The organism is Nostoc sp., assembly GCF_036917095.1.
Taxonomy (GTDB): domain Bacteria; phylum Cyanobacteriota; class Cyanobacteriia; order Cyanobacteriales; family Nostocaceae; genus Nostoc.
This window is the reverse complement of record NZ_JBALFH010000007.1, coordinates 1-41610: the sequence shown is the minus strand read 5'-3', so window position 1 is coordinate 41610 and position 41610 is coordinate 1. Positions and strand designations below refer to the sequence as shown.

General features: G+C 39.9%; 29 protein-coding genes and 2 pseudogenes. 8 read left to right on the top strand and 23 right to left on the bottom strand.

Annotated features, from left to right (window positions below):
• Positions 1-113 precede the first annotated feature (113 nt).
• The 4 genes and pseudogenes from V7L01_RS01980 (at position 114) to V7L01_RS01965 (ending at position 4258) form a co-directional block, all read left to right on the top strand.
• Entirely contained in the window at positions 114-797 is a 684-nt protein-coding gene (locus V7L01_RS01980) for a KilA-N domain-containing protein (RefSeq protein WP_335031429.1), read from the top strand.
• A 34-nt stretch (positions 798-831) separates the two neighbouring features.
• Complete coding sequence (locus tag V7L01_RS01975) at positions 832-1428, top strand: alpha-ketoglutarate-dependent dioxygenase AlkB family protein (protein ID WP_335031427.1); 597 nt, start codon at positions 832-834, stop codon at positions 1426-1428.
• A gap of 208 nt (positions 1429-1636) precedes the next feature.
• Positions 1637-2656: a DUF3854 domain-containing protein gene (locus tag V7L01_RS01970; RefSeq protein WP_335031425.1), complete on the top strand. Its 1020-nt coding sequence runs from the start codon at positions 1637-1639 to the stop codon at positions 2654-2656.
• A gap of 137 nt (positions 2657-2793) precedes the next feature.
• Positions 2794-4258: pseudogene (locus V7L01_RS01965) on the top strand (ISLre2 family transposase).
• Positions 4259-4718: 460 nt separating this feature from the next.
• Here V7L01_RS01965 and V7L01_RS01960 read toward each other — a convergent pair.
• Entirely contained in the window at positions 4719-9134 is a 4416-nt protein-coding gene (locus V7L01_RS01960; protein WP_335031423.1) for an nSTAND1 domain-containing NTPase, read from the bottom strand.
• Here V7L01_RS01960 and V7L01_RS01955 point away from each other — a divergent pair.
• Positions 9128-9286, top strand: coding sequence for a hypothetical protein (locus tag V7L01_RS01955; RefSeq protein WP_335031421.1), 159 nt, complete (start codon positions 9128-9130; stop codon positions 9284-9286). The two genes, V7L01_RS01960 and V7L01_RS01955, sit on opposite strands and share 7 nt — an antisense overlap.
• On the opposite strand, the gene V7L01_RS01950 is transcribed toward V7L01_RS01955, so the two are convergent.
• Entirely contained in the window at positions 9273-9488 is a 216-nt protein-coding gene (locus V7L01_RS01950; protein ID WP_335031420.1) for a hypothetical protein, read from the bottom strand. The genes V7L01_RS01955 and V7L01_RS01950 overlap by 14 nt on opposite strands.
• A 301-nt stretch (positions 9489-9789) precedes the next feature.
• Here V7L01_RS01950 and V7L01_RS01945 point away from each other — a divergent pair, with 301 nt between their 5' ends.
• A complete protein-coding gene (locus tag V7L01_RS01945; RefSeq protein ID WP_334719189.1) occupies positions 9790-10470 on the top strand; it encodes a hypothetical protein in 681 nt (226 codons plus the stop codon).
• Between the two features lie 109 nt (positions 10471-10579).
• On the opposite strand, the gene V7L01_RS01940 is transcribed toward V7L01_RS01945, so the two are convergent.
• The 14 genes from V7L01_RS01940 to V7L01_RS01875 form a co-directional block, all read right to left on the bottom strand.
• Positions 10580-13441 (bottom strand): nSTAND1 domain-containing NTPase, encoded by a 2862-nt coding sequence (locus V7L01_RS01940; protein WP_335031418.1) that lies wholly within the window; start codon positions 13439-13441, stop codon positions 10580-10582.
• 62 nt (positions 13442-13503) lie between these two features.
• On the bottom strand, positions 13504-15162 hold the full coding sequence (locus V7L01_RS01935) for an alpha/beta hydrolase (RefSeq protein WP_335031416.1): 1659 nt from the start codon (positions 15160-15162) through the stop codon (positions 13504-13506).
• Between the two features lie 176 nt (positions 15163-15338).
• Positions 15339-19160 carry a caspase family protein gene (locus V7L01_RS01930; RefSeq protein ID WP_335031415.1) on the bottom strand — a complete coding sequence of 1274 codons (3822 nt, stop codon included), beginning with the start codon at positions 19158-19160 and terminating at the stop codon, positions 15339-15341.
• 29 nt (positions 19161-19189) lie between these two features.
• Positions 19190-19570 carry a hypothetical protein gene (locus V7L01_RS01925; protein ID WP_335031413.1) on the bottom strand — a complete coding sequence of 127 codons (381 nt, stop codon included), beginning with the start codon at positions 19568-19570 and terminating at the stop codon, positions 19190-19192.
• A gap of 7 nt (positions 19571-19577) precedes the next feature.
• Positions 19578-19814: an IS5/IS1182 family transposase gene (locus tag V7L01_RS01920; protein ID WP_335031411.1), complete on the bottom strand. Its 237-nt coding sequence runs from the start codon at positions 19812-19814 to the stop codon at positions 19578-19580.
• An 85-nt stretch (positions 19815-19899) separates the two neighbouring features.
• Positions 19900-20103: a hypothetical protein gene (locus tag V7L01_RS01915; RefSeq protein ID WP_335031409.1), complete on the bottom strand. Its 204-nt coding sequence runs from the start codon at positions 20101-20103 to the stop codon at positions 19900-19902.
• Positions 20104-20723: 620 nt separating this feature from the next.
• Positions 20724-21554, bottom strand: coding sequence for a glycoside hydrolase family 19 protein (locus tag V7L01_RS01910; RefSeq protein ID WP_335031407.1), 831 nt, complete (start codon positions 21552-21554; stop codon positions 20724-20726).
• Between the two features lie 22 nt (positions 21555-21576).
• A complete protein-coding gene (locus tag V7L01_RS01905; protein WP_334719196.1) occupies positions 21577-21807 on the bottom strand; it encodes a 3D domain-containing protein in 231 nt (76 codons plus the stop codon).
• A gap of 21 nt (positions 21808-21828) precedes the next feature.
• On the bottom strand, positions 21829-23301 hold the full coding sequence (locus V7L01_RS01900; RefSeq protein WP_335031405.1) for a malectin domain-containing carbohydrate-binding protein: 1473 nt from the start codon (positions 23299-23301) through the stop codon (positions 21829-21831).
• 435 nt (positions 23302-23736) lie between these two features.
• Positions 23737-25119 carry an AAA-like domain-containing protein gene (locus tag V7L01_RS01895; protein ID WP_335031403.1) on the bottom strand — a complete coding sequence of 461 codons (1383 nt, stop codon included), beginning with the start codon at positions 25117-25119 and terminating at the stop codon, positions 23737-23739.
• A 161-nt stretch (positions 25120-25280) separates the two neighbouring features.
• Positions 25281-31052 (bottom strand): AAA family ATPase, encoded by a 5772-nt coding sequence (locus tag V7L01_RS01890; protein ID WP_335031401.1) that lies wholly within the window; start codon positions 31050-31052, stop codon positions 25281-25283.
• 83 nt (positions 31053-31135) lie between these two features.
• Positions 31136-32527, bottom strand: coding sequence for a radical SAM/SPASM domain-containing protein (locus tag V7L01_RS01885; protein ID WP_335031399.1), 1392 nt, complete (start codon positions 32525-32527; stop codon positions 31136-31138).
• Positions 32528-32671: 144 nt separating this feature from the next.
• Entirely contained in the window at positions 32672-33385 is a 714-nt protein-coding gene (locus V7L01_RS01880) for a hypothetical protein (RefSeq protein ID WP_335031398.1), read from the bottom strand.
• A gap of 36 nt (positions 33386-33421) precedes the next feature.
• A complete protein-coding gene (locus V7L01_RS01875; protein ID WP_335031396.1) occupies positions 33422-34513 on the bottom strand; it encodes an amidohydrolase family protein in 1092 nt (363 codons plus the stop codon).
• 159 nt (positions 34514-34672) lie between these two features.
• On the opposite strand from V7L01_RS01875, the pseudogene V7L01_RS35295 reads away from it, so the two are divergent.
• A pseudogene (locus V7L01_RS35295) lies at positions 34673-34870 on the top strand (helix-turn-helix domain-containing protein); the annotation flags it as partial.
• 53 nt (positions 34871-34923) lie between these two features.
• Here V7L01_RS35295 and V7L01_RS01870 read toward each other — a convergent pair.
• The 3 genes from V7L01_RS01870 to V7L01_RS01860 all read right to left on the bottom strand — a co-directional run bounded on the left by V7L01_RS01870 (position 34924) and on the right by V7L01_RS01860 (position 38443).
• Entirely contained in the window at positions 34924-35277 is a 354-nt protein-coding gene (locus V7L01_RS01870; protein ID WP_335031394.1) for a hypothetical protein, read from the bottom strand.
• Between the two features lie 227 nt (positions 35278-35504).
• Positions 35505-35828 (bottom strand): hypothetical protein, encoded by a 324-nt coding sequence (locus V7L01_RS01865; RefSeq protein WP_335031392.1) that lies wholly within the window; start codon positions 35826-35828, stop codon positions 35505-35507.
• A gap of 308 nt (positions 35829-36136) precedes the next feature.
• Positions 36137-38443, bottom strand: coding sequence for a TOMM precursor leader peptide-binding protein (locus tag V7L01_RS01860; protein WP_335031390.1), 2307 nt, complete (start codon positions 38441-38443; stop codon positions 36137-36139).
• Between the two features lie 353 nt (positions 38444-38796).
• On the opposite strand from V7L01_RS01860, the gene V7L01_RS01855 reads away from it, so the two are divergent.
• Positions 38797-39081, top strand: coding sequence for a hypothetical protein (locus V7L01_RS01855; protein ID WP_335031388.1), 285 nt, complete (start codon positions 38797-38799; stop codon positions 39079-39081).
• 5 nt (positions 39082-39086) lie between these two features.
• Here the strand turns inward: V7L01_RS01855 and V7L01_RS01850 are convergent, their stop codons facing one another.
• The 4 genes from V7L01_RS01850 to V7L01_RS01835 all read right to left on the bottom strand — a co-directional run bounded on the left by V7L01_RS01850 (position 39087) and on the right by V7L01_RS01835 (position 41361).
• Positions 39087-39308 (bottom strand): hypothetical protein, encoded by a 222-nt coding sequence (locus tag V7L01_RS01850; RefSeq protein ID WP_335031386.1) that lies wholly within the window; start codon positions 39306-39308, stop codon positions 39087-39089.
• Positions 39305-39889: a DinB family protein gene (locus V7L01_RS01845; protein ID WP_335031384.1), complete on the bottom strand. Its 585-nt coding sequence runs from the start codon at positions 39887-39889 to the stop codon at positions 39305-39307. The genes V7L01_RS01850 and V7L01_RS01845 overlap by 4 nt, the downstream gene beginning before the upstream one ends.
• 58 nt (positions 39890-39947) lie before the next feature.
• Positions 39948-40898 (bottom strand): hypothetical protein, encoded by a 951-nt coding sequence (locus V7L01_RS01840; RefSeq protein ID WP_335031382.1) that lies wholly within the window; start codon positions 40896-40898, stop codon positions 39948-39950.
• Positions 40899-41139: 241 nt separating this feature from the next.
• Positions 41140-41361: a helix-turn-helix domain-containing protein gene (locus V7L01_RS01835; RefSeq protein WP_258169732.1), complete on the bottom strand. Its 222-nt coding sequence runs from the start codon at positions 41359-41361 to the stop codon at positions 41140-41142.
• Positions 41362-41610: the final 249 nt, after the last annotated feature.

Below are 41610 nucleotides of genomic sequence, written 5' to 3'. Positions count from 1 at the left end.
GTTACTACAATACAAGCTTTGGTCGATCAACATACGGAACTTCTTACTATACTTGAGTCTCAAGCCCTGAAATACCAATTAGATAGCTAGGGCATGACACAGAAATTAACCAAATGCCCGAAGATGGCCAGCTAGGTAAATACAGCATTCCCAAGGGGTATGTGAATGCAACACAAATGTGCCATGCAAATAATAAGTCTTGGGGGCATTACAAAGAACGGAAGTCCACAAAAGCTTACTGGACAGCACTTTCAAACGACATCGGAATCCCGATATCGTCTCTTGTCATCGAAGTTGAGGGCTATGGCAGTTCTCAAGGGACTTGGATTCATCCAGAAATCGCAATTGATTTAGCTCAGTGGGTTTCTGTCGAATTCCGCATCTGGGCTAACAGAACCTTAATGAAAGTGATGATGAATCAAGGGCCTATCCAGCAGCAATCAATGACTCAAGTACAGTTACTCGCTGCTTTAGCACAACAATTGGCAGAGCAAGAACAGCATTTACTCCAACAACAACAGCAACAAACTCAAATCCTGGCGAGACTCAAAGCAGTTGAAGTTGAGCAAGATAGGGTAAACACCCCATGCGGTCATAAATATAGTGTTGTTGGTTTCGCTAATCTTCAAGGTTTAGAAATATCGGTAAAAGAAGCGGGTACTAAAGGTAGAAAAGCAAGTGCATTGTGTCGGAAACAAGGAATAGAAATCGAACGCATTCATGATCCACGTTTTGGAAAAGTTGGGTTGTATCCAGAAAGCGTGTTGATTGAGGTTTTCTCTACTGGTCAAAACTAACAGCAATTACGTTCTTTAATTGGAGAAAACTACCATGCAACAACTCAATTTATTTGCTGAATCAACCCCAGTCTTACCAGTCACTTATTACCCCGATTTCTTAAGTCAAGAACTTGCAAACGAACTCTACCAACACTGCTTAAAACTGGAGTGGCAACAGAATCAAATCACGATCGCGGGTAAAACAATGCCCGTCCCTCGCCTCGAATGTATTTATGGTGATGCCGGATGTGATTATCTTTACTCCAACAGCGTGTTTTTAAAACCCTTGACTTGGACAGACAATCTGGCCAAGTTACGCGACTCCATTACCAAATTGACTAGCTACAAATTCCGCATAGTCATCGGCAATCAATACCGCAGTGGACAGGATTCGATTGGTTGGCACACTGACAAGGAAGCATCGATGGGATTCAACCCTGCGATCGCTTCCATAAGCCTGGGGTCATGTCGCAAATTCCAAATCAAACCGAGAGATGGCAAACCAACAGATTTCTGGCTGGAACACGGGAGCTTGCAAGTGAAGCACCCTGGCTGCCAGTCTACTCATCTGCATCAAGTTCCGAAAACCAACAAAGTGGTTAGCACACGTATTAATCTCACGTTTCGACCGCATACCGGAGGCGGGTGATGAGAAGGGTAAGGGGGAAAGGGCAAAGGGGAAAGGAATTGTTCTTACTCCTTTAATCCTTCTCCTTTAATCCTTCCCCTTTAACCTTTTCCCAGAGCAATGCTGGCTTAATGACGACTTCATAGCCAGCAAAAGTATCACAAAAAATTGAACCGGCGGCATGGGTGCAATGCCGCTTCATTTCCATGCGTCAAAAAACAGAGGGAATATGCGTATAATCGAATCTGATTCTCACTTCAAACATTTACAAGAATGGCTCAACAGTTGCGTTGACGAAGAAATCTTTCACTTGAATGCGCGATCGCTCTACGGGACGTTACCCTACGAATATCTGCTCTACAGTCCCAAAATCTCCCGTCGCAATGATGGACGATTGCGCGATCGCGATTTGAAGAAGTACCAGCACATTGAACTAGGCGGCTGGTGGTGCAATGGCATTGACCCCCTCAACAACTACACACAGATGATGTGGGGCTGTTTCAAACCCGACCACCCCCGAAGAGATCGCCAGAAAATTCACAAATTGATCAAATATGAACACCCATACAGAGAAGAGACACGCGCTTTCTTCCTTTTAGTACCGAATCGCATCTGGGTGAAAGTGTCCAATCGTAGTGGTATCCCCATTACTGAAGAAGACCTACAGCATCCTGGCGGCTTCTGGCATTGGGTTTGGCGGCATAATGTACCCGTGACAATCGTCGAAGGTGTCAAGAAAGCGGGGGCGTTATTGACTGCGGGTTATGCAGCGATCGCAATTCCCGGTGTTAACGCTGGATACCGCACACCCCATGATGAGTACGGCAACGCTATTGGTAAACCATTTCTGATTCCCGACTTGAAACATTTCGCAACACAGGGGAGACAGGTTAACATTTGCTTTGACCAGGACAATAAACCTGAGACAGTTCAACGGGTAAGAACTGCTATCAGTCGCATGGGACGGTTGCTGGTAAATGAGGGCTGTTCGCTGCGAGTGATTGATTTACCGTTAGGGGCAGAGAAAGGGGTTGATGATTTTATCGTTGCTCACGGTCAGCCAGCATTTGATACGCTCTACAACACAGCCGTTGCATTGGAGTTGTGGGAGATTAAGCTATTTACTCTGTTAACTTATCCGCCAGCGATCGCACTCAACCAAAGATTCTTGGGCCAGCGGGAGCAACGCGATTTGGTGAGGTTGAGCAAAAAAGGTGCGATCGCTAAAAACCTATGTAGCCGTACTTAGAATAGTTATCACCTTAGACCGAGTATTAATGCTGCGTTAACTTGTAGATGATTTTAGGATAGAAAAAAAAGGTAGGATTCCCTTTGGAGTAAAGGTTTTGATATCTGACATCAAAACAAAAACAGGGAATGCTTACCATGAAAAATAATATATATTGTACTTTTGATTTAAGCAAATCAGTGTCACATTTTCAAGAAAAAGTTACGAAAATTTTAGAATTAACGAATATTTCAGAATGGAATGGACAAACTTTCAAATTACGTGAAAAAGAAATTAGGGAATCGGCATTAATTTTAGCAGGGGAGTGTATTGCTTTGTTGCTTCATAACTTGTCTAAATCTCAAGAATTTTTGCACAAAACAATGCAGGAAACTCAGGGATGGTGGCACAATAAAACGCGAAAGCACGGTTGCAAAGAACGGCAAATATTAACAGTTGGTAATGTCGCAGTAACTTTAAAGCTACCGTATGTAGTTGAACGTCAGACTCAACCAAATAAAAATAAAAAATCTACTCATGTTGGATTCTGCCCATTCTTAAGATATTTAGGAATGTCCGAAGGTTTAACCCCTGAAGTTTTATCGACTATTGCCCGATATGGTGCAATTGCTGGCTCGTTTGAGGCAGCACGGACAACATTAATTGATTGGGGCATAAATATCAGTTTAAAACGCATAGAAAGGCTAACATATTACTTTGGTAAAATTGGTATAAATTTACGTGAATCAAAACTAACAAGTTTAGAGCTTGGTAGTTTACCGATTCGTAACATTCTTAAAGACCAGCGTGAAGTCAAAAGCTGTAGATGGCGGTCGTACACGGATTCGGATTAATAAAAAAGGCAGGCGTAAGGTTAAGACTAATCGTGCAGGCTTTACAGGAGAATGGATTGAGCCAAAACTATTAACAATTTATGTAGTGAATGAACAAGGTAAAAAAATCAGGAATGGAGAGGTTCCAATTACCAATGATGGAACTTATCAAGGATATCAAGGATTTTTGCATATATTAGAGATGTACTTGGTTAATTTAGGTATTAGTCAGGCGAAACAGGTTTTATTAATTGCAGATGGAGCAGAATGGATCTGGATACATATTCTCCCTTTACTCAAAAAGTTAAAATGCCCACCTGACACTTGTCAACTATTAGACTTTTATCACGCAGCATCACATTTACAAGACTTTGCTGATGCTGCATTTAGCACAAATAATGAGCGACAACAATGGTTTAAAAAGGCGCGAAAAACTTTAAAGAAAGGTCAAACACTGAATTTAATCAGAAACATGGATGAGTTTATCTCTGGGGCAATTGGAGAGCGCCTTAAAACTTTGGTACGAGAGCGAAACTATATTTTAAAAGCTTACCGACGGAGGCTTTTAAAATATAATGAAGTTGCATCTAAAAAACTTCCTCTTGGTAGTGGTGCTGTTGAAAGTTTAATTCGTCAAGTTGTTAATTTACGTATGAAAGGTAATAGTAAGTTTTGGCTTCAAGATAACGCAGAAATTATGTTACATCTTCGTTGTCAATGGATAGCTAAAAGTTGGGATAATTTTTCTGATTCTATCTTTAATTCGTTTATCAAACCCCAAACTGCCTGATAAATTTTATACTTCAATTCGGCATTTAATTTATTTTCTGCCATAATTGATACCAAGTCTTAAAGACTTATTGCAGATATATTTGGAAATAATCGTCAAATGATTTACTAGCAATCTTTTTGAGATATCTCATTGAGATAGTTTCTCGTGCAATTACGTATGCTAATTGCAAATAAAATCACCTAATACAGAAATGTAAGTTTTAGCGATCGCACCTTTTTTGTCCGACCTCACAAAATCGCGTTGCTCCCACTGAGCCTCGACACTTCCAGTTTTTTACTGGAACTTGTTTCAGTCCCCGTGAGGGGATTTGGTCAATGGAAACAGGACTTACGCAACTGGCACAATGCGATCACTAGTTGGTAGTATATCAGTATAATTAAATCCGATTCCAAAAGCTTTTGATTGCTATTTCGTAAGATTGAGATTGTTCAAGGTAGGCGGTCACGTTTACCTCAACCTACTTGTTGGGATTTGCGGTGATTGGTGGTATATCGTCACATAAAGAGCGATCGCTCACCTCAACATTAGGGTTATTCTTAAGATAGTCGAGTATCCAATGGCAACCACGCACCACTAATTCATCTAGGTTGAAATTCCATAAAAGCACTCCATTAGCAGTGCCAGAAGCAATCGTCTGACTGTCGGGGCTAAAGCAGATACTATAAAACCAGCTTGATTTATTACTACGTTTCTTCAGAGTTTGAAGAAGCTGCCCATTCAGATTCCAAAGTTTTACTGTGCCGTCCCAATCAGCAGAAGCTATCATTTGACCGTCAGCACTAAACCTGACATCAACCACTTGATAATCATGACCTCGGAGGGTTTTAATTTCCTGACCGTCTCGACTCCAAAGTTTTACCGTATTGTCGGAAGCAGCAGAAGCTATCATTTGACTATCGGGACTAAAACAGATGCTATTGACAGTGTTGATATGCCCAGTGAGAGTTTTGAGCATTTGACCATCACGACTCCAGAGTTTAATTGTTTTATCAGAACCATCACTACCAGAAGCTATCATTTCACTGTCGGGGCTAAAAGTAACGCTCCAGACCCCGCCACTATGACCACTGAGGGTTGTGAGCATTTGACCATCACGACTCCAGAGCTTTACTGTCTTATCATCGCTGCCAGAGACAATCATTTGACCGTCAGGACTAAAACTAATACTCCTAACTCCACTACTATGCCCATTGAGACTAATGAAAACTGTGAGACTTTGATTTTCAAGATTGTAAAGTTTTACCTGATTGTCAAAACAACCAAAAGCGATAGTCTGACCATCAGGACTGAAACTGAGACTGGCGACTCCACTCTCCTGTATAAAATTTATAATCTCCTGATTTTTAAAATTCCAAAGTTTTACCCCTTGCTTGCCTGCGCCAGCAATTATTTTGCCATCAGGGCTAAAAATGACTTTAGTTACCTCAGTATCACCAGCATCTGAGACGATTTTTGCAAGGGTTGGGCGCTCTTGACTATGCGCGTTCCAAAGTTTAACTGTGCCATCGTCACTGGCAGAGGCAACTGTCTGACCACCAGGACTGAAACTAACACTATTGACTTTGGCACTATGTCCTATGAAAGTCGTAATCTTCTGACCCTCGATACCCCAGAGTTTAACTGTGCCATCGTCACTGGCAGAGACAATTGTTTGACCATCAGGACTGAAACTAACACTATTGACTTTAGCACTATGCCCAGTTAAGGTTTTTAGCTCTTGTCCGTTAAAATTCCAAAGTTTCACTGTATTCTGGCTTGCTGAAGCAATTATCTGACCTTTAGGGCTAAAAGTAACATCATAAACTGTACTTTTATGCTTTAGTGTTGTCATCAAAGTGCCGTCAAGCTTCCAGAGTTTAACTGTGTCATCGTAACTGGCAGAAGCAATCATCTGACTATCTGGACTAAAATTGACGCTAGTCACATCTTTGCTATGCCCAGTTAAGATTTTTAGTTCTTCTCCGTTAAGATTCCAAAGTCTTACTGTGTTATCTCTACTCGCCGAAGCAATAGTCTGATTGTCAGGACTGAAACAGACACAATTGATATCTTCGCTATGCCCAGTCAAGGTTGTAATATATTGACCATTGTTTCGATTCCAAAGTTTTACTGTATTGTCTCCACAGGCGGCAATAATAAGGCTATCGGAGCTAAAACTAACGCACAAAACCATAGTGCTATAACCTTCAGGCGTTTTGAAATCCTGATAAAGGGTTTTTAATAGCTTCCCGTCACGACTCCAGAGTTTAACTGTATTATCCCAAGCAGCAGAGGCGATCATCTGACCATCAGGGCTAAAACAGACGCTCTCTACTGGGCCAGTATGCCCTTCCAATCGGTTTAATTCTCTAATTCCGTAAACGGCTTGTTCTAAGGTAATTACAGTCTGATTTTTAATGATATTAATTTCTTTGCAAATTGCTGCTTCTCTTTCTTCTAAAATGGCTTCTTGTTTTAATTTTTGAAATTTGTCTCGTAATTTTTGTAATTCTTTTCCACCTTTCACACCTTCAATTAAAGCTTCTAACAGTTGATTGGAAGCAAAGAAAGCTTGAGACGCTCTGGCAAATATATTTATAATCTGCTTTTTTTCATTTATATCCCTTTCTTCTTTGTTGCGAATACTACGCTTGGTAAATTTCGTTTCTTGTTCATTTAGCCAACTATTGTTTGATTTAACCACTTGTTCTAAAATTGGAAGACGTGGGTCATCATCCCATAGCAAACCAGTATTAGTGCTATCTTGCCCCCAATCATTAGCCGCAGGCGTTAAACGTTGTTGCAGCAACAAATTTCCTAGCTCCTCATTTTTCCACTCCTGTAACTTATTCCATCCGCGAACCAAAGCATCATGGGCTGGTTCTACATAGGGTTCACCCCCAGTTTCCTGTCCACCAACAATTAAACGCGCTTTATCCAGCCATTGAAGAATTTCCTGTACTCGCTCATTTTCTGCGTCATCTAGATACTTCAACTCAGATAAAGGTACACGTCGCCGTGCTGACTCCCCGCCTTCAATTGTTACCATCCGCAGCATCACCCTTTGCATGGTGAGTTGCTGGGCTTTGTCCAGTTTGTTATGTATTTCCGTTGCTCGATGTGTTAATGAACCTGCAACTCCGCCTAGATCCTTATAATCTGCCTCAGTTAAAGTTCTACTTTCTCGCTCAATACATCTAGTATAAAGTTCACTTAAAGTAAAAGATAACAGTGATAGCAAACCGGGCATTTGCCCTACTTCGTCAATCAACAGGTCAACTAAATTTGGCGGGTCGAAATCCAACATTTTTTCATTAGCTGGTCTTTCAATCGCCTGTCGTAATTCATCAGACCTCATGACCCGTACTGGAAAGCGATCGCCACTCCAATAGGGTTTCAGTGCAGAATCTAAAAAACGCGGTTCAAAGTCAGAGCGCAAGGTGATGATTATGTGCAACTTTTGAGCATTAGCCTCTAATACTTGTGTCAGGAAATTTAAGAACTGCTCTCGCTCTTGTTGCTTGAAGATAGTAATTAGTTCTTCAAATTGGTCAATCACCAATAAAAGCTTTGCATTTGTAGGAATTTGTCTGCCATTGGCTACAATTTCAATAAATTGCCTGGGTGCTTGTATGAGCGTCTCGCTGAGAGATTTAATTACCTCTATTTTGCTTCTATTAACCTCTGTATTGACTGCTATTACCTCAGCCAGTGCGGCGAAGGGAGATTCACCAGGACGGAATGTAGGTATAATGTACCAATCTTCGTTATGGTTAGTCCTTATATAAGGAATTAACCCCGCTTTGACTAAACTAGACTTGCCAGAACCGGAAACTCCTAAAACTACAGTTAGTGGATTTTTAGGGTGAAGAACACGTTCATATAGTTGCTTGATTAGTTCATCTCTGCCAAAAAACAACTTAGAATGCTCTTCTTCATAGCTTTTTAAACCCCGATAAGGGTTGTTTTCTTCGTTGAGTGCTGGTGCATCTTCTAACTTGTTTTGGTCAAAATTTGGTAGTAAGAATATATACTCGCCTTTGTCATGCTTTTTCAGGGTAAACAAGCCAGGAGTTTGGCGTTTGTCATGCTCGTCGGTAAGTTCTTCAACTTGATCGCGCACATAGCAATAAAGTTCAGTTGCAGTGATGATACCATCACCTGTTCCTATTGTGTCCGCAGCACCGCGCAAACCCGCAAATAAAGCTTCAGCAAAGGGTGAGTGTTTGTTACCTTCTACAGTTCCTCTTTGTCCGAAACAACCGAGGTAATCGATCGCCTTTTGGTCATGAGCCGCAGATGCGATCGCTTGCCATGCTCTATCTCTAATAAAGCGATCGTACCGTTGTTTATACACTTTTCGCGCTGGGACAATTTCTCGATACAAGCTTGACCGAAATGCCCCTGCAAAACAGCAATCTAGTATAACTAGTAAATGACGGCAAGGCAGTTCTGCAAGGGCATCATGCAAGTCTTGCATGGGCAGGAGAATTTTGTTAATTTCTATTTGCTTTTGCAGAAGGATATCTCCTTTGGCATCCTGGGGGACAAGATAGCCTGCCAGATTATCCCTGTTTTCTAGCCCATCTGCGGGGACTATTCCATGTCCGGCAAAGTAAAATATTAAACGGTCACTTTCTTCTATCTGTAATGTTTTCTCAGGTAAATGTAGTGTTTTTTGTTTAAGGTCTGCTAATAGAGAAGTTAACTGTAATAATGTAGCTTTTTCATTTAGTAATATCTGCACCTCATATTGATAGTTTTCTTGGAGAATTTTGGCAAGTTTTTCAGCGTCAGCAACAGGTGTTTCTAACTCTGGAATACCATTTGAGTAGTTATTAATACCAATAATTATTGCTAGGTTGCGGTGAAAATCGTACTTGGATTTTGACATATGATGGTTGCAGTTCGCTTTTAACTCACTTAATTCTTAGGTTTTGTAGTAATTGGTGGTACATCGTCACAGAGATGGCGATCGCTTTCATTAACATTGGGGTTATTTTGGAGATAGTTACGAATGCGATCGCACTTTTTAAGCAACCCTAATAAATCGACCTATAAGCGATCGCCTTTTGGTCATGAGCCGCAGATGCGATCGCACTTTCCTAGAAACCCTAATAAATTTACCTCCAAGCGATCGCACTTCTGTACCAAGAGGTTTTGAGAAGGCGATCGCATTTTCTAACCAGCTATAGTAAATCTGCCTATAAGCGAACGACTTACGTCGCGCAAGCTTCGCACTTTCCAAGAAATCCTAATAAATCGAAGTACAAGCGATCCCATTTATCCAAAACTACTTGTTGGGCTTTGTGGTCATTGCTGGTAAGTTTTGGTAGCAATTATTTTGAGCAGGTGAACTCAAAAGTAAGCGCTTAGGACATTATACGTAGACTGAAGATACGTAGCACAAAGGTGATCGCTTTATTTAATTAGTATTACTCAATCGATAAACACCTTGATAAATAAGGCTTATATTTTTTCTCTGGCGAGAGTTACGAAGGAGAGTTAGTATAGATATTAACTTTAACAGGGATAGAGTAATTATCTAAATGATCAAGCCTATATTCAAGAATTACTATACCAATACCCTCTTAGCTGTTTTCCTCAACTTTCTTTTTGGTTGCCAGCAAAATTTTACCACCCAGCAAAGTTTATTAGACAACTCAATCAGCAACAAAGTTGCGACTCTTAAGCAGGAAGTTGGCGAGTTTCAATTATCTCCAAGGCAACATGAACAGGCTTCAGGGGAGAGTAATAGTCGAATACCGACTTTAGTAGATGAACAAATTAAATCCAAAGCCAAGGGACAATCAAGGAATATCAGTATTTATGGCAGAAAAAATCCTGATCCCAATAAAGCTATTCTTCCTGCAAACTTCAAAGTCTACGCCAAAGATAATGTTGTGGTGAATGTATCCTATCCGGGTTTTGAGCAAAAGACTCTACCCACTGTTAATAAATTTATCGGTTATCCTGGCTGTTATGTTGCCGCCTACTCCCGCAGAAAAGAGAAAAGTGTGTATTCAGTCGGTGGAGATATATATGTAATGGCACAAGTTAGGGTTCCCGGCAGTTATCAAGAAAGAATTTGTCTGCCAGTAGGCTATGAAAATGTGGATATTAGCGCTGATCCTCAGTTCCAATTAATGTTTGCTAAAGTCTTGCCGAAAGCCTGCAAAGAAGGATGCTGGGCAGGTGGCGATACTGGTGGCTGGTTCGGGATACAGTAACCAAAATTATTCAAGATTACTCTCACTTCAAGTTGAAAACTAGAAGTACTATTGTGCAATATTAAATTTTTTATCTTCCAATCTGGCAAATTTATTGGAAGTATTACCGTTATTTTTTATCGAGCTTAAAGTTTGTTAAAGAAATATAGCCACCAAGACGTTTAGTTTCATTACCAGTTAGAGTGGATGAACTAGGTATATTTTTAAAGTAGGCTGACCAAATTTTTGGATATATAGAAAAGTTAAATACATTCCCTACTACAATAATTCCTATATTTGATTTATCAGGAATTTCATATGTTCCCTTTACCCAGTTATCCATAGGTTGATCACAACCGCGGTCTAAGTCTATGAAGAATTTAATATAATAGACTCCTGGCTCTTTTGGTGCAGTTATATTGAAACTCTTTCCATTTTCAAATTTTTCCCCATCTGGAAGTATTTCATTAAATAGACAAAACGGTTTATTTTTAGGTATACCTAGTACAATTTGGTTGATTACTGCTTCAGGGAATTCTTTTACAGTCTTATAACTATACACATATGAGATGTCTGTAGTTCCTTGAATCTCTTGCTCAGGATCAGCAAATAATATGACATTTGGTTTATTTGCCAAGTTAGACCATATTGTCCACACAATACTTGTTACCGAGGTAATAAGTATTGTGCCGAGTAACACAGGGATTCCAATACCCCAACGTGAACGTGTTGTGTCTGTATTTCTCTGCCTAATGCTTTGTTGCACAAACTCAGTTTCTACTTTGTTGAGCCAGCTGTCATTGGAGTTGAGTACCTGTTTTAATAGATTAAGGCGGGGGTTATTATTCCAAAGAAATTGTGCCGATTGTTCATTTTTCCAATCAACAGCAGCAGGCGTTAGCTGCCCTTGTAGAATTATACTTCCTTGCTTCTCTCGTCTCCAATTCAGTAACTTATCCCACCCCTGCACCAAAGCATCATGGGCTGGCTCTACATAAGGTTCGCCTTCGGAATTGGAACCTTCAACTATTAAGCGGGCTTCAGAAAAGCGTTTGATTACTGTTTGTACGCGATCGCTTTCTTCTTGACTAGGATACACCAGTTCCGATTTATGAACCTGTCGCCTTGCTAATTCCCCACCCTGCAATGAAACCATCCGCAATATTACCCGACGCACTGTATTTTGATAAACACTGTCTTCTTTAACTAAGTTCTCATATTCCTGGTTAGCACGCTTAGTTAAAGAACCAACAACCCTTCCCAACTCTTCATAATCTTTCTTGGTTAAAGCCCGGTTATCCCTGGTGCGATCGCCTAAATACTTCAAGTACAATTCACTCAGGCTGAAAGAAAGCAAAGGTAAAGCACCTGGCATTTGCACGACTTCGTTAATTAGTTCGTCTACCAAGCTGGGAGGGTCGAAATATAGAACTTTTTGTGATGCAGGTTTCTCAATTGCTTCCCGGAATTCATTTTGGCTCATTGGTGAAACAACAAACCGAGCATCATCATTCCAAAAGTCTTTGAGTACCGAGGTTTGAAACTGCGCTTCAAAATCGATTCGCAAGGTAATAACTACATGGATTTTGTTGGGATATTTAGCAAGTGAATTTTTAATAAATATCTGAAAATTCTCTGCTTCTTCACTCTTAGATAAAGTTATCAATTCTTCAAACTGATCGATAACCACCAGTAGCTTTGCTTGAGGATTATTCTTGAACCAATTTACCAAACTTTCTTCGACTGGGGTGAATAAATGGGAAGATGTTGCTGCTTGGATTAAAGGCTGCTTGACCGATTCTAGTACGTTATTCAATGACTTTAAAGGAGACTTCCCTGGTCGAAAAGGGGGTAGGATACGCCAAGTTTTATCATCCTTCCTGAGTTTAGGAATAAGTCCAGCTTTCACCAAACTAGATTTACCCGTTCCCGAAGCACCCAACACTAATGTTAATTGTTGCTTGTTATCAACTACTTTCTGGTAAAGCTTTTGAATTTGCTCCTCTCTACCAAAAAACAAGTTACTGTCTTTTTCATCATAGGAAGATAATCCTCGATAGGGATTGTTTTCTACGTTTAGTGGTGGTGCATCTTCCAATTTATCTCGGTCAAAATCAGGGGAGAGAAAGATAAATTCCCCTTTGTCGTGTTTCCTCAGTGGACACAAACTAGGGGTTTGTCGCTGGTAGTGGGTTTCTGTAAGGATTTCCACTTGATCGCGCAAATGTGAGTAAATTTCAGTTGCGGTGATAATACCATCTTGATTCAAATCTGCACCTTTCCCAAGCAAAGCGTCAAACAAAGCTTTGGCAAAGGGGGAATGTTCTTCGTTCCCGTCTGTGACGATTCCTCTTGTTCCCAAAGAATCTAAGGCTTTTTGATCGTCAGATGCACTCGTAATTACTTGCCAAGCCCGATCGCTAATAAAACGGTCGTAGCGTTCCTTATATACTTTGAACTTGGGTACAATTTCCCGATTGAGACATGCCCAACGGAAAGCTCCAGCAAAGCAGCAATCGAGAATTGCTAACATGTGCCGACAGGGAAGCGCGTTCAAAGCATCATGCAATTCCTGCATCGGCAAGTAGGTACTGCTATCTCCTGATATGGCATCTTGAGGAATTAGATAACCTACAGGCCCTTCTTGGCTTTCTAGAGCATCTAAAGCAATACCATGTCCAGCAAAGTAAAACAGCAGGCGATCGTCTTTAGTAACTGTAACTTTACCGTTATCTAATAAGATTTGACCTTGATGGAAATCTGCAATTAATTGTTTTAGCTGACTAAGACTAGCACGTTGATTCAAAAATAATTGGACTTCATACTTATTTTGTGCCTGATATTGTGGTTTTAGCTGCTCATGCTGCTTTTGAATGATTTCAGCTAATTTGAGAGCATCTGGAACTGCTGTTATTAACTTCCTAATACCGTCTTGATAACTATTAATACCAATAATAACCGCAAAATTGCGTTTGAAATTATGCTTTGACATGAACTAAACCTCTATGCAAATAAGCAGTTAAAAGCTTAAAAATCGTTTATTTAAACTTGATACTATTGCTGATTATTGCTTACAGCATTGTTGATTTCTTTCAGAATATCAGCCGGAATTTCCGTTACTAAACGAATCGGGAATGCTTGTGTAGAAGCATATCGAGCATACTCTGGGGTAAGAAATACTTGATATTTGTTAGCTTCTGGAGTCATCTGAGAAGCAAATGCTAGAGTAATGGCTTTCATATACTTACGAATATCAGCAGCTTGCTCACCAACTACTTCAACACTCTTTTTCTCCTCTCTCTGTGCAGTTGACATTGGATCTTTGATGCTACTGTGAGTTGCGCCAACAATTCCAATCAACCATTTTGGTGAAGGTACTTTGTTAAAACTAATGATTTGTTCAGTTAAAGCTGGAGTCGTTTCATCTTTAGATGATGCCAAAATCAGGGTTGGAACTTGTACTTTTTCTAACCCTGTTTCACCAAACATCAGGAAACTTGTGGGGTTAAGAGCGATCGCTTGTTTAATACGAGAATCTTGCAATTGATAACGATTTTCTGGTAAATCTTTAGCAACACACTGTAAACCCTCTCCTGCGCTAACAGTAGTACCCAGGACTTGAGGACAGCGTTCTTTTAAAGAATCTACTTGCAATTCTGCTCCAGCAATAGATAAAGCTGTCCCACCTCCAAAAGAATGACCAATAACCATAGCGTTATCGGTTGTCAGCTTACCTTGCAATGGGTGTTTGTCTGTTTGATTTAACTTTGCTAACTCGTCTAAAACAAAACTGATATCTTTGGGGCGTTCCAAAAATTCTTGTGGTTTCATACTTGTCAGCCTAGATGTTGTCAAATCAGTCAAATCAATTTTATATTCCTCATTGCTACCAATATGTTCCACTGCTGCTACTACAAAGCCATGAGATGCTAAATGTTCTGCTATGTAGCGCATATCAGTGCGATTGGAGGAAAAACCATGTGACAAAATCACCACAGGTTTAGCAGGAGTTACAGAATTTGACCAGTAAATATCAACAGGAACAAGACGTTGGCGTTGTTCATCTTTTAATTTTGGCAAGTTTATAACCTGTACTTTGCCACTTCCTGCTTCGCTAGGATCAAAGGGTAATGCTTGTTTAGTGGATTTTGCAGCCAGTCGAGGAGTAATGGCTTGCATGAACTGGTTAGTTTGCTGATACGACAAGTTCAAGTTACTAAAAACTTGAGATACTTCCTCCAAATTAATCACAAGGCGTTCACTAGGATAATTTTGGATAAAGCTAATAATAGAAAGTCCTTCTTTAGGTTTAGAACCATGTACCAATGCAGTTCTCAGAGCTTGCATTCCAGCATCATCTTTGCGGGATGTTAGTCTAGCAAAATCCTGGAGAATAGTGCTGCCAACTGGAGTATATAATAATCGACTTAAAGTTACAAAATTTACACATTTTTTCGTTTGTAGTGCTTCTAAAAACTTCTGACGTTTTTCTAATGGAAATTTATTAGTATAAACTTTGTATTTTTGAGGTACTTGTCCTGTTTCTGCAATACTTTGTAAATCAGTGACTGAGATTGCTTCTTCCCATACGCCATAACGTAATACAACAGTTTCTGCTGCTTTTAGAGAAGTATTTAAACTGATAAAATAGGTAGTGAATAATGTACAGAATAAACCGATATTTTTTGCTGTATTTTTCCAATTACATTTCATGATTGCACCTTATTTTTTTTATCTTATTACTAGGTAGCTTAACTTTTACACCTTGCAAAATAATTTAGAGACAGAAAAACTCTGCGTAACTCTGCGCCAACCTTAGTGTACCTTAGCGTTAAAAAATCATAGGCAAAAGCTAGACATGAAACAGCCTACTTTTGCCTTTTTGGTGTTTATTTCTGCCTTATAATCGCAGCAATCAAAGCTTGTAACCCAACTTCAATAGGCTCACTCAGGAAATAACTCATGTGGTCGCAAGGTACTTCTTGAATGTAGGGAGGATGCGATCGCGCGGTAGGCACACTCTTGATACTATCCACCTTCACAGCTATATCATTTGGCACACCGAAAAACGGTAATTCTACCACTTTATTAAATAAACGTTGTTGTAACCGTTTCAAGACACTGGACTTTTTCTCTGGTTGTTCCTCTAATGCTGCGGCAATAATAGAGGTATTACCAGCAATAATTGAGTAAGGAATACCAGGGTCATCACTAGCAGCCAGAGAATTGAGAAATTCCGAAGCTGGGTTCATTTGGGCTAGAGATACCCGGATATTTTTTTCTAATGTACCCAACAAAGTACCTACTACTGTTGCCGGGGGAGCAACTGTAGCAAGACTGTTAAGTGCAATACCCAGAGTCAGTTTTACCCAATCTTCCACCACAGACCAAGGAGAACCGGCGTTTGGTGTACCCAACATAATTAGGTGTTGGACAAATTTATGCCCACCTTCCTGTTCAATAAACCAACGAGATACTAAACCACCCATTGAGTGAGCAATAATGTGTAGTTCTTTATCATGTTTTTCTCCTAAACCGACATCTCTGAGCCGTCGTTTTAAATTTTGGGCATTCTGCTCAATAGAAGTATTCAAATTTTCATAATCAAAGGTAAGCACTAAGTCATAAAGTTCGCTGATGGAAATTTTTTGCCCATCTGGTTGCAATACAGGCTGTTTAATAGTAGATACTAAACTTTCGGTATCGCCGATAATTCCGTGGATATAGAGAGCAATTCGTTTGGCGTTTTTTACCTGCTCCCTAACATAAGCTTCATCGTAATGATAAATTACTTTCTTTTTCTTGTTCTCCGTTATTTCCGGTACTGCTAATATCGGATACTTAAATTCCCGTGCCAGACCCTGGCTGATTACTTTTTGAAAGAAGATGCGGATTGCACCTTGCAAGCTGCGTTCTCCTTGACTCACGGGTGCTGGTAATCTTTCGAGAATAATTTCTGTTTTACCGTCGTTAGTTATTTGACCACGCCCTAGAGGTAAGAAAAATTCACCGTCATAACCTATAGGAAGCAAATATTCATTATCTGCTAGGGGTGCATCAACTAACAACTTCAGAGGTGCATCTGGGGTAACGACTTCATAGTCTGCAACGTCGTTCAGTTCCAGTACACTTAATCCTGGGTCTGTACCCCGACTGGTAGTAAATTGGAAGGGTTGATTCACTTCTGGATCTTCCCGCAGAATGGGAGGTACAATGTTATTACCCAAATCTCGGCTGACTTGTGGTGTAGTTGTGAGGCGAACATTTGCCTTTAAGCTGGGATGGGGTTGTAATTTCACCCCTACTCCTAATTGTTGTTCTTGTTCTGGGGAAACTGGCGTAGATTCCAAGGGACGGACTGTGGTAATTGTGATTTCCTCTGCATACCAATCGTCAAAACTGACTGCGCTACTTTTGGCTCGAATTTCACGATTTTGTGTCCGAGCCATTAAACGCTCAAGACTACTTTGATTTGCAGATTCTATATTTCTGGATACAGGTCGAGGAGCATCTAGTTTATCTTGATTTAGCAATCTGGCATCAAATTCGTCATTGCTAACAATCAATTTAATAATGTCTTTGTACTCGGTAATTCCCTGTTGCCAATATTCATTAGGAACTTCAAGTATTAATTCTTCTCCATCTAAAGCATAAGCTGATTCTCCTGCTTGCAGTCTGATCTTACCAGATTCAAAAAATGGGGCGCTAATGGAAAAACTGTCTGAAAGGTTGACTAAGGCACAGTAAAGAGGTTTTTTAGTTGTATTGGTAAGTCTGAGTTTAAATTCTGGTTGTTGCCACTTACCGTCCTTATATTTGTACTGCAAACGCATCTGCTGTGATTGCAATAAGTCAGGATCAGTAGATATGAGTTCCATCTTCACATCACCAGTTTTAATCTGAGTTGCCGCAGTATTTGCAAGTTGGGCAATTGATTTCCACCGGGCAATATGTTCTAAGCGTTTAATTGCCTTCTCTGCGCTGTCTGGGGTGTAACCATCAATTTGAGCTACTAAGGGGCGTTCATTTGTGGGTTGGGCTATTACATACTGGTTATGGCGACACAACAGGCGCAACTCTGCATTGCCCATTTCTTGTGACTCGCGGACATAGGCTGAAGGTTTACCATTTAGTCCTGCTGTTGTTAGCTGTTCACGCACCAAATTTACACCCGCTTCATCTCCTTCAAAGGAAATCCCTAAAGGTGGTAAGGGTAAACTGGTAACAACTGCTTTAAAAGTGCTATCAGTAGCTAGGTTATCTACCCCTTCGATATCTATTCGGCTCTTAGTTGGCAATACCTGAGTTACTTTTGCTGTACCTACAGATTTTGAAGGGTCACGCAAATCGTCATTATTAGCATCAAATTTAAATAGTGCTAATAAAGTAGTTTCGCCATTTTTGGGTGGTTGCACTCCGTGGACAGCACCACCTTCAATTACCCATCCAGAGGTTTTGTCATGGTTGACAATGAAGTATGATGTAACTTGGGCTATGGCACCATCAAGGAAGAACTTATCACCATCCTGGGGATCATTCACTTCCAATTGCGGAGACTGTTCCCTACCTTCACTATGGACAATAGCATTTGTGCGGGCAAATAAATCCCGATATGTCAGCTTTCCGTTGGTCTTGGTAAGTGTATCCAGTAAATAATAAGAGAAATAACCTCTAAACTTACCTGGGTATTCCTTGGCTGTTTCGTAGTCTCGACAAGCCGCTAGCAGTACATGACGACCTTTAGGAATCTTCCAACCTGTGGGGTGTTTTTCGGGATCACGTTCACGGGAATCTGAAAGTTTATCTAAATCTTCCAGTGTAAAAATAAAGCTATCCAAGGGACGTTCTCGCTTGTCAGAGGGGAAGCGACGTTCTTTGGCTTCTTGCATGGGGTCTTTAGTGCCAGAACCAGAGTGACAACAATCCATAATTATGGTTATGTGTGGTTCTTTTTCTGCGACTTCTGCAATTAGTTTCGCCAACTCTTTATCTGCTAAATCCCATCCATTCTCGGTACGACTGTCGTAGCAGACTAAAGTTTCATCCAGATGGTCTGGTTCGATGTGCCAAAATTCCTTCGGTGCTAGTTCCTGGGAACCATGACCACTGTAGTAGAACAAAACTACATCATCTTTTTGTGCTTGACAAAGATGGTTGCGGAAGCCATTAATAATTGCCTCACGGGTTGCTTGCTCGTCTTGAAGCTTGAGTAAATGTAGTTGGTATTCTTGCGGGTCAAACCGTTCGTTTAGATACTCTTCTATAGCTGTAATGTCGTTTACACAACCTTGGAGGCAATGATTGGGATCGGGATAGTTATCGATTCCCACCAGTAAAACGTATATTTTCCGACTTCCGCTTCCTCTCGTGGGAATCACTATCGCAGTGACAACACTCAGGACTCTATCAATTGCCTCTGTGATTCTAGCTATACTATTAGCTGTTTCAATTTCGCGGTTTAAGTTATCTATTCCTTGGTGGAACGAAGCTTCATTTGATTGTAGACTTGCTAATAGTAAAGAAAGTCTCTGATCTTCTAGTTGTCGAATTTGAACAGCGATTTTAGTTCTCGCTTCGTTAAAAGCATCTTTCTTACGTTGATCGCTTTCATGATCAATGGTGAATAAAACTTGTGGAGAGTTAAGTTTCGCATCAACTTGTCTTAATTTCTCCAAAATCGCTTGAGCTTCAGCTTCGGAATTAATAGACATATTTAATTTCTCCTGAATAACGACTATTTTTAGTTAGAAAGAAGTGCTGAAAATGAATTAGTTTCTTGTATGAAATTATCAAGACGTTTAGTGGTTAAATCCCCCTCTATAGAAGCAATAAAAATCTCTTTAAGTTTTGTTAACTTATCACTTGCATCCTTGATTTTTGTTACTACTTCAGCATCCTGTGTCAGAACCTTATATCTTGTTTCTATCCATGCATCATCATTAACTTCTGCTGACTGAGTGAGTGGTTTTAACACTAAACGATCTTCTTGTAAATTTCGTAGTATTTGGATATCTGTTTCGACTGAATCACTTATTTGTTTCAGCACTTTTTCTTGGGTAGTTATTTCTTGATAGATAGTATAGCAACCGCTAAGGCAGTTAGGACGCAATATAGAACCCATTTGACATCTAAGAAGGTGCTGCAAGCCTCTTAATCATTAGCCTGATGAAGCAGAGATTGAGTTTGGCAGTGGCACTAACTAGGGTTTGTTCAAAGTTCTTAACCAGAATTTTACAACGCTCCATCCAAGCATTGGAGCGCTCGATCACCCATCTGGCTACTGCCGGAACAAATCCACATTTTCCTTGTGCTGCTTTCTCTTGTTTTGAGGGTTTCGTAGAAAGTTGAAATTGGATTTTGGTCATGATCTCTGGATAAATCCGCTCTAACTCCTGAGTCAAATATTCTGGGTGATACCCATGATCTAGCAGGATAGTAATCTTGGGAATATCACTCTTGTTTTGACTTGAAGTAGTCGATGTTGAGAGTAAACATCTCAATTAATCCGGCATCATCCGAGATATTGGCGCGTGTACAGTGCGTAAAGAAGGGAAACCCAAGGGTGTCAATAGCCAAATGCCTTTTAATACCGTTGGTGGCTTTGTAGAAACAAAAACCTTTCGACTCCACACTGGCATTGCAAGTATTTTTCACTGCTTGGGAGTCAATGATGATCAATGTCGTCCAGTACGGTTTTTTTTTACCTGTTCACGAACTTGTCCATGTAATACCAATTCTTTCTGAAGCTGCATAGAATTCGATCCCCCCTAGCCCACGCCAGTCGCTCCACTTGGGGAGACCCCAAGACCGCGCTGGCTCCCCTTAAAAAGGGGGGAATTCAAAGTCCCCCAATTTATCGGGGGATTTAGGGGGATCAAGATATGTGCAACTTCACATTAAATTGGTATAAGACACTCATTAGTTCCTTGAATACCCCAGCAGCTCGCCACTGTTTGTAGTGCCAATAGACGGTGGAATAAGGGGGGAAGTCTTTGGGTAGGTCTTACCAATTGCACCCATTTTTCAGTTGATAGAGAATTCCATTAAATATCTCTCGCTTTGTCCAGTTGCTCGGTCAAGTCTGCTTCTTAGTCGGTAAGATTTCTTGCAATAAGGGTTCAAAAATTTCCCATTCTGTATCAGTGAGGTCGCTGGAATACGCCATTAGCATTGGATTTTAGATGCTGAGGAGTACCTTAATTCAAAACCTCATAAGATGTCAAATGGGTTCTATAAATAATAATGGGTTTGCCGTTAACTTAGCGCCATTCGACTTAGCAGGAAAGATTTTCGCCTGGTGAAACTCCCAACCTCTGGCAAAAATCCTGATAAAAATTGATTCGATTTTGGGCTTCTTGTCTACCTTGTGGGGACGCATTCGGTCCACATTCGATGCCACCATTGATGATGGAGATTGTCATGCCGAAACCGGAGTTGCGGATAGCATTGTGGCATGATGTCATCCAGAACCACAGGGCGGTCATGAAGGAAATAGCGCTATCTGTTGAGACCAAATCCGGGTTATTGAGCAGATCAATACCAAGAGCCGCCCCACATGTAGCATAGTTGTAGTTCCACGACAATTGGATCGGTCCGCGACCGTGATAGGTTTTACCCTGCACACACGGATAGGTTGTAGGATCGCAATAGCTACCCCATACTGCTGTGTTCAGTTCCTCAATGTATTGTAAAAAACCCGTCTCTTGGGCAATATTTGCTAGGAAGGCAGCCGCCTCACGTCTGCATTCTTCGTCCGATCCTTCATTGCAGAAGCTTGGGTATTTCTGCGTGGCGATCACTAGACCGTCGTAGGAGTAAAAACCATTTCGGTTTGGGAATAGAGCCTCGAAGGTTTGCTGCGATACAATACCTGCGAAACCCTTGCCTATTGGAGGAAGGGGTGGTGGTGGTGGAGTGACAGACCCGTTAGGAATGCAGATTTCTTGACCTATCTGTAAATTTGCCACATCCGCGTCTGTTAAGGGACTTCCATCTGGTTTTTTGAGTTCATACCAACGGTTGCCATCACCTAATTGTTGTTGGGCAATAACAAAAAGCGTGTCTCCAGACTTAACAATATATGAACTACCGATTGTACAAGACATAAATCAACTCCAAAAAATTAAATTACAAAATTGCTGTAACAGACTGGACACCTAGATTGATTGCTTCTTCAACGCTATCAACAAAGATGTCAATCTTTTGACCGATAATTGCCATACCGATATCTAGGGCAGCGGCAGGAACTTGCCTACCATCCCAAAGCACCAAGGTAAAATTTGTTAACAGCGGAATTACATTAGTGTCTACTGCACACTGTAAACGCCCAACGCTCTGACCTTCGCATTGTGATTGCAATTGACCTCTGGGATGGAATGTTTACAGTCCTTTGAACTGGGCATCTGTTATTTGTTGGGGACTGTTGTTGCCTGGGATAATGTAGTCTGCACCGACTCGTGCTTTGTAGATAGAGTAGACCTGATGGACGGTGGAGCCTATGGTATAGGTGCTGTCGCCGCGATCTCCGCCAAAAATAGCCCAGTCAGTCTCTTTCTCAATGTTGAAGTAACAAAGCATCTTGATTTGGGGTTTGACCGAGAGGTAGTCGAACATCTCAACAATCCACTGACCCTTCGCGCCAACATTGTTGCTGCCGTAGTTATCACTCGTTGTGCCCCACTCTGGAATCGCGATCGCCTTGCCGTAGCCGGAGAGGCGGTTAATCATGTCGTCTAGCAGCGCGACGGGAGGTGTCCAGTTTGACCAAGACTGGCCGGTGCCCCAGTTGTAAGCGTCAATGCCGACCCAATCAACATAGGCATCGCCCGGCCAGTAAGACTCAGCCTTGTGGAGCGGGTTGCCTACATCGGTATTCATGGGTGTCCAGAGCCACTGCAAATGATTACTGTCGATGCCTTTATTTTTGAAGACCGTCCAAACATGCTGCCACATATTGATATAATCGGTGGGCGTGTTCTGGGAGTCTTTATAGCTGGCAGACCAGGGATACCAGTCGCCGTTCATCTCATGGGCAAACCGCAAGTAGACGCGGCGGTCATCAGCATCGCCGTATACGCCGCCAGCACCCGCCAGGAAGCTCTTCATGGTGTCAGCCCAGTCATTCAAATAGCTATCGTGACTGCCGTTGGCGATTAGGGCATCGATATTCGCTGGGGCATAGCGATTTTTGTCATCGGTGAAGACTTCCCATGTGACCACAGGTACACTTCCACTATCCCAGATATGGTTCATCGTCGTGAAAGCCTGCTCCTTGCTGTTCGGGTCCCAGCTTGTAAACATAACCTGCACGGCGTGCTTTTTACCTAACCAGGATTCTATGTCGTTGATATTGGCATAGCCGGGGAAGCAACCCAAAAGCATATTGTTGTGCGGGCGGGTGCTTTGGTTGATTTCAAAGCCGCTGACTGTGGGCTGATCGGCAGCGCCTGGCGTGAAGTTCACGACAATCTGCCCTCCGGTATCTGAGGTCACTACAAATTCTTCAGCGATCGCCTTATTGATGCCGCCAGCTTGGGAGAAAATGTCATAATTCCATAGTACTTGCGTGCCGTTAATCGCAGCGTTAAATTTGCGCTTGTCAACCGAGTCCCAGAAGTGTTCGTTAAAGTGAAGCTTAACAGTATGGATGGCCTTGGGAGTCAGATCCAAAAAGGTGTAGCTGAAGGTGCCGTAGCGTTCGGTCTGATAAACTTCTTGGTTTGCTGGGTAATAGACGCCCTTAGCATCGACGAGAGTCTTGCTCGACGCACTTTGACCGCCACTGTAGTAGGCATCTGCACCATAGCTTCCGATCGCTCCTCCACCAGCATTGATACTAATTGAGTTCACCATAAAATTCTCCTAAGAAAGTAACTGATCAGATTTTTGGTTATGATTCAAATTTATTGACCGAAGAAGGTTGTGTTGCAAAAAATATTTGAAGTAGTAAAATCCTCTAAAAGTAGGATTGTTTATACAACTTCGTATTAGATATAATATTGCAGTGAATTACTTTTAATATTAGTTGTCTTATAGGCTCTGAAACTCATAAAACTCATCCCATAACTCATAGTAAAACTCATGAAAAATAACATCCCTAAATAGAAATGTTCTTAAAATAACTTGTAAATAAGTACAATATCTCATTAACTCATAGTAAAATCTCTGCGTGGCTCTGCACCCCTTTGTGTTTAAATTTCAACCCTCAATTCGCCATGATTTTACGCAAAGCTGTACTAAGCACCTGTACTCTCAAGAATTGTGTAGGATCAGAAATAGGAGTGAGTTCTAATTCATATTTTGATTCTGCAACGCCAAATGCTGCTCTATTTTCGTAAAAAATCGCCGATACAATTCACAACTTGCGATCGCTTCAGATCCAGAAAGTTTAATCAACCCCATACTGCTTAACTTGTGAGTAAGGATGGGATCTAAGAGAATAGCTTCATTAGCATTCAGAACCTTATCAAAAGCTTGTGCTAACTCAGGCTGTTTTTGCAAAGTTGCCCAGTGACGCTGCAAATGATAAGAATAAATTTTGCTTGCTGTGGGAGCAGTTTCTACCAGTTGCGACAGAGTTACCTCCTTTCGACTCAGATGATAGAGAGCTAAATGTACTAGTGCCGGATGTCCCCCGACCATTGCCATTAATTGTCTAGCTCCTTCTCCATCTGTCCAATTGAGTCCATAGCGTTGGGCTAACTGCTGTACCTCTTCTTGGCTAAAGTTGTCTAACTGAATCGGTAATCCTACATTGAAAGGAGACTGATTAAGTTCAAGAGGAACATAAATATCTGTTGAGTGAACCACGAGTAGACGAAGCTTTTGCCAAATGGGCAGTCTTTTCGCTTCTTCGTACCAAGAACGCAACAGAGGTAGAAAATCCTTCGCTACTTGGGGATGCTCGAAAATATGGTTCACTTCATCCAACGCCAAGATCAGGGGAGTATTAATTGACGCTAGTAGATATTCTTGAAAGTAGACGGTGCAGCTAACTTTACTTCCCAAATCTTCATCCCAATACTCGTCTAACATTGGTTGAAGCTGAAGCTGGCGGGCGATATTGGCACACAACCAGCGCAAAAGTTGATTCAAGTCGCTCAGAATTGTCTGCTCGACTTGTTCTAGATTCAAGCTGATAGTGCAGTAACCCTGGCGATTGGCATAGTCAAGAATCCTCAGCAGCAGTGAAGTTTTGCCCATTTCTCTGGGAGCTTTGATCCTGATTAACGCTCCTGGTTTCTTAATTTCTTGATAAATTTGCTCCTCAAGGTAAGAACGTTTGAGGTAAAAGGGAGAGGCGAGAGGAACTGAGCCGCTGGGGTAGCAAGGTGACGTATCCTGATTAACTGTGGGGGGAAATTGCGTCAGGTCTTGTTTCAAAAGTTTTGTATCTGGAGCTGCTTCAATGATGGCATAGGATTCCAGCAGTACCTGACAGTTTTTCTTGGTCACGCGCTGGCCAATGACCTCAGAGAGTCGCCCAAACAATTCTGGGGCAACAACATTGGTAAAGTAGCCAGGACTATAACCTGCCTCTATAGCTATTTGGTTATAAGTTTTATACTGCCAAATCCCACGCAAAACCAGATTTTCTGTGGAATTAAGGGGGCGATTGTGGCTCTCAATTAGTAGGCGGTCAACAATCTCAAACAGACTATCAAGGTTCATAGAGATTACAGACAAATGCTACTAATAAAGATAACAGGAATTACGCAAGTAACACAATATCTGCCCTTTATTAGTACAACAGTATTGCTTAGACAAATTAAATTATCCAGAAGGATAGACCTCTTCTTTCACTTTCTAGATTAAACAAAAGTTTTCGTAAATCAAACAAAGATAGATTCATAAATACGGTTCTGAACTCTCAATTTTCCCTGTTGCTTGACTACTAGCCCTGACAAAAGCAATTCTCTTTCCTCTGAACTATCAACTGCAATAATCTCTCCTTGATGCAAAATTTGCCGGTAGAGTTCTAGTAGCCGAACGGATTGTTTACTTTTGAGAAGGCGATCGCGAATGGTTCTTAAATGCTCTGGTTCATCCTGTGATTCCCAATTCTCTATTACCTGAGTTCGCACTAAACTTTCAATCCATTCGGCTTCTCTGTTGGTAGGAATAGGAGATGAAGAATTGCGGATGACTTTACAGAGCTTTTGAGTCAAAAAGGGCTGGCCATTAGTCCAGACTAACACTTCTTTTAAAACTGTTTGAGGATTGCTCACGTTCTCGGTCAATCCTTGAAGTAGAGGTTGCGCTTCATGCTCTTTAAACCCTTCCAATTGAATGGTCTGACCGATGTTAAAAGGCGTTCTTTGGTGGTCAGTAATTAAGTCACCAGGGGTAGCTACTCCAAAAAGAGCAAAGGTTAAACGTCGATACTCTGGATTAATACTACGCTGATTATAGCAAGAGCGAATTAGCGCAAAAAAGTCATTAACTGGGAATTTTAAACTTAAGAAGCTATCAATTTCATCGATAAAAATTATCAACTTTTTAGATATAGTATCATTTCCTTGAGCAACTTCAACTAGCAAAACTTCTTCAATAAATTGACTCAACCTCTGAACTGGAGAAATATCTCCTTGCTCTTGCCACCAAGTTTTTAGATTAACCTTTCTTAATAAACCAAAACTTCGCCATAGCTCTACTGTTAAGCCTTTGTACCATTGGTCAGGCGTGACGTTTTCGCTACCAATACGGGTCAGATCGATCGCCCCGCAGCTAAATCCCTCATGCTGGAGATGGTGTATCATGCGTACCATCAGACTTGACTTGCCCATCTGCCGAGGATTGAGAATGTAACAAAATTCCCCGCGCTTCAACGCCTTATAGAGATAACGGTCTGCTGAACGCACAACATAAGTAGGAGCATCCATCGGCAAACTTCCTCCCACTTGATAGTCAAAGGTAGAGGGTTGTTCGCCACTTTTGAGTAACTCGTTTTCAAACAGCAGTTCGGCTTGGGTGGCTTTGAGAATTTCTAGGGTTTGTGAGAGTTCTTGAGTGCGCTCTTCTACTCTCAGCTCTAGATTTCGGTTATAATCTTCTAACTGTCCGTAGAGACGGGCATTTTCAATGGAGATAGCAGCTTGAGCAGAAAGAATTCTTAAAACTTCAATGCGATCGCTGGTAAATGCATCTGTAGTTAAATTGTTTTCTAGATATAGAATACCGCTTAGTTTGCCTTGATTTAACAAAGGAGTACAGAGAATCGATTTTGGTTGAGTGGCGACGATGTAGGGATCGCGGATAAAGTGTTCTTCAACGGTTGCGTTATTAAGAACTACATTTTCTTGAGTACGGACAACATAGTTCACGATCGCAACTGGTAGGATAAGTGTCTGCTTGTCGCCATCTACAGAGTCAATGGGAAGCGATCGCAGTAGAGTAACCTCATCAAAATCTACTGTCCCTTCAGCTTCGATTACCCATTTACTATCTTTTTCCAGTATCAGAAAGCCTTTTTGGGCACCTCCATTTTCAATTACAGTTTTCATTAACTTAGCCAGCAGTTGGTCTAGTTTTATTTCGCTAGCTAATACTTGAGAGGCTTTGGTAACTGTCATCAGATCGAGTACGTGGGGATTTGTACTACTAGTAGATTCAGTTGTATTAATGCTTTGGTCTTCTTTTCGGTTGTTTATATCCATTAGAAACTGTGGGTACTCCGATTCTAGGGCTTTAACTTTGGCTTTTGCACCCCAGCAACTATAACAATGATGGGCATTTTTCAGGTATAGTCGTCCTATTTCTTCTCTACCGAGAGAGATATAAAATTCTGCTGCGCGTTCATAACCTATGGCTTCTTCGTGAATAAATTCAGATTTTTTAGCACCTTGAATTGCTTTTTCATAAAGTTCTTGGGCTTGCCAATTTTGTTCTAATACTCGCGCTTTCTCTGCTTCTACTAAATCGTATTTATTTTGAAAATTGGCGGGGCAATGACCCGCCCATACTTTCATATTCTGTTGATTATTTTCTACTTTTTCTAAGATTTGTTTTTGTTGCTCTAGGTTGAAACTATGATAGTGAGCAAGAAAGGAAAGAGAAGAGTAGAATTTGTGTTGTGGTACAGTTAAATATCCAGCATAAGATTTAATGTATCTTTCAGTTTCAACTATTGAAGTAACAGCATATTCATATGTTTTAAATAAATATGAACAAATTAATTTTGAAAAATAAGCTATAAACAACAACCATTCGCTCTTATCTTGCTGCCATTTATTCAAACAGTCGTTTTCTTCTTTTGGATCATTACTAATACTATTAATAAAATTAGAATTAATATCTATCAAATTTATTATATTTTTTTTGCATATATTAGCGTAATAAATTGAGTACTTTATTTTTAATTTTTCAATTGACTTAATGTATATTGTATAATCAAAAACGATATCTTCTAAATTATATCCTCCAAAAAACTTTATTAAAAAATATGTGATAATTACATAACTTGTATACTCCTTGCATCCTCTAACTATCCCTTTTTGAACCGTATCTATGATTTTTTTATACGCACTTTTATCCCTGAGAAAATTTTTCCAATGCCATGCGTATCCATAATAAAAGTGGACAACTAAATCTTCTAATTCGGTCGAATTTAATTGATCGAGCAACTTTATAGACAGTTTGCCAAACTTATATCCTAAATTAATCTCTCTCGTTGAGCCGGATCGAATTAGTAAATAAGAACTATATATAGCAGGAGCTTGAGAGGGATTACCATATTTTATACAGAGATTAAGCTGGATTAATATGACCCAGGGAAATAATGGTGAATTCATAATATTCAAAGGAGAAATAATTCTTTGTAATATGAATATCACTGCCAGTTTATATGGATCATTGAGTCTAGGAAGATTAGCTAATTTCTCAATATTTTGATTTTGCAAAAATAGTTCTAGCTCTCCCTCTTCTTGTTTAATTTTATTTTCTATTTCAATAGTTCCTTGAGGAATATCTATTCCTAGTTCTGTTAAAAACTTAAATGCAATACTTATCGCATCATGCGGTTTAAATTCAGCAAAACAAGAAAGAATTTTTACTTCATATATTTTTACTTTATCAATACTATTTGTAATTTGAGATAAACAAATATTATACAAGTAATCAACTCGCTCAAATTGAGTATTTAAGCGAAGTAATTCTAAAGTTTCTACATAAATTTCTAAAGTTAATTCATACTGCTCTTTCCAACTGTTGTTTGCTAATAATCTTAAACTAGTTTCTAAATATTTTAGAGCTAGCTGATAAGCGGTTGAAGCCTTTGCTTTTTTACCAGCTTGAAGATTTAATTTGGCTAAATTATCTCTTTCCGGGCGTTCAATAATTAATTCAGTTCCTTCATTTAAGTGATTGACAATATCAAAAATATTTGATTCTATCTCATTTAATTTTATCATTTTCAAAATAAGAAAACCTACTTGCAAATGTGCTATTTTTTTTTCTGCTTCTGGAATTAAAGCATAGGCAGCTTGCTGAACTCTATCGTGCAAAAATTTGTAGGGGATATATTTGGGAACTTTGGGAATAAAAACATTGGAAATTTCTGAAGTATTTCTTGATATTTCTTCCTGATTCCAAAGCAGAGGTATTTTATAGTCATTACTCAGAGGTAAAATTAAACCTGACTCTAGTGCTGGCTGAAGTTCTCTAGCTGTAATTATTTGAGATTTGTTATTGACTACAGAAAGAACTTCTAAATTAAATTGGTTGCCAATACAAGCTGCTAATTGCAAAATATTCTGAGTTTTTTCATCCAGTTTAGTAATCTTGCTGATAGTTAAGTCAACGACATTATCAGTTATTCCTACTTTTTCTATTTCTTCAATATTCCAGTACCAAAAATTTTTCTTGTGGTCAAATGACAAAATATTTTCTTTATGCAGATATTGGAGTAATTGAGTTAAGAAAAAAGGGTTTCCTTGAGTTTTATTAGTTACTAACTTTGCTAAAGATTTTGACTTTTCTGTGGAGCAATTTAATGTATCAGCAATTAATTGATTAATATATTGGATTTCTAATGGTTGCAGCAAGATGTTATTGATGTTACCACCTTCTTTTTGAATTTGCTCTAAGGTTTGCATCAAAGGATGAGTAGCATCAACTTCATTATCTCGGTAGGCTCCGATTATCAATAGATATTGGCTGTCAACATCGGTTATTAATAGCTCAATTAACTTCAAAGATGCTAAATCTGCCCACTGGAGATCGTCAAGGAAGATAACTAGGGGGTGTTCTTTTTGAGCGAAAACAGTAATAAATCTTTGAAAAAATAAATAAAATCGATTTTGAGCCTCAGTTGCTCCTAATTGCTCAACTGGTGGTTGTTTGCCGATAATCTGCTCCAATTCAGGAATTATATCGATGATAACCTGAGCATTAGGATTCAATGCTGCTAAAAGTTCCTGTTTCCTAGTTTGTAGTGCTGCTTCAGATTCGGTAAGTAATTGTCGTGTTAAGTCTTGAAATGCTAAAGCGATCGCTGCATAAGGAATATCTTGCTGCAACTGATCGAATTTTCCCTTAATAAAGTAGCCTCGCTGACGTAGTATCGGTTTGTGAACTTCATTAACCAAGGCAGATTTGCCAATTCCTGAATAACCACAAACCAGTATTATCTCAGTGCTACCTTGACTGACTCCCTTAAAAGTATTTAATAGTTGTATGATTTCTTCTTCTCTACCATAAAGTTTTTCAGAAATGACAAAGCGATCGCAAATATCCTGAGTTGCTAAACAAAACTCGTCAATTTGCCCTAAACTCTGTAAGCGATCACGACAGGTTTCTAAGTCAGCTTTGATTCCCCAAGCACTTTGGTATCGTTTTTCTGGGGTTTTTGCCAACAATTTAATCACAATGTCTGAAACGGCTTTAGGTATTGGTTGAGATGTTAGATTTAACGTTTCTACAAGTTCATGTGGGGGAACAGGTTGTTGTGCAATATGACAGTGAACTAATTCTATAGAGTCGGTAGTTGTAAAAGGTAGTTGATTAGTCAGCAATTCATAGAAGGTAACACCCAAGGAATAAAAATCACTGCGGTAATCTATGCCTCGGTTCATTCTTCCAGTTTGCTCTGGAGCAATATAAGCTAAAGTTCCTTCTAGGCGCTCAATATTACTAACTGTCTGGTTTTCTCGTGATAAACAGGTGGAAATACCAAAATCGATGACTTTAAGTTGTTCGGTTTCTGAATTATAAATAATATTAGAGGGATTAATGTCTTTGTGGATAATATTGGCAGCGTGAATAGCCGCCAAACTCTCAGTTGTTTTGATGGCAATAAAGAGAAATTCTTTGAGAGTAAATTGGCGTTCGGGTATTAATAATTTTAAAGATTCACCACCAAAGTCTTCTAAAAAAATGACTAGACTATTTTCATACCGCTGCAAATTGTACGCTTTAATAACTCCATCGGCATTTAAGGAGCGGGTGACTTCATATTCCTGCTTGTATCGAGTTAGTTCTGAGGGAGTTGGGTAGTTTTCCTTGAGAATCTTTAAAATAACGGGTTGATTATCAGGCTTTAGAATGGCTCGATAGACTAATGAATTAGCACTTTCATAGATTTTTTGAATAATCTGATAGTCTTTCATAGTGTTCGTAAGTAAATTCTTATTAAGTACAATTTTTGTTATCTTTCCTTCTCAATTCTGAAGCGCCTGAAAATTTTTTAATTTTATGTTTTTACCTTGGAGTCAGTTCTCTGATAAATCTCAGTTATCATAGTGGTGGTAACTTGAAGCCTATTTTTAATAGCTCTGCTAATAACCTGTGATTTCCACATGTCGCAGTTTTTACAAGCCAACCTATTATCTAACTGATTAAGCATTAAATCGCGTCTAAGTTGATTAAATAAATTTCCACTCCAAATATCTTGCAGAGTTTGTTGATTGTAATCTCCCAAACTAGCAATATCCTTATCAAAACCAAGTCTAAATAAGGTTTCAATGCAGTAGTATATTCTGCCGTTAGGCAAAACAGCCATTTCTATAAAGGGAAACAGACAAGCCCATCTCCCTTGCGCTTTTTGAATATAATGTTTGAGCGAATCTTGCAGAGCGTCGTTAATCTTGCTAAGACGTATATTAGTTTTTTTGTATTCAGCTAAGTTCAAAACAAAAACACTATCTGCTTTTGCCAGCCAACGTTCTCGAAATTTTTCTTCTTCTTCGATAGTCACATATTGATTTCTGACAAATGATGTCCTCACCTCACAGGGAATTCTCAAGCGATCGCGCACTCGCAAAAAATTGATAACATTAGATTCGACTCGGTTGAGATTAGCACCCCTAACTCTTAAGTAAGTATCGGGTTCAGCAGCATCGATGCTAATATCAATACTGGTTAAACCTGCTTGCAATAATGCGATGGCTCGACTTTCATCTAGCAGTTGACCGTTGGTAGTTATATGAACTTTGGGAACTCCTTGTTGTCTACAAAGTCGGACAAAATCTATAATCTTAGGGTGAAGCAATGGCTCCTCCACACTGCCAATTAAGATCGTAATTCCCTGTTCCCCACATTCTTGTGCTAGTTTTTCCATCATCTCCCAGGACATTGCATTATTACCTGTGAAGAAATCTGTTGTATGTGTTGGCTTGAGCAAAGAACTATGATATGGACACATCACGCATTTAAGATTGCAGGTATTTCCGACAATTGCCCTAACATAAGAAGGTTTTACAGCCGTGCCATAATAGTCCGCAAAGTAATGTAACTGTTCGTCAAGTTCGGTCTGTGAAATAATAGTCAAGGGTGTTTGAATGCCAAAAATTACCTGATTTTTACTTTCAAATTCTTGTAATAACTGACTCCAGATATTACTTAACTCTTGGGGATACAAATAGGCTAAGGTCGGATATGCAGGTAAGCCTAATTCTGATGAAACAGGTAGGGAAGGTCTGAAAGCAACTACTTTTTTTCCAGATTTTACTGCTGCCACGAGTCTCTCTACACTTTTTGAGTGTAAAGGAATACCATGAGGGGGTATTTCCAGCACTACATCTGACATTTCCCAATTGTCTCGAATTTGAATTGGTAAAAGCTTTTGAGGGTCTTTAATAGTCATATTTTTTTCTATAAGATTTGGATAGCACCAATGAAGAAAAGAACCACCCTTGTTTTCGGCATGGGTGGAGTCTTTAGCAATTTATGCTTTCATAAGATTAAGATGTTTAAGTCTGTAAGACTTTGCTTATCTTGCTTATTTTAATTAAGAACAAGTTGTAGGGATATAAGGGTTATCCGCAAAGAATTTATTTTTATCCTTATTCACAATCCACTCTTCCAATTCAGAAGAAGTAACCGTAGCTTCGCTAAGTTGTGGACGTGGAGGATAGGGAATGACAAATTTAAAAAGGCTAGGACTATTTCGATCTACATCCTCTAGCATTCCGAAAAAGTCATTGACATTGACTTCCAGCAAGTAGCCCAAATCCGGATGTTCTGGATCTCTTCCTAGTTCCAATTCATTAAATATAGGAAAAATCAAATCTTCGTTAGATTGATTTTTAAAGACCTCACGAAGTAACTTGGCTTCTGCACTTTCCTCTTTGGTAGGATCGGCTCCCAATAACTTTTTCAAGTTTTCACCAACCTCAGTATCTTTTTCAGTAGGGCGGACAAAAAATTTCTGTAATTCTTTTGCAGTATTTAAATTTGGATTTTCTGGTTCTCCAACATTACGCCATATGTAGGCAATAATTTGAGAAATTTGTTTAGCTTGTTGATAAAGTCGTAGTAGAAAAAAGGTTGGAGGAGCTTTTTGAAATGTCTTTTTTAATAATTTTCTGTATGCTTCTTCTTTCTCAAGACTTCTTTCTTCTTTAGCTTCCTCAAAAAAATCGTTTACAGAGGATTCTAAAAATTGATCTACTACTTCATTTAGCGCTTCACTTTTAATCAATAAATCTCTAGTTCCAAACATGATTTTTTCCTCTTTGTAAGATTATGATAATAAATTTCAAGACAAATTGTAAAAACGACAAGGATTATCCCAAAGAATCTTTTGCACAGTTTCTTTCGATAATTTTTCCTCAAGCTTTACCATGTCTGCAACGATGTTCGGCTTGTGATCCATATGGGGATAGTCCGAACCAAAGATTAAATTGTCTGCGCCAATATATTCAATCACCTGAGCTAGTAATGGTTCTGAAGGCTCTATGGCAATAAAGCACTGGCGACGAAAATACTCTGATGGCTTGATTTTAACATTATCATGAATTGTATCCTCACAAGCTAAATTTTCATACTCTTCATCTAGTCGCCATAGCCAGTAAGGAAGCCAGCCACAACCGGACTCCAGAAAAGCCACTTTCAATTTTGGATGACGTTCTAAAACCCCTCCTTCAATCAAGGCTAATAAAGCCATCATCTGTTCCATCGGATGAGAGCAAGCGTGGGTAGCAAAACGAGTGTTAAACCTTTCTGTTCCAGTAGTTGGCAAACGACTGTGAGTCCCTTCATGAATGCCTACTGCTATTTCTAGTTGATCGCATTCTGTCCAAAAAGGCTCGTAAGCGGAATCGCTCAACAGTCTTCCTTTGACGGGATTAGGGCGTAAAAACACACCTTTCCAGCCAAAATCGACAATTCTATGCAATTCATCCACCATTGACTCTGGTGCGTGCAGATTAATTGCTCCTACCCCCTTCAATCTATCTGGATTGTAACTGCAAAAGTCTTTTAACCAATTGTTGTAAGCACGGGTAAAAGCGCCAGCAACTTCTGGTTGCATAGTATCGATCGCCCAAAGCCACAATCCATAAGTTGGATAAAGGAATGCCAGATCGATCCCCATCAGCACCATCTCTTGAACGTGAGACTCGACATTGTAGCCTTGGAAATAAGCATTGGGATGAGCTTGCATCATCTGCTTATTTCCTACAGCACGAACTTGCCTAGAGACTTTTTTTACAATGTCTTCCCCTTTAATTTTCATGTCTGCTGAGGGAGCAAACTGTTTAAATTCTGGTTCGAGATACTCAGCCCACATACTGGGAGGTTCAATTACGTGGCAATCAGCATCAATAATCGAATATCCGTTTAGCATCATCTGTAATCAATCTGGCTCGGAATTGGGAGTTGGTGCGTAACGCTACAAGTCTGATTACTACGCTGAAATTTTTTCGTAGCTTTACACAGCCTACAGTTTTTTGTGTCAGTTGCGTAAGCCCTATTTTTATCAAATAAGCGGTGAAATAGCCTAACCCAATCTCAAAAACAGCACCTAGCTCAAGCATTTGGGTATGTGCGTTGGATTTGGAATCAGTCTTTTGTTACGATGTGCCAGACTTACGTCTCAAGTGATAGAAAAGCAATAGGTGTAGACTTGGGGCTGATTGATTTCGCTGTTACATCAGATGGTTCAAAATGGACGAAAGTCTACTGTCTTGGAGGCAACTCCCTGTGAATTGGGAAGCCCATACCGTACCACCTAAGCGGTTGGTATGTGGTAATTCACCACTACCTTACATTGTAATAATCCCGCCATGCATTTACAAGTGTTTGTGCAATGTTAGCTGGTAGGTTCGGTATATTAAAGGTACCTGTATTTCCAAAATAGTAGTATGTTATACCATTGACAAATGTTGCCATATGATCGCGGGATCGGTTATCCGCATTTCTACTCATATGATAACTTGCAAAAAGAGCATTAGCTCCATTGTATACATAATAGACCCAATTTCCAGTGTTATTTTCTACCGCGTTTGAAATTCTCCAATCATCCATATTAGCTAGGGCGTTAGAAGGAAAATTCAAAAGAATGACGCAAATTAAAAAAAATGAAATAACGAATTTAATTCCACGCTTAATCATGGTTTCTCCTTAAAATTAGAAAAAATTGAGGTTTACTTTGAGAGGATGCAAAGAAATTATTTCTAGAACTTCTTAGAAATGCGATTTTTAGAATAAGTTAACAGAAAAGTTAATTTTTGGAAGTATGTAAAATAATTTATATACAAAAACTAACTTTTAAACTAGTCTCTAAAAATCGCTTTGCTCTAATTTTTTCTAGAAAATGAAAAAACTTGTTTGATTTTTGCTCAACGTTCACTAAGAACGATATCGCCAATCTCATTAATTGTCATTTTGTAATCTTGAGGACTCCTCTTAACTTTAGCAAGTACCATCTCGCCCTGGCCATCATCCCATTCAGCCTTAATTTTCCAGTCGTCATCCCAAAGAGAACATTTACCTCGTCCAGTCTGAACATTTAATGGTTTATCTCTATGTTGTGAAACCCATGCGTATGCTGATTCCTGATATGTTCTTGGTGGCACAACTTTACTATCGCCTGGATTTTCCGCGTTCACAAAAGAGACGTGTGCATTTGATTGATTATCACAACCTCTAATACCTGTAGTCAATTTGAACTCCTTACAGTAAGTAAATGTGTATTGGTTGACATCCTCACCGGGCTAAAGCCACGGTGATTCCCAAGACTCACGACTTGGGTTTCTGCTTCATCGCAACTGTGAAAAGTCAGCTTAAGGTGCGGTTATAAAGCTTTTTTTCTTTCCTTCAGTTTGTCACACTTGAGGGTGCGGAACGTGAGCTTCAATCGCAGTGAACTACCTTTGATATTAGTTTTTCTCTTAGCTGTGAAACTCATAAAATTCATTCCAAAACTCATAGAAAAACTCATGAAAAATGACATCATTCAGTAAGGAGAACCTCACATCCACATGGGAAAAGAGTTGAGTTGCTCTTGTGTCAGTGGTTCTTGCAACCAACCCATTTTCACCGGAATTTCATAAAGCCGTCCGGGTGCTAACCTTTTCCACATATGGCGCATTCCCGGAACGATGACTTTGGCAACTCTCAGTCCAATATCGCGACGAGTCTGATCTAAAACCAGCATTTCTAAACCATTGTTCTCAACGATTTGTTGACAAAGCTTGACATCTTCGAGTAAATCGTCACTTGCAACTTCGCGATAATCGCCACTGACTTTAGCAGCAATTCTATGGCTTGGAACTAAATAAGGTTGCTCGCTTAAAGTTGCGGTTTTCCACCAATCTACCGCCAAGCCATCTGCTGATGGAGGATATTGAGTACTTCCATCAGCTTTGGCAAATAAAACGTTAGGTAAAATTTGGTTAACTTCAGTCAAGGCTCGACTAATAGCAATCTTGGCATCGAAATGAGCGCCATAACCCAAAACAATATCTTCTACTTCGCGATCGCTTCTTCGAGTAACAGCAGCAAAAACTGGAATATTCAGATCGCTGGTAATATCTAAAACCCAAAGTTCCCGATTAATAGTTTGATAATATTGCTTCAGGCTTTGAAAATAAGGCTCGTCGAAACTATCTAAATCCACTTGCGGCTTTTGCAGAGAGTTATACCACCATAAGGCGACAGCATCCCGCTCTACTAACTCCATAAACCCTTGCAGAATTGCTTCTTCAATAGTATTACCCGCCGCACATCCATTAGAATCAGCCCAACAGTCAGGTTTATAGTCCGGTTGATAGCCATAATAACAGTAAGCCGTTGGCAGATACTTAAATTCCTGATGGGTTAAAGACCAAACAGGAGTCCAGTCAATTTCTCTTTGTTCATCAAAAGGTTCAGGGACTTTTTGAAACCAGCCTTGACACTCAACATTCCATTGCTCTCTATTTTGATATTGCTGTTGGCTGAAGTTCATACAAACATTGGGATGGATCGCCTTGTCCCCCATTTGTTGGTAACTGGCTTTTTCTCGAATTTCATACCCTTGAAACACCCCAGAATATCGCTCAATTGCTTCGCAAAAACCACTAGCCATCGCTTGAGAGTCAGTCCTACCTTTCCCCGCACTTCTACCCCCCAAATTTTGGCGCAAACTAGCGCAATCGTCGAAAACACTGAGAAAATGATGTTTGGCAATGTAATTATGAGTTAATCCATTCCCAGGAATTTTATTTAGTTCTCGCACAACCCCAGTAATGGGGCTGATATGATGTTGATATTTCCTGAGAGTTTCTTGTGGCGAACAAATACGGTGTCCTCCATCGACGGTAAAGGTTTTCTGGCGGTGTTCTAAAACAACAGGTAGGGGGTTGTTGGTTAACCCATTTACCATCTCTCCACAGCTAGAACATTGAGGACGCTTCACCCAGCTATGATTTTGAGTTTGCAGTGCGATCGCATCGTAAACAATCAAATTGCTTTCTAATTGTTGATTTTCTCCTTGGACAATCCACTTAAACACCTCTGTGGCTACCATTCCTAAAGCGGTTTGTACTGTAGATGGCAAAAATCCTAAAGGAGTAGCTAAATGGGAAGATATTTGCTTCTGTCTCTGAATAAACCCTTCAATCGGTCTATTATCTCGCAAACGCTGGGCTAAACAGTTCCAACAACCTGTTTTCTGAGGCTCAAATAAAGGACCAATCCAGACTATTGTCCCTAATGGCTTAACCAGTATCCAAGGAGACTGGGATTTTAAGGCTTGTTGATTGAACTTATCTAGCTCAAGATTGAGATAATCATCGGTTAAAACTACTGTCAAATCACCTTCGTCTGCTACTTGAATTTGGAGAGACTCAAGCACAGCAATTAAGTCTTCAGCAGCAACCAAACCTAATGTTTTGACTGCTACTTTAGTCGATTGCAATCTTTGATGGGCTACTGTGGGAGAAATATTGAGATGACGGCAGAATATGTCTAAGTGCGATGGGAGAGAGTTATCTTCTTCAACAATATAGCCCTTTTGTTGCATTTTTAATAAAGCATATTGGGCTTTAATACTCACATTGAGAGCTTCTTGAAAGAAGGTGGTAGCTGACTGTAAAGATTTTGGAGCTTGCAGTAGCGACTGTTGAATGGTATCAATAATTTCGTCAATATTGCGATCGCCATCAATGAAAGTAGCTAAAGTACGAGAAAGATGATCGTTTAACCAGACTTTTTCTCTTTCTGACAAAAAAAAGATATTGTCTGCTTCTATAGTTTGAACAGAATAACAAGGATTGAATTGGATTTTAAGTTCCATTGAGCTTTCTTAATTGTTTGTTTACTAATTAAACTGTAATTTTAGTAGAGTTAACTCGTAGTTAATTTCTATTGACTTTATTATTTTTTTAAAACATGTTTATATGTATTTATTAAATTTAGAAATCAAATTTTGGTACAATTAATGATAGTTGATAAGTAAAATAGATTTCCGCCCATTGTATGTTAACGGAATTTATAACGAATCTCAGGTAGCTTTTAAATTATTGTTACACAATTTTTATTAAAATCATTTCAAAAGCTCATATAAAAGCTCATATAAAAACTCATAACTTTTTATAAAAAGCAATGGAATAGCTCACCTATTTTTATCAGTTAACTTTAGCTACTACCATGCTCATAGCTCTAAAACAGCATCAGTATGTTCAGCAGTATCTCTATTTGCTGCGCCAACAGTTGTTTAGCTTTAACCACCAAACCGTACCACAAATGATGGCTTGTTCGATGCAGATCGTGTGTGTACAAGTCAGTGAGAGGGGGATCTTTTTTTATATTCAAACTCCAACAAATTCAGCACTTTCCCTTCCAAATCGGTCAAATAAGCACGGTTCAGCTTTCCTAGCGACTCCAAAAACCTCTGCACCGATTCCTCCAGCCCACCCGAATACACCCGATTGATGCGATCAGCTACGCTGGGCGCTTGCGCCATCGCTAATCTCCCGAACCTGCTGACACTCCTGGGGCAGATAGTTGAAGGACTTCAGGTGTTGCAAACCAACGGAGTACTCGCCATCCCAGCTTTTGACAGTGCAACTAAAATCATTCACCTGATTAACGATGTCCCAACAGCCGCCTTTCCCCTTGAGTTCAGAATTATCCTTGGCTAGGATTTGGCATAGGGTCATCTGCTTTCCCAAATTTCTTGTTCGGAAAAACCAAGCTCTCTTAAGTCCTCTTCTCGCAAAGCTGCTTCATTGGCACAAAAGAACTCATCAAGTTGTGGTGGTTTTACTTGCGTTCCGGCTAGCATCGCATGTACCTGCCCACGATGATGAATCTGATGCTGAAAAAGGTGGGCAAGAAGTCGTGAAGTTTGTTCGGTATGAATCCCACTGCGTCGAGGGATGGCAACTGGATTATCAATTATTGCATCTGTTAGATATTTAGTGACTCCAATTAAACGCTTGTCAGCTTCATATTGTGCTTGTTGTAACTTTGTACATATCTCAAAAGGCTCTTCTGGCTCAAAAAATTTCTCGGCTTCGCTATTTGGCTGTCTGTTATTAATGCTGCGCTCCAAAGCATCAATATAGTACCAATCTACAGTCAATACATGATTCAGTGTCGCTTTAATTGAAGGAAAGAAACTTGTTCTTGTTGCAACAAACTTTGCTTGGCTCAAACAACTACAAGCTTTTAACAAACGATAATTAGCCCAAGCGTTGTTGTAAGCCATTGTCAAAAAATGATGTGAAAGTGTTCTCATAAGTAATTGCACTACATAACATTTGTTTAGTTAAATCACTTGAAACATTCATCATCGGTTAATCTATAATCCCATATTCCTGCTCAATCAAACCCAACAGTTTCTCCTCCACAGCCGTCAAATACGGTCGCTTCAGTTCCCCCAAGTGCTTCAGTACAGCACGGGCTGCCTCTTCCAAGTTCTCATTTTCTCGTAGGCTATTGATGCGATCGCAAAGGAGCTGCATCTGCTCACATTCCGACTCCAAGTAATTTAGTGGCTTGAGATGGTCGATTCTTACGGTGTATTCTCCATCCCACATTGTGACTGTGCAACTGAATTCGCCTACATGGTTGACAATGCACCAATTCCCACCTTTTCCTCGTAAATCAGGATTATCCTTAGCAATGATTTGACACACTTCTCCGACACAGTAAGGATTTGGGGCTTTAGTGCGTTCCATTATCCGCTCTATCACGTCTTTGACAACACGACCTGATGGTACTTTTCCACCTGCGACTTCAACCGCAGTTTGCCACACCTCCCACTGTTCCTGCGGTTCTAACTTAGTCATGGGGCGAACTTGTCCTTCGCTAGTCGGCAGGATTTGGGAACTATTTGTTGTCAAATCATCAATCCCAAAATTTTGACAACAAATTGTTGTCAAATTCTCGTAGACATCAGCTGCTGCAATCAAATAATTTGACTTTTGGCGACTATGCCCAAAGCGATCGCGGCAATAATCTTCAAAAGTTTTGTGCGTGGAGCGGTAAAGCCTTCTGTCCCTCAATTCCATTAACGCTTTACCGGCCTCAAAAAACGCCCGTTCGACTTTCCTCTCTAGCAGGTTGCGATCGCTCTCTTCTTGCTTGCTTAATTCTTCTATTTCAACAACTTCAAGGCTTATAGCTGCTGAATCTACATTTTCCTGGGAGGAAATACCTGAGTTTGCTCTTTTAAATGGTAGTTCTGAATCACTTATCGCAGAGGAAATGCTTTTTTTGCGCCTAGAGGATGGCTTTTTCGTCATTCCACCCCTTTTTATTCAATAGTATTTCTCTAAAGCCGATTGCAAAGTGGATTTTAAATGTTGCAGTAGGAGCAATCACTGGGTTAAAGAAACACAGGGAGGAACATAAGGATTTACACTTCGATAATTAATCCTAAAACTCTATCCCTGAGTTTATACCCAGGACTTATTCAATTACACAAAGAGTTTCTTCAAAAATGCACTACTTTGTGGCAGTGATTGTAAAGAGAGAGAAGCAGCATTAGCTACTCACATCTATTACCTCCCTCAACTCAAATAAATCCGCTAGGTCACACCGGAAGTAGTCACATAACTTTTCAATCGTTTCCGTATCCACCCGCTTAAAGTCATTGGTGAACAGCCGATAAACAGCTGGATAAGAAATGTTGGAACTTCGGGCAACTTCAGCCAATGACAGTGTTGGGTTTTTTTCAGCCATAAGCACAGCTAGGCGGCAATGCATTTTCCTCATGCCTCCATTAAACTATAGTTTTTATCATAATTGATTTCGTTATAAATTAGCAACTTAGTATTGCTATTTATAACGGAAGTGTTATAGTAAAGATATGGAGAAAGCGCCCCCGACGACCAATCAAAAGCGCTTTCTCTGTCCCTAATAATCAGTAAACCAAAAAGTTTTTAAGAGAAGAGCGATCGCTAGAATACTTATATTTTTTGATACTTTCTAATACGTAACTCTCTAACCAGCAGA

Excerpts from the sequence above, each read along its gene's own strand:
- V7L01_RS01895 (WP_335031403.1), bottom strand. The coding sequence starts at position 25,119 with ATGAACCTTGATAGTCTGTTTGAGATTGTTGACCGCCTACTAATTGAG.
- V7L01_RS01860 (WP_335031390.1), bottom strand. The coding sequence starts at position 38,443 with ATGGAACTTAAAATCCAATTCAATCCTTGTTATTCTGTTCAAACTATA.
- V7L01_RS01855 (WP_335031388.1), top strand. The coding sequence starts at position 38,797 with ATGCTCATAGCTCTAAAACAGCATCAGTATGTTCAGCAGTATCTCTAT.
- V7L01_RS01940 (WP_335031418.1), bottom strand. The coding sequence starts at position 13,441 with ATGTCAAAGCATAATTTCAAACGCAATTTTGCGGTTATTATTGGTATT.
- V7L01_RS01835 (WP_258169732.1), bottom strand. The coding sequence starts at position 41,361 with ATGCATTGCCGCCTAGCTGTGCTTATGGCTGAAAAAAACCCAACACTG.
- V7L01_RS01945 (WP_334719189.1), top strand. The coding sequence starts at position 9,790 with ATGATCAAGCCTATATTCAAGAATTACTATACCAATACCCTCTTAGCT.
- V7L01_RS01880 (WP_335031398.1), bottom strand. The coding sequence starts at position 33,385 with ATGTTTGGAACTAGAGATTTATTGATTAAAAGTGAAGCGCTAAATGAA.
- V7L01_RS01925 (WP_335031413.1), bottom strand. The coding sequence starts at position 19,570 with ATGGGTTCTATATTGCGTCCTAACTGCCTTAGCGGTTGCTATACTATC.
- V7L01_RS01885 (WP_335031399.1), bottom strand. The coding sequence starts at position 32,527 with ATGACTATTAAAGACCCTCAAAAGCTTTTACCAATTCAAATTCGAGAC.
- V7L01_RS01970 (WP_335031425.1), top strand. The coding sequence starts at position 1,637 with ATGCGTATAATCGAATCTGATTCTCACTTCAAACATTTACAAGAATGG.
- V7L01_RS01870 (WP_335031394.1), bottom strand. The coding sequence starts at position 35,277 with ATGATTAAGCGTGGAATTAAATTCGTTATTTCATTTTTTTTAATTTGC.
- V7L01_RS01890 (WP_335031401.1), bottom strand. The coding sequence starts at position 31,052 with ATGAAAGACTATCAGATTATTCAAAAAATCTATGAAAGTGCTAATTCA.
- V7L01_RS01930 (WP_335031415.1), bottom strand. The coding sequence starts at position 19,160 with ATGTCTATTAATTCCGAAGCTGAAGCTCAAGCGATTTTGGAGAAATTA.
- V7L01_RS01850 (WP_335031386.1), bottom strand. The coding sequence starts at position 39,308 with ATGACCCTATGCCAAATCCTAGCCAAGGATAATTCTGAACTCAAGGGG.
- V7L01_RS01910 (WP_335031407.1), bottom strand. The coding sequence starts at position 21,554 with ATGTCTTGTACAATCGGTAGTTCATATATTGTTAAGTCTGGAGACACG.
- V7L01_RS01935 (WP_335031416.1), bottom strand. The coding sequence starts at position 15,162 with ATGAAATGTAATTGGAAAAATACAGCAAAAAATATCGGTTTATTCTGT.
- V7L01_RS01980 (WP_335031429.1), top strand. The coding sequence starts at position 114 with ATGCCCGAAGATGGCCAGCTAGGTAAATACAGCATTCCCAAGGGGTAT.
- V7L01_RS01920 (WP_335031411.1), bottom strand. The coding sequence starts at position 19,814 with ATGACCAAAATCCAATTTCAACTTTCTACGAAACCCTCAAAACAAGAG.
- V7L01_RS01875 (WP_335031396.1), bottom strand. The coding sequence starts at position 34,513 with ATGATGCTAAACGGATATTCGATTATTGATGCTGATTGCCACGTAATT.
- V7L01_RS01975 (WP_335031427.1), top strand. The coding sequence starts at position 832 with ATGCAACAACTCAATTTATTTGCTGAATCAACCCCAGTCTTACCAGTC.
- V7L01_RS01900 (WP_335031405.1), bottom strand. The coding sequence starts at position 23,301 with ATGGTGAACTCAATTAGTATCAATGCTGGTGGAGGAGCGATCGGAAGC.
- V7L01_RS01845 (WP_335031384.1), bottom strand. The coding sequence starts at position 39,889 with ATGAGAACACTTTCACATCATTTTTTGACAATGGCTTACAACAACGCT.
- V7L01_RS01960 (WP_335031423.1), bottom strand. The coding sequence starts at position 9,134 with ATGTCAAAATCCAAGTACGATTTTCACCGCAACCTAGCAATAATTATT.
- V7L01_RS01840 (WP_335031382.1), bottom strand. The coding sequence starts at position 40,898 with ATGACGAAAAAGCCATCCTCTAGGCGCAAAAAAAGCATTTCCTCTGCG.